Here is a 57,671-nt window from a genome sequence, read left to right as displayed (position 1 = left end):
GATGAATTACTGTGCGAGATTGTCGATGGTTATTTAATAAGGTTTTTACTGAGTAGTTCCGCTCTTAATTGCTCGACTCGTTTTCGATTCACACCAAAATCAGAGTAACCTACACGGGATTCCGATCGCACGATCAGAGTGTCGCCCGTAATTCTGAGTTCTAAATCGTCTACAAATCGCATTATTTTACTGGTCGATTCAATGCGTAGGTAATCAGTTTCTTTCGTTGCTGTTTTAGCGCCTGGAAGCGTAAGTGCCACCGCTTCGATAGCATCCATCGTTGCATTAGGAGTAAGATGGAAAGGAGCAACTGAAAATTCATCACGACTATCTTGAGTGGATACACAGTTGGGTTTATCACCACATGGGGATGAAGTTCTATCTGTCATGCTGGCTATTCCTTGGCTGCAAGCGGTAAGTGTGGCTAAGCTCAAAACAATAAAGGCTACTTTTTTCATATGATTCCCTGTTTATCACTCCAATATGATGGATAACGAAAAGGATCCAATGCGGATCCGTTTCGTACAGCTTATTCTTAAGTGGTTCAGATATCTAGATAATCTAGAATTCCTTCCGCCGCTTTGCGCCCTTCATCAATCGCAGTCACAACTAAATCGGATCCTCTTACGGCATCACCGCCAGCGAAGATTTTTTGATGACTGGTTTGATATTGAAACTCTTGTTCAGCAGGGGCCTGAATTCGTCCCCATTGATCAAGATTAACACCAAAAGGCTGTAGCCAATCCATCTTGTGTGGCTGGAAACCAAATGCCATGATCACCACATCAGCATCAATAATATGTTCGCTATCTGCAACGGGCTCAGGTCTACGTCGTCCTGCTGAATCGGCCTCACCTAGAGCGGTTTTTACCACTTTGACACCACAAACTTTCCCAGACGCATCGACCTCTATATTTAAGGGTTGAAGGTTGAATTTGAATTGAACCCCTTCCTCTTTTGCATTTTTTACTTCGCGTCTAGATCCGGGCATATTGGCCTCATCTCTACGGTAGGCACAAATGACGTTCTTCGCGTTTTGACGAATGGATGTACGAACGCAATCCATCGCGGTATCGCCGCCACCGAGGACAACGACATTTTTACCCGCCATATCGATAAAAGGATCGTCGGTGTGGAGATCCATCACTTTATAAGTATTCGAAATGAGGAATGGAAGCGCATCATAGACTCCGGGAGCGTCTTCATTTTCAAGACCCGCACGCATGTTTTTGTATGTTCCTACTCCGAGAAAAACCGCGTCGTAGTCATCGATTAAGGTTTGGAGTTGTACATCTTTTCCGACTTCCACGTTCATTTGGAACTCGACACCCATTTCGCTGAAAATTCGACGACGATTTTGCATCACCCCTTTCTCTAATTTGAATGATGGGATCCCAAAAGTCAGTAAGCCTCCAATTTCAGGGTAACGATCAAAGACAACGGGTTTTACTCCATTTCGAATAAGAATATCAGCCGCAGCGAGCCCTGCTGGTCCAGCACCAATAATGGCGACTTTCTTATCTGTCATCTCAACATGAGACATGTCAGGTTTCCAACCCATCTCAAAGGCTTTGTCGTTAATATACTTTTCAATATTACCAATAGTGACAGCACCAAAATCATCATTTAGGGTACAAGATCCTTCGCACAGGCGATCTTGCGGGCACACTCGACCACACACTTCGGGCAAGCTATTGGTTTGATGAGAAAGTTCTGCTGCTTCAATGATTCGTCCTTCATTAGCGAGTTTCAGCCATTGAGGGATGTAGTTATGTACTGGGCATTTCCATTCGCAATAGGGGTTTCCACAGTCCAAACAGCGATCTGCCTGAGCCGTCGCTTGTTGCTTGGTGAAAGGTTCGTAAATTTCTACAAACTCGATCTTACGAATTTTTACCGGTTTCTTCGCTGGGTCGACGCGTTTGACATCAATAAATTGGTATACGTTCTGGCTCATGATAAGACTCCTTCTATTACTGGGCTTGAACGCGTAGTTCTGCAGAGCTACGGCTTTGATGTCCGAGTAGCGTGCGCAGATCAGCGGCTTGAGGTTTAACAAGGTAGAACTTTGGAATCCATTCATCAAAGTTGGCTAATATGTTTTCGGCGTGTGTTGATCCTGTCTCTTCTAAGTGTTCGGCAATTAAGCCACGTAAATGTTCTTGGTGAATATAGAGATCCGCTAGAGAGACCGCTTCCACAGATTCGTTGTTTACTCGCCCTTGGAAATCTTGGTTTCGATCCATCACATAGGCAAAACCACCGGTCATACCCGCACCGAAGTTCACACCTGTCGCCCCTAGGATTGCGACAATCCCTCCGGTCATATATTCACATGCGTTGTCTCCTGCACCTTCTATAACAGCGATAGTGCCTGAATTACGAACACCGAATCGTTCGCCTGCGGTGCCGGCCGCAAATAGCTTTCCTCCGGTAGCACCATACAAGCAGGTGTTGCCAATAATGGTGGCGTCGTTGCAGTTGAATGCCGTGCCTAAATGGGGTTTGATAACGATTTTTCCGCCAGCCATGCCTTTACCGACGTAATCATTGGCATCGCCAGTAAGATACAGCTCTACGCCACCCGCATTCCATACACCAAATGATTGCCCTGCGGTTCCGTTAAGGTGCAGTTTAATCGGTGTTCCAGCCATGCCTTGATTACCATAACGCTGTGCGATCTCTCCTGAGATCCGAGCTCCGATGGATCTGTCGGTATTGATGACATCGTAGTAAAAATTGTTACTCTGTTTTGCTTCTATACTGATTAACGCATCATCTAAAATGGTTTGGTTGAGCTGCGCTTTATCGAAAGGAGCGTTTGGCTCTGTCCAAAATAGTGGATGCCCTTCAGGAGATACAGGAGCTTCGAGTACTGCTGATAGATCGAGTTTACTCTGTTTTGCGGTCATGCCTTGTACGGTTTCAAGTAAGTCGGTACGCCCAATCAAGTCTGTTAGCTTTTCGACTCCAAGCTCAGATAGGTGTTCGCGTACCTCTTCGGCCAATCCAATGAAATAATTCATCACCATTTCAGGAAGACCTTTGAAATACTCTCTACGCAGAGTTTCATCTTGGGTTGCCACACCAGTCGCGCAGTTGTTGAGATGGCAGATCCGCAAGAACTTGCATCCCATTGCGACCATTGGCGCGGTGCCAAAACCGAAACTTTCAGCACCAAGGATTGCCGCTTTGATGACGTCTAGACCTGTTTTCAATCCACCATCGACTTGTAAGCGGATTTTGTGTCGCAGACCATTAGCGACGAGCGCTTGCTGGGTTTCAGCTAAACCTAACTCCCATGGACTCCCCGCATATTTCACTGAGGTGAGTGGGCTTGCGGCAGTTCCGCCATCGTAGCCTGAAATCGTGATGAGGTCGGCATAGGCTTTGGCAACACCAGTGGCGATGGTGCCAACTCCGGGTTCAGAAACGAGTTTGACGGAGATTAAGGCTTTTGGATTCACTTGTTTGAGATCGAAAATCAGCTGCGCAAGATCTTCAATGGAATAAATGTCGTGATGTGGAGGGGGGGAGATTAACGTCACCCCTTGAACGGAATGACGTAATTTAGCGATTTCAGCCGTCACTTTATGCCCTGGGAGTTGCCCGCCCTCTCCGGGTTTTGCGCCTTGTGCGACTTTAATTTGTAGTACATCCGCATTGACGAGGTAGTGTGGGGTTACGCCAAATCGACCGGAGGCAATCTGCTTAATGCGTGAATTTTTCTCAGTGCCAAAACGGCGAGGATCTTCTCCGCCTTCTCCAGAGTTAGAATAGCCACCTAAACGGTTCATGGCGGTGGCTAACGCTTCATGAGCTTCAGGGCTCAAGGCTCCAATCGACATGGCAGCAGAATCAAATCGTTTGAATAGTTCAGTGCTCGCCTCAACTTGTTCGAGTGGCAGTGTCTGTCCTGTTTTCTTTAATTGCATTAAATCTCGCAGCATCGCGACTGGGCGAGAATTCACTTGTTTGGCAAAAGCTTTGTAATCGGAAGTCTCTCCAGATTTCACAGCTTGCTGTAGTGTACCTACCACATCTGGGTTGTAAGCATGGTACTCGCCGCCATGAACATACTTTAGTAAACCGCCATGTTCGATACTCTTTCTTTTTGCCCACGCTTTGCGAGATAGGTTGTGTAGGTCTTGTTGGAAATCATCAAAGGTAGCGCCTTGAATACGAGTCGTCACGCCTTTAAAGCAGAGATCTACCAACTCTTGGTGTAAGCCCACCGCTTCAAATAGTTGAGAGCAGCGGTAAGAGGCGATGGTTGAAATGCCCATTTTGGACATGATTTTGTATAACCCTTTGTTGATGCCATTTCGATAGTTCAACATGACTTGGCTATAACTTTTCGCGATCCCACCTTCGTCAATCACCTTGCCTAAGGTTTCGTAAGCTAGATATGGATAGACAGCGGTTGCACCAAATCCAAGCATAACAGCAAATTGATGTGGGTCTCGCGCAGTTGCAGTTTCGACAATGATATTGGCATCACAACGAAGGTCGGTTTCAGCTAAACGAACTTGCACTGCCCCTACTGCCATCGCTGCTGGGATCGGTAATGTTGCTTTCTCAATATGACGATCTGATAGAACGATAAGAACGGTGCCTTCGCGGACAACTCGTTCAGCTTGATCACATACATGAATGAGGGCTTGCTGAAGATCTTTTTCGTCTGGGTTGTAATTTAGATCAACAATGGTATGTCGGTAGTGTTTATCACTAAGTGCCAATAGTTGCTGCATATCGGAGTGCAGTAACACGGGGGATTCAAAGCTTACTCGGTAAGCGTGTCCATCGGTTTCGCAAAAGACATTCATTTCCTGCCCAACGCTGGTGGCAAGTGACATCACATGCTTTTCACGCAAAGGGTCTATGGGAGGGTTAGTCACTTGGGCGAACTTCTGGCGAAAATAGTCTGTAACCAGTCGCTCTTTAGATGACAATACCGCCATTGGCGTATCGTCTCCCATTGAGCCTGTCGCTTCTTGTCCCATGTCTCCCAATACACGAATGACTTGATCAACCTCTTCATTGCTCATCGCAAATTGTTTTTGGTACGTTTTCAGTTGATCGTTATCAAGAGATCGCTCACCGACTTGGTCATCTTTAAGATCTGAAAATGGCGTCAGTTTATGGACATTATTTTCCATCCACTCTCGGTAAGGGTGACGATTTTTTAGATCGTTATCGATCTCACTGGATTGCCATAGCTTACCACGACGAGTATCGACAACGAGTAATTCACCAGGCCCTACACGACCTTTTTCTGATACCTCATCAGGCGTGTAATCCCAGATCCCAACTTCAGATGCGAGAGTAATCAGGTTATCTTTTGTTATCACATAGCGAGCAGGTCGTAGCCCATTGCGGTCTAAATTACAGGCGGCATATCGCCCATCGGAAAGGACTATCCCTGCTGGGCCATCCCAAGGTTCCATATGTTTGGAGTTGAAATCATAGAAGGCACGTAGATCGGGATCCATGTCTGGGTGGTTCTGCCAAGCGGGCGGAACCAGCATCCTCATCGCGCGGAATACGTCCATGCCTCCAGATAAAAACAGATCGAGCATGTTATCTAAGCTTGAAGAGTCTGAGCCTGTTTCATTCACAAATGGGGCGGCGGTTTGTAAGTCGGGCAGAAGTGGCGATGAGAATTTATAAGCACGAGCGCGAGCCCATTGACGGTTACCTTCAATGGTATTGATTTCACCATTATGAGCGAGATAACGAAACGGTTGAGCCAGCGGCCAGCGAGGTTGGGTATTGGTTGAAAAGCGCTGGTGGAACAAACAAATTGCGGATTCCATTCGCAGATCGGCTAAGTCTAAATAGAATCTTGGTAAATCCGCAGGCATGCAAAGCCCTTTATAAACAATGACTTGAGTTGATAGGCTGCAAATATAGAATTCATCATCATTTTGGATGCTTTTTTCGATGCGGCGACGAGCAATATACAGTCGGCGTTCTATGTCTCTTTCTCGCCATCCTGCGGGGGCTGAAATAAACACTTGTTGAATGTTGGGCAGAGATTCGGTTGCGATTGGCCCTAGAACATCGGCGTTAATCGGAACTTCTCTCCAGCCTGAAACGGTTAAAGTTTCTTGAGCGAGCTCTTTATTAATGATGTCGCGAGCAAGCTCTGCTTTCACTGGATCTTGATTGAAGAAGATCATCCCGATGGCGTATTGCTTGCCAAGTTTCCAATGGTTCTCTTCTGCAATGAGTCTTAGGTAGGTATCTGGCTTTTGTAGTAACAGACCGCAACCATCACCCGTTTTTCCATCGGCGGCAATGCCCCCTCGGTGAGTCATTCGATCCAATGCTGAAATAGCGGTGCGGACTAGTTTATGGCTTGCTTGGCCTTCCATGTGCGCGATGAGGCCAAATCCACAGTTATCTTTTTCAAGATTTGGATTATATAGAGCCATTGCAATTCTCCTTTTGCTTCCTGCTTCTTTAGCAGAGAAATGACTAACTATTCTTTATTGTTGTTATTTTCTCTATAGTTATGCACTTTTATTGACTTGTTGTTTTTAACAAAAATCATCATTTTTGTTTTCGATAGTTTCACAACGTATAGCTTATTATGCAAAAGGTCAAGTTATTGGTTGTTTGTTGCGCATTTTGAGTATTAACCAAATATTACCCTATCTATGTTTAATTGAATCAAAGAGATAGATGTTGTTTTATTTACAATTAATTAACCTAAAAGCATAGAAAGGCAGGGAGTTATGAGTATAAAAAAGGCCAGCACGAATGCACTGGCCAAAAGTCTGGAAGGACTTGTCGAACGTATTGTGACGCTAGCGTAAGTGAACGGCTTATCGGCTAGCGTTATTTACTTATTCTGTTCTCTTAAGCTGAAAGCATAAGTGAGTCAGATTTTGCTTCTAGGTTTGTGCCACCCATGAGGTAATTATCAACTTCGCGAGCGGATTCACGTCCCTCATTGATACAGCGTACCACTAACGATTGACCTGTTCGCATATCACCAGCTGCAAAAACACCTTTCTGGTTGGTCGCAAAACCATTCGTCGCAACGTTACCGCGTTCGTCAAGCTTGATATCAAGTTGAGCGAGAACACCCGTTGGTTCTGGATGTAGGAAGCCCATTGCTAGGAATGCCATATCACATGGAATGACACGCTCAGAATTTGCCACTTCATCAAACCCAGGGCGTTCGCCTGGTTTTGCGTCTTGCCACACGATATCAGCGATACGAAGCCCAGTAACATTTCCGTTATCGTCAGAGATAAACTCTTTGGTCAAAATATTCCAGTGACGCTCACAGCCCTCTTCATGTGAAGTGGTTGTTTTCATAATCATTGGGTATTGAGGCCAAGGCATATTTGCAGGGCGTTTTTCAGGTGGAATTGGCATTATCTCAACTTGAGTAATACTTGCTGCGCCATGACGGTTAGATGTACCTACGCAGTCAGAGCCCGTATCACCGCCACCGATAACCACAACATGCTTGCCTTTGGCGTGGATCTCTTTGGTTTTCAAATCCATCTCATTGGCACGACGGTTATTTTGGCCTAAGAACTCCATCGCAAAGTGAACCCCATTGAGTTCACGGCCCGGGATAGGCAAGTCTCTTGGAACGGTTGAGCCGCCAGTTAATAGTACGGCATCAAACTCTTGACGAAGTTGCTGAGCATTGACATCAACACCGATATGTTGGTTCACTTTGAATTCAACGCCGGCCTCCGCCATCAGGTTGATCTTACGATCAATTACGTCCATACCCAGTTTGAAATCTGGGATACCAAAGCGCAGTAAACCGCCCACTTTTTCATCTCGTTCAAACACCGTGACTGAATGACCAGCACTGTTTAGTTGCTCTGCCGCAGCTAAGCCGGCAGGGCCAGAGCCGATGATAGCAATCGTCTTTCCTGTGCGAGATCGTGGTGTTTTCGGTTTTGCGTACCCTTCACGGTACGCCGTTTCTACAATTGTTTTCTCGATATTACAGATAGTGATTGGATCTTGGTTTATACCAAGAACACATGCACTTTCACAAGGAGAAGGGCATACACGACCTGTAAATTCAGGGAAGTTGTTGGTAGAGCTTAGAATGTTCCAAGCCTCTTCCCAGCTGTCACGGTAAACCGCGTCATTGAATTCTGGGATGATGTTACCAATCGGACAACCGCTGTGACAGAAAGGAACACCACAGTCCATACAACGAGAGGCTTGAGTATTGATCTTGTCACCAAACTCTTCGTTAAGTACAAACTCTTTGTTATCTTCAATTCGAACTGATGGGTCAAGCTTTTTTGGAAGCTCGCGACCATGTTCTAAAAATCCAGTAGGCTTACCCATTATACTGCCTCCACTTCTTCCGTTTGTGCTTGCTCTGCTTCAGTCTTACGCTTTTGAAGAACGGCTTTGTAGTCACGTGGCATTACTTTCACCATCGTGGCTAGGCTTGCTTCAAAATTGTCTAGGAAAGACTGAGCAACTTCACTTCCTGTGAGTTGAACTTGCTTGGTTAGCATCTCTTTCAGTAGTTCGCGATCTTCTGCTTCAATTGGGTCTAGGTCGACCAGTTCAGGGTTTAGCTTGGTATCAAAATCACCAGCTTTATCCCAAACGTAAGCGACACCACCACTCATACCTGCCGCAAAGTTACGACCTGTTGAGCCAAGGATCACTGCAACACCGCCAGTCATGTATTCACAACCGTGGTCACCAATGCCTTCAACAACGACTTTCGCTCCTGAGTTACGTACACAGAAACGCTCACCTGCCATGCCGCGAATGTAAGATTCACCAGACGTTGCGCCATAGAAACATACGTTACCCACTACAATGTTATCTTCAGCAACTATGGATGATTTTGCGTTAGGGTAGAGTACTAGCGTACCGCCTGATAGACCTTTACCCCAGTAGTCGTTTGCGTCACCTTCTACTTCGAACTTCACGCCTTTCGCAAGGAAAGCACCGAATGACTGACCAGCCGAGCCATTGAACTTCACGTTCATTGGTTGTGGTAGGCCTGCGTCTTTATAAATCTTCGATATTTCATTCGACAACATAGTACCCGCTGAACGGTCGGTGTTGATGATAGGGAATTCAGCGTTCACTGCTTCGCCTTTTTCAAGTGCTGGAATAGCTGCTTGAATCAACTTACGGTCTAGTACGTCTTCTAAGTTATGGTTTTGTTGTGTCTGGTTATAAACGCCATCTTCTGCACGAGGCTGTTCAATATGCAGAACAGGTGACAGATCTAGGTTCTTGTATTTCCAGTGCTGAATATCGTCACGAACTTTAAGTTTGTGAGATTGGCCGACCATCTCATCGATAGAGCGGTAGCCAAGCTCAGCCATCACTTCACGCAGACCTTCAGCCATGTACTGGAAGAAAGTCACAACGTCTTCTACGCGACCATCGAAACGTTCACGCAGTGTCTTGTTCTGTGTTGCGATACCAACAGGGCAAGTGTTTTTGTGACACTTACGCATCATGATACAGCCTTCAACAACCAGTGCGGCTGTTGCTACGCCCCATTCTTCAGCACCAAGCAGTGTTGCGACTGCAAGGTCACGCGGAGTTTTCATCTGACCATCAGACTGAACCACGATACGATTACGTAGGCCATTTTTCAGTAGTGTTTGGTGAGTTTCCGCTAGACCCAGTTCCCAAGGCAAGCCAGTGTGACGGATAGAAGACATCGGAGATGCACCTGTACCACCATCAAAACCTGCGATGAGGACTACGTCAGCTTTCGCTTTCGCTACGCCTGATGCAATCGTACCAACACCCGCTTCTGATACTAGCTTCACGTTAACGCGACCATTACGGTTCGCGTTTTTCAGATCGTAGATCAGCTGAGCCAAATCTTCGATTGAGTAGATATCGTGGTGTGGTGGTGGAGAGATAAGACCGACGCCTGGAGTCGAGTGACGCGTTGCACCGATCCAGTCATCAACTTTATCACCAGGCAATTGACCACCTTCACCTGGTTTCGCGCCTTGAGCCATCTTGATTTGTAGCTCATCTGCGTTAGATAAGTAGTAAGACGTCACACCAAAACGACCGGAAGCAACTTGCTTGATTGCAGAGCGTTCCCAGTCACCGTTTTCTTTGCGTTCGAAACGAGTTGGGTCTTCGCCACCTTCGCCAGAGTTCGATTTCGCGCCAATGCGGTTCATCGCAACGGCGAGTGTTGAGTGTGCTTCATGAGAGATAGAACCAAATGACATTGCACCTGTCGCAAAACGCTTAAGGATTTTTTCAATGGGTTCAACTTCTTCAAGTGGAATAGAGCCTGCTGGGTTCTTAACAAAGTCTAATTGGCTACGCAGTGTTGCCGCATGATCGCCTTGGTCATCAACGGCTTTCGCGTACTTCTTGAACTGACCGTAGTCTTTGTTACGTGTTGATTCTTGCAGTAGCGAAATCGTTTCAGGGTTAAACAGGTGTTTTTCACCACGTTGTTTCCACTGATAAACACCACCCACATCAAGAATCTGTACTGGGATTTCACGTGTTGGATAGCCAATGCGATGACGCACCATCACTTCTTTAGCGATGTCATCAATAGTTAGACCTTGAATACGTGAAACAGTACCAGTGAAGTATTTATCGACCACCGACTTGCTTACGCCTAATGCTTCAAATATTTGAGCACCGTGGTAAGACTGCAACGTTGAGATACCCATCTTCGAGAAGATCTTCAGTAGACCGCCGTTGATAGAGTTACGGTAGTTTTCGAATAGATCTTTGATGTTGGTTTGTGGATCGAGCTTCTTAGTGCGCTGTAGATCCACCATAGTTTCGATAACTAAGTATGGATTGACGGCATTTGCGCCGTAGCCGATTAGCGTTGCAAAGTGGTGTGTTTCACGAGCATCACCCGTTTCAACCACAATGTCACACTTAGCTCGTAGACCTTTACGGATCAGATGGTGGTGAACCGCGCCAACCGCAAGCATCGCTGGAATCGCTGCATGGTTCGAGTTCACTGCACGGTCAGTCAGAAGGATAATAGAGTAACCGTCAATAACCGCATCTTCTGCGTATTGGCAGATACGCTTAAGTGCGCGCTCTAGCTTACCTTCGTCTTCACTGGCTTGGAATACGATGTCTAGCGTCTTCGCTTGTAGGTGCTCGTTATCGATAGCACGTAATTTTTCAAGCTCAGAGTTTGATAGAACGGGAGATTCAAGTTCAACTTTCTGACAGTGTTCTGGTGACTCAGCAAGTAGGTTCTGATCTTTACCTAAGTAAGTATTCAGAGACATCACCATACGCTCACGGATCGGGTCGATCGGCGGGTTAGTTACCTGAGCAAACAACTGCTTAAAGTAGTTGGATAGATGTTGAGACTGGTGCGAAAGGATCGCTAGTGGCCAGTCAGCGCCCATTGCAGAAAGAGGCTCTTTACCATCTTTCGCCATCGGCACGATGATTTCATTTACTTCTTCTGAACTTACACCGAACGCTTGCTGTTTGTGTAGTAGCTTTTCTGGTGTCGGTTGGCTGAATTCGTTTTCTGCATCAGGCAGTTTGTTGAGATTCAGAAGGTTATCTTCAACCCATTTCTCGTATGGTTGCGCGTTGGCAATGCCATCTTTCACTTCTTCATCAGAAATGATGCGACCTTGTTCTAGATCTGCAACGAAGATACGCCCTGGCTGAAGACGACCACGGAACTCAACGTTTTCCGGCTCAATTTCTACCACACCAGATTCAGACGCCATCACTAGGAAGTCATCTTTGGTCACTGTGTAGCGAGAAGGACGTAGGCCATTACGGTCTAGTGTGGCACCAACTTGAACACCATCGGTGAAACAGACAGATGCCGGGCCATCCCATGGTTCCATTACATTCGCGTGGTACTGGTAGAACGCACGACGAGTTGGATCCATATTTTTATTTTCTTGCCACGCTTCCGGGATCATCATCATCAAGGCATGTGGCAGGCTGCGACCAGAAAGAACCAGAAGCTCTAGTGCCATATCGAAGTTAGATGAATCCGAACTGCCTTCCTGACAAATAGGAAGAAGCATGTCGATTTCGGCTTTGGTGAAAAGATCAGATTCAATGATCGCTTCACGCGCTTTCATCCAGTTCAAGTTACCACGAACCGTATTGATTTCGCCGTTATGCGCGATGTAACGGAAAGGCTGAGCTAAACGCCAGCGTGGGAATGTATTGGTAGAGAAACGAGAATGAACAAGCGCTAGGGCACTCACCATCGTTGGGTTTTGAAGATCTAAGAAATATTGAGGCACTTGCTCAGTCGTTAGCTGACCTTTGTACACCACCGTCTTGTAAGACATCGAATTGATGTAGAAGTCATCCCCAATATTTGACACGCTTTCTAGGCATACACGAACGGTGTAGTTACGCAGAACATACAGTTTACGTTCAAGCTCTTCTGGAGTGCTCCCCGGTCCGCCAGAAATAAACACGTGCTCAAATTGAGGTTCAGTGCTTAATGGATCTGCACCAATCATTGAATTGTCAGTTGGAAGTTCACGGTAACCGATAACTTCTAACTCAAGGCGTTGTGCATTGCGTTCTAAAATGTCACGACACTGCGCACGCTTATGTTCATCTTTAGGGAAAAGTACAACACCAACACCATATTTTTCAAAAGATGGTAGCTTAATCCCAAGCTTTACGGCTTCTTCTAGTAAGAATTCGTGAGGCTTTTGTAGCAGGATACCTGCACCATCTCCAGAACACGGATCGCAGCCTTGACCGCCACGGTGTTCCATACGTGCAAGCATATCGAGTGCTTGAGTTACTACATCATGAGATTTGCGATTCTTTAGATGCGCAACAAAACCGATACCACAAGCGTCATGCTCCAGTTCAGGAGTATACAGACCCTGTGAGTTCTGCTCTTGATCTACCATAGATACATCCTTCCAGTTTAATCTAGGCGCACTTTGCCTAAGCGAGTGAACCTTGTCCTTTTATATTTATGAATCTAAACCAGCCTATGTGTGTGGCTAGCTTGAGTCCTTTCTGTCTTTCGCAGGAAAAATTTTGCGAAAAAAACAATCCTTAGTGATATCCGTTTAATTGAAGCCACAAACTAGTGGTTTATATAGGTGGGAGCTAAATATCACCGACTTATCCGCATATGCACGTGTAATAAAAGTCACAAAAAATGCGAATAAGTGTAAGTATCCTACAATTTTGTTTTATTAAACTCCAACGAAAGTTGCCCTCTGTAGACCATTTTTTTCGCGCGAAAATGAATATATCGAGTAACATTTGTGCAACATTAAGTAAATAACGCTTATTTAATGCATGTTTATTGATATTTGTTAGGTTGAATTTAAATACCTGTTGCTAGTATCGCCGGATTTATTTTGCAGGGATGTAATTTACTTTCATGAATCAAACTGAGATTCATTCTTATTTGTTCAACGAGTTTAAATATGCAATTACATGAATTGGTAAACACTTTGGGTCAAGATCTTCAGCGTCGATATGGTGAGAAAGTACATAAATTGACGTTGCACGGCGGTTTTAGCTGCCCTAATCGAGATGGGACGATTGGTAAAGGAGGGTGTACATTTTGTAATGTGGCCTCTTTTTCTGACGAACAGACTCAAGTAAAAAGCATTGTTGATCAACTGCAAGATCGTGCGGGTGAAATTCACCGTGCAAAAAAATACCTCGCGTATTTCCAAGCCTACACGAGCACTTACGCGGAAGTGCAAGTATTAAGAAATATGTACGAAGAAGCATTAAAAGCAGCGGATATTGTTGGTCTATGCGTAGGCACCCGGCCTGATTGTGTACCTGATGCGGTACTAGATTTGCTCTCTGAATACGTCAATCAAGGTTATGAAATTTGGCTAGAGCTTGGTTTACAAACAGCAAACAACGATACGTTGAAAAGAATTAACCGAGGCCATGACTTTGAATGTTATGCAGAAATAACCAAACGAGCTCGCGAATTAGGCATTAAAATTTGTACTCACTTGATTGTAGGCCTTCCTAAAGAAACCAAAAAAGACAACATTGAAACGTTGGAAAAAGTACTAGAAGTGGGCACTGATGGTATTAAGTTGCATGGTTTGCATATTGTGGAAGGAAGCACGATGGCTAAAGCATGGAAAGCGGGGCGATTGGAAGCGCCTGAGTTAGAAGAGTATGTGGATATCGCCAGTCATATGATCCGCATGACGCCTGCTGATATTGTATTTCATCGAGTCTCTTCTGCGGCTCGCCGACCAACACTGCTTTCTCCATTATGGTGTGAAAACCGTTGGTTAGCGATGACTGAAATTGGTCGAAGTCTAAATCGACAGGGAGCTCAAGGAAGCTTAACTGAAGAGGCTTTTGTCTATACCAAGCCACAGTTACTTTCGACAAAATAGCTGACGAAATAAAGATAACTGACGTATAAGCTGATATATTGTTTAATAGTTAAGAAATAATATATGGATACGTTATTTAATGGATCAATTGTGGCACTGGTTATGGCAGCCAGCCTTTGGATACGGCGCTGTCATTCTCGTCATTATAATATGCATTTTTAGCATATGGTTTACTTATAACCATTACCAGCGCCAATTGAGCATATTGATCCAAGGCTCTCCTCTTGCGCTTATGCTTGTCAGTGAAAAGACAGGTGAATTACTACTTACTAATCAACACTCTATGCAATTACTAGGCATTCGCTTAGTCGGTAATATGCACCTGATGCCAGAATCAATTCCTTCCGATTATTTCCTCTCGTTTTTTGATGGTTTAACCGAAAAAAAATTTAGAGGATTAAATAGATCATGGCCAGTATCCAGTGATGAATCGGTAAAGATCAGCTTTTCAGGTCGAAAAGTGGCTTACCAAGGAGAAAGCGTGTGGTTAATTTATGTAATTGAACGTGAAGCCACCAACGAAGAGCATAAGCAAGAACTAGCAAAATTAAGCGTGGCCAAAACGGCACTCAATTCGTTGAGTGAGCTTATCTATATTAAAGATAGTGACGATAAATTATTAGCCACTAACCGTGCGTTCGACTCTTTTTGGCTGAATCGACTTGATGAAGGCGATGTTAAGATTGAAGAAGGCGTAAGAAATCGCACCAGCTCTAAAAGGTGGACTATTTCACCTGAAGGCCGCAGTTGTTTGCTTGAAACTAACCAAAGTGTATTGATGTCTGAAGAAGGGAAACCCTTAGGTACCCTTTGCATCAGCCATGATGTAACGGAATGGCACAATATTCAGCAGAATTTACGTGACGAAATGGAACGGCGTAAAGATACTGAAGTCGCGTTGGCACAGCGTGATACCATTCTGCAAAACATTTTAGAGTCTAGCCCTGACTCAATCGGTATCTTCAATGAGAATATGATTTATCAAGCGTGTAATGAACCATTTGTTCACGCATTGGGGATAAATCATGTCGACGATCTTATCGGTAAACGATTACAAGATGTTATTCCTGATTCAATGTATAGCCGATTATCTGAAACGGATAGGCAAGTTTTACACGAGGATAAATCACTCAGGTACATTGATAAAGTTCGATCTAGCAGAGGGGAGTTTACTTGGTATGACGTGGTTAAGTCGCCATTTTGGGATCCTGCATCAGGTACTAATGGTGTGCTAGTTATGGCTCGTGATATTTCAGAACGCTATCTTGCTGAACAGAAACTGGAAAAAGCTAACTTAGAGCTCGAACGTTTAAGTTTTATTGATAGCTTGACTCAAGTGCCTAACCGCCGCCGTTTTGATGAACAACTAAGCACATTATGGCCCCATCACTCCCGAGAAAGATTACCGATTTCTATCATGCTTTGTGATATTGATTACTTTAAAGGATACAACGATCTTTATGGGCATCAAAAGGGCGATGATGCATTAGTGCAAGTGGCGAATGTCTTTAAGCAAATTTTGAATCGCTCATCCGATTGTGTTGCAAGATATGGCGGCGAAGAGTTTGCTTTCATTCTGCCAAATACGACGCTTGAAGGAGCGAAGTTAGTCGCGCAACGGATACATGCCCAGATCGAAAGCTTACAACTCGAACATGATGACTCACTGATCTCCGACCATATTACCATCAGTATTGGCTTGATTTCGTGTGTCCCTAAGTTTGATGAACTTGCAGAAGTTGCGGTTGCGAATGCAGACAAAGCGTTATATCAAGCGAAAGCTCAAGGCCGGAATCAAACGTGTATCTATTCTGCAGGCAGTGACGAGCAGTGATAACGTTCATTTGATTTACAGTTATACCATTCCATGTGATGGGCTTAGCTTACCTGTTGAGTTTAAACAGGTTAGAATGTTCTGAGTCTTATCGCATGGAGCCGTTGATGAAACCCATGAAAAACCTCGCCCAATACTACGTTGACCTGTTGGTTAAATTGGGCATTCTCCGATTTTCTATCTTATTAGCCCTCGCGCTTGTCGCTTTAGCCGTTGTTGTCCAAGTTGGTATTACCTTAGCGTTGAAAGGTGGCGTTGGCGATATTGATATCGTTCGCTCTGTCTTCTTTGGTTTACTGATTACTCCGTGGGCCGTCTATTTCCTTTCTGTTGTGGTTGATCAGCTTGAAGAGTCTCGTCAACGTCTTTCTAAGCTCGTCTCTAAATTAAAAGATATGCGTTCTCGCGATCAAGAGTTGAACCTGCGTTTACAACAGAATATCGCCAAACTTAATCAGCAGATTGAGGAGCGAGAGAAAGCGGAAGAAGCTCGTGAAGAGGCGATCAAAGATCTAGAGAACGAAGTCTATCAAAGAGAGCGGACTCAGGTTGAACTTGCAGAAAGAACAGCGTTACTGCGTTCATTTATCGATGCTTCCCCTGACTTGATCTACTACCGCAATGCGGATGGGGTATTTTCGGGTTGTAACCGTGCAGTTGAAGAGTTGACGGGTAAAAAAGAACAACAGCTCGTGGGGCTGACCCCATGGGATGTCTACAGCAAAGAGATCGCGCAACAAGTCGTCGAGACCGATGAGAAAGTCTTTAGTGATAATCAAGCTCTGACTTATGAGCAGTGGCTAGAGTACCCTGATGGGCATAAGAGCTACTTTGAACTTCGTAAAGTGCCATTTTATAACAAAGATGGACGTCATCTTGGCTTGGTTGGCTTTGGTCGAGACATCACAGAGCGTAAGGAATACCAAGAGACGCTTGAAAAAGCGAGCCGTGACAAAACCACTTTTATTTCCACTATTAGTCATGAACTCAGAACACCGTTAAATGGTATCGTTGGTTTAAGTCGGATGTTGTTAGAAACTCAACTGACTGACGAGCAACGTAAGCATATGCAAACCATCAAAGTGAGTGCGGTCACTTTAGGCCATATCTTCAATGATATTATCGATATGGATAAATTTGATCGTCGTAAACTTGAGCTTTTACCCGTTCCGCTGAATTTTGATGATTTTGTGTCAGAGATGGAGAGCATTTCCGCTCTCATGGCTGAGCAGAAAGGCTTAAGGTTTGATCTTGAAAGATTGAGTGACCTACCCACCGCAATAAAAGTAGATGCCACGCGTTTACGCCAAGTACTGTGGAACCTGATCAGTAATGCGATGAAATTCACCAAAGAAGGTGGTGTTGTCATGAACGTCAGTGCTGATATTGGTGACGAATTTGCCGATATCACCATGGAAGTGGAAGATAGTGGTATTGGGATACCGGAGCATGAAATTGATAAAATCTTTGCCATGTACTACCAAGTTAAATCAGGAAAAGACAATTTACATGCGGTGGGAACAGGGATTGGTTTAGCGGTTTCAAGACAACTGATTAATTTAATGGATGGAGACATAACCCTGACAAGTGAGGAAGGGTTTGGTAGTACATTTACCGTCAATATCCGAGTTCCTTTGGTTCAAGAAGGTACTCCTATTCGCAAGCAACCACGAGCTCAACAAAGTCTTAATATTTTTATGGTTGAAGACATTGAATTGAATGTCACCGTGGCGCGTTCGTTGCTGGAAAACTTAGGGCACCAAGTTACTGTCGCGATGACAGGTGAAGAGGCCATTGCTAATTTCCAACCTGATGCTTACGACTTGGCCTTACTGGATATTCAATTACCGGATATGACAGGTTTTGATGTCGCGAAATATTATCGAGAGCATTACCCTCAATTACCACCGCTGGTTGCTCTGACTGCTAATGTGATAAAAGATAAGCGTGAGTATTTTGAAAATGGCATGGATGAAGCGATCAGCAAGCCTTTAACTGTGAAGGCCATTCAAGATGCTATTACAGAGCTTATTGAAATAGAACAAGCGGTTGAATCAACAGAGTCAAAACCAGAGGTTCATCCACCCGTGCTAGAACAAACCAAGGCGCGTGAACCAACAGAAATTGAAATTAGACTGCTGGATCTGACCATGTTGGAATCGTATATCGATATTGTTGGCACGAAGCCTGTGTTTGATAGTATTGCTATGTTTGAAGATATGATGCCCAGCTATTTAGAGATTCTCGATTCAAATATGATAGCTAAAGATAAACCGAGTATTGTATCGGAAGCTCATAAAATTAAAGGAGCAGCAGGCTCTATTGGATTAAAGCATATCCAAAGTGTTGCTCAAAAAGCCCAAACCCCGGATGCACCAGCATGGTGGGAAAACATCTCTGATTGGGTAGAAGAAATAAAGAATGAGTATCAGCATGATATTCAAGTATTAAAAGATTGGCTAAACCAAAGGTAACGTTATGAAAAAATTAACACTCGCATGCATGCTTGTATTAGCAGGTTGTTCAACAGCACATGTTGATTGGCAGCAAGATAGTCAGATGTTAGTTGCTCAGTCGGAAGTTAAATTAAGCAGCAATTTGTGGGTCAATAAGATGCCACAGATTGGGGAGGCACAAGAGCAGACGTTAAATGGTTCTATCTATTTAAAATCTGATACTAGCTTACCTGCGACACTTGAGTTGAACAGCGTGACCTTACGCCAAGGAGAGAACCTATGGCTTTTAGATGGAGATGCGATAGAAGTGAGAACTCACAGTGAAAACTCGTGGGAAATCGCTTTTCAGTGGCAATTAGATGTACTTCCAAACCTGCCGATTGATATCGCCGTAGAAACGAAAAACGAAGACAAGGTGGAGTGGTTAGTCGAGAAAGGTGTCAATATTGACGCTATTTACTAAGACCTAAGCTCTAAACTTAAGATCTAAAACCTAAAACCTAAGCCTTACGTTTTAAGGGCTCAGACCTAAAAAAGGGATGATGCTTTCGCATTATCCCTTTTTTGATACTCTGTTTTCAGTGAAATCTATTCTTCTAGATCGCCACAGAAACGGTAACCTTCACCGTGAATCGTTGCAATGATTTCAGGAGTACCTGAAATAGATTCGAAGTGCTTACGGATACGACGGATCGTTACATCAACAGTACGATCGTGTGGTTTTAGCTCACGGCCTGTCATTTTCTTCAGTAAGTCTGCGCGAGTTTGGATTTTTCCAGGGTTCTCACAGAAGTGCAGCAATGCACGGAATTCAGAACGAGGCAGTTTGTAGCCTTCGCCGTCAGGGCTTACTAGAGAGCGGCTATTGATATCTAGGATCCAACCGTTGAACTCATACTTCTCTACGCTACGTTTCTCTTCTTGAACTGTGTTAGCACTCATAGAGCGGTTCAATAGGTTACGCGCACGGATAGTTAATTCACGTGGGTTGAATGGTTTAGTGATGTAATCATCAGCACCAATTTCAAGACCAAGGATCTTGTCGACTTCGTTATCACGACCCGTTAAGAACATTAACGCTACATTTGCTTGTTCACGGAGTTCACGAGCGAGTAATAGACCGTTTTTGCCAGGTAAGTTGATATCCATGATAACCAAATTAATTTGATTGTCAGATAACACTTGGTGCATCTCTTCACCATCACTAGCCTCAAAAACAGCATATCCTTCTGCTTCAAAAATGCTCTTAAGAGTGTTACGAGTTACTTGCTCATCTTCAACGATAAGAATCTGCGGGGTTTGCATTGGCGGTACCTAAATTTGTGACGAAATTGTGCTAATAGAATAAATTCTAGGCAAAAATATAACATACAGGTAATGTTTTTTTGATAATAAACTAAAGTTTTCAAAAATACACTTACTTAAGCTATCCGCCATCCATGGAAAGTTGCCAAAGAACGAGGTTTCCGTTACGTCTTTCATTATTCTGCCAGTTAATGAGCGGATTCTATAATCTTAACAGCTTGCTAACAATGCTAGAATGTTAATTCCATTCACTTTGTTGATTTATATCAAGAGATGAAATGTAACAAATATTAATAGTATGCAGAAAATCCAAAACATGTATCAATATGACTGAATGATAGCTTGAGTTGCGCTCTTATTCAGAGATGAATTTAGCTTCTAATTAATGATATAATTGTAATTAGCCTATAAAGCACTGTAATTTAATCTGTTTTTTATGTTTTAAATTATATATTACTGCCTCTATAAATTGAAAATACAGAATAAGAAACCAATATCAATAAGAAATTTTTCTGAATTTAGAGTACAGTTATTTGTCTTAGGTAACGAAACCGTAAATTTCTTAATAAGATTATAGACGTTTTAACGAGTTTTGACCTCAGTCCAATCTTTTAGTTTTCGATCTTTGCTTTTGCTCTATTCTGACCGAAAACAGATTTTTTTTATCCTAGGATTGCGATAAGGAAAGACGCCAGATGTGAAAAATGATGGCGTAGTAAAATTTAAAGTTGTTATTAGTCCTATAATTTATAGGGATAATGACTTCTGAACTCATGGAGGAATGATGAAAGATATAACCCCTGATATTTGTGATCAGTATGAAGATAAGGTCACACTACTCAACTTACCACTACAAAACTTCGGCCAACGAGATGCCTTTTGGGGCGAGATTGTGACGGTAAGGTGCTATCACGATAATTCAAAAGTTCGCGATATATTAGACCAAAACGGCAAAGGGAAAGTGTTATTTGTTGACGGCAATGGTTCATGCCAAAAAGCGTTACTTGGGGATCAATTAGCGATCAAAGCGATTGAGAATCATTGGGAAGGCATCATTGTTTATGGTGCTGTAAGAGACGTAGCTATGCTCTCTCAAATGGATCTCGGGATTAAAGCGTTAGGTAGTTGCCCATTTAAAACGGAGAAGCGCGGAGCAGGTGATACGCAGGTGACGCTGACGATACAAAATCAGTTAATTCAACCGGGTGATTATATTTATTCCGACTGGAATGGGATACTCACATCAAAGGATTTACTTTCATTTTAAAAACGGAAGTATATTAAAAACGAAAGCCTAAACCGACTTCAATACCTTGCTGCCACTCTTGGTAATCGAGAGTGGCATGTAAATCTAGATTGTCAGACAAGCGCATTCGACTTGAGATCTCAGCAGCCATCACACCTTGTTTCTCATTATTTATCTCAACGTTTGTCGAGCGCAGAGTGCTCTTCACAATGATCCGCTCACTCACCTTATAACTGACGCCACTAAGAAAACCATTATCGCTGCCAAGTGCAGAATTATTGACATGAGCCCCCACATACAAATCCACAGAGTTAAATAGATTGTATGAGTAACCACCATCAATGTTCCAGACATCAAATTTTTCGTTGAACTGATTTTCACTAGAAAGGAAAAACTGGTGCGGAGAGGCATTCAGCGAAGAGAGAAGTTGTGGAAGTGTGGTTGCGAAACAAGCAGGCGCAATCAAGGTTAATAGACAGATCAATAATCTCATTATCCACTCCTTGATTGATTTTGTACTAACGGCACAAATTATTATTTTTATGAGCATGCTTTCACTCTATGAATCTAATTAAAGCACAATGGAAAAGTGATTGCTGTAAAAATCATATAGCAATTAGTTATTAACTTATGTGTCTTTGACAATGCTTTGTTTGAGCTAATTAGAAGCGATAAAAAGAGCTTTCAACCGATAATTCTAGTTAAATATGAAAAAAAATCAGTTTTTAATTGACTAAAGTTTGTAAAATCGGTAAACGTAGAGTTACGCAATCGCAAAGAGTATAGAGAATTATCATATGCTTCATAACAGCCAACTAGTAATGACCACCACCATTATTATTACCGATATTATAAATGTTGGGGCAGGCTGCTAAGCGAAATTTTTCAAAAAAAGGCCTGTATCTAACGAGATACGGGCCTTTTTTTTAGGTCATTTTTACGATTTTTGGAGAAAGGGATGCGAGTTTTAAAGTTTGGAGGATCATCGTTAGCAGATGCAGATCGTTTTTTACGAGCTGCGGATATCATTGCTAATAATGCTCAACAGGAAGAGGTTGCGGTTGTTCTATCTGCACCAGGAAAAACGACCAATAAATTAGTAGCAGTGATCGATGGCGCGTTACGTAATGGCGAAGCCGAGCTGCAAATTGCGGAGCTTGAATCATCATTTCAAGAGCTGTTTATCGCCATTAAGGCTGTCCTGCCTAATATCGTAAACACGGCGTTTGATAATCAAGTTAAGACCTCATTATCGCAACTACGCCAATTTGTGCATGGTATTAACTTACTGGGTATGTGCCCAAATCATGTTAATGCACGCATTATCAGTAAAGGCGAGCGAATCTCTATTCAGCTAATGAAAGCGGTGTTAGAGGCAAAAGGGCAAGCTGCCAACTTGATCGATCCCGTTCAATATCTATTTGCTAAAGGTGATCACCTTGAAGCCATGGTTGATGTTGATGTTTCTACTCAAAACTTTCGTCAGAATCCACTTCCAAGCGGCAGCGTCAGCATTATGCCTGGTTTTACTGCCGGTAATGAAAAAGGTGAATTAGTCACTTTAGGTCGTAATGGTTCTGACTACTCAGCGGCCGTATTAGCAGCATGTTTGCGTGCAGATTGCTGTGAGATCTGGACGGACGTAGATGGTGTTTATAACTGCGACCCTCGCTTGGTTGATGACGCTCGCTTGTTAAAGTCACTAAGCTATCAAGAAGCGATGGAGCTATCCTATTTTGGTGCTTCAGTATTGCACCCTAAAACCATCGCTCCGATTGCTCAATTCCATATCCCATGTTTAATCAAAAATAGCTTCAACCCACAAGGTGCAGGGACACTTATTGGGCAAGATACAGGTGAAGATAACCTCTCAATTAAAGGGATCACCACGCTAAGTAACCTCACAATGGTTAATGTATCGGGCCCAGGAATGAAAGGTATGGTCGGCATGGCGAGCCGTGTTTTCGGTGCGATGTCCTCTGCTGGTGTCTCTATTGTTCTGATTACGCAATCTTCATCCGAGTACAGCATCAGTTTCTGTATTGAAGAAATGGATAAACTACGAGCGCAGCAAGTACTACGTGACGCTTTTGAATTGGAACTTAAAGATGGTCTTTTAGAGCCCGTAGAGTTTATTGATGATGTCGCCATTGTCACTCTTGTTGGGGATGGTATGCGCACTTCCCGCGGTGTGGCCTCTCAATTCTTTGCTTCTTTGGCTGAAGTGAACGTTAATATTGTCGCGATTGCTCAAGGCTCTTCAGAGCGAGCAATTTCAGCGGTGATCCCAGAAGATAAGATCAAAGAAGCGATCAAAGCGTGTCATGAGAACTTATTTAACTCTAAACATTTCCTTGATGTCTTCGTTGTTGGGATTGGTGGTGTCGGTGGTGAGTTAGTCGACCAAATTCAGCGTCAACAAGCAAAATTGGCAGACAAAGGCATTGTGATCCGTGTTTGTGGTTTGGCGAATAGTAAAGGTTTACTGCTTGATAGTGAAGGATTGCCACTTGAACACTGGCGAGACCGAATGAAAAGCGCAAAAGAAGAATTCAGCCTTGCAAGGCTCATTTCACTTGTTCAGCGCAACCATATTATCAACCCTGTATTGGTAGATTGCACATCCAGTGAAGGGATCGCTAAGCAATACGCTGATTTCCTAGGTGCAGGTTTCCACGTTGTCACACCAAACAAAAAAGCCAATACCGCAAGCATGGCTTACTATCACCAATTACGAGATGTGGCGAGAAGCTCGCGCCGTAAGTTGATGTATGAAACAACGGTAGGCGCGGGGCTTCCTGTTATTGAAAACCTGCAAAACCTGATTTCAGCGGGCGATGAGCTTGAGAAATTCAACGGTATTTTATCTGGGTCTCTCTCTTACATCTTTGGCAAACTTGATGAAGGCATGACATTAAGTCAAGCAACGAACATAGCAAAAGAGAATGGATTTACAGAACCTGACCCTCGTGATGATCTCTCTGGTATGGATGTCGCGCGTAAATTGTTGATCCTCGCTCGTGAAGCGGGTATGGCTCTTGAACTGGAAGATGTTGAAGTGGACCAAGCTCTACCACCTGGTTTTGACGATTCAGGAAGTATCGAAGAGTTCATGGCGCGCTTACCTGAAGCGGATGAATATTTCAAACAGCAGTTAGCTGCGGCCGCAGAAGAGGGTAAAGTTTTACGTTATGTCGGTGAAATTAACGAAGGGAAGTGCAAAGTTCGTATCGCTGCTGTGGATAGCGACGACCCAATGTTTAAGATTAAAGATGGTGAGAACGCCTTAGCCTTCTATAGCCGCTATTATCAACCGATCCCGTTAGTATTACGTGGCTACGGTGCGGGAACCGAAGTTACCGCTGCAGGGGTTTTCTCTGATGTAATGCGTACCCTTGGCTGGAAGTTGGGAGTTTAACCATGAGTTCTACGAATAACGGTGTTGTCGTTTACGCACCAGCATCTATCGGCAACGTAAGTGTTGGCTTTGATGTACTGGGTGCCGCGGTATCGCCAATTGATGGCTCGCTGCTTGGTGACCGAGTGTTGGTACAAGATGGTGAGCAAGCCTTTAGCTTAAAAACTGCAGGTAACTTTGTCTCTAAGCTGCCTGAAAATCCACAAGATAATATTGTGTATGATTGCTGGGTTGTGTTTGCTCGTGAGTTAGATCGCAAAGGGGTAGCGCTTAAACCTCTTGAAATGACGCTTGAGAAAAACATGCCGATTGGTTCGGGGTTAGGATCGAGTGCCTGTTCGATTGTCGCTGCCCTCGATGCACTTAATCGCTTTCACGAACAGCCGTTAAATGAGACTGAACTTTTAGCCCTAATGGGAGAGATGGAAGGGAAGATCTCTGGTGGTATCCATTATGACAATGTCGCCCCTTGTTATCTTGGTGGCGTGCAACTTATGCTAGAAGAGCTCGATATCATCAGCCAAGAAGTACCATGCTTTGATGATTGGTTCTGGGTGATGGCGTACCCGGGAATTAAAGTATCGACGGCGGAAGCGCGTGAAATTCTACCGTCTCAATATCGCCGCCAAGATATTATTGCACACGGACGTCACCTCGCAGGCTTTATTCATGCGTGTCACTCGAATCAACCTCAGCTTGCCGCGAAGATGATCAAAGACGTGATTGCTGAACCATATCGTGCGAAACTGCTACCGGGTTTTGCTGATGCGCGTAACTATGCGACATCAGCCGGAGCGCTTGCCACAGGAATCTCAGGCAGTGGTCCAACGCTATTTAGCATTTGCGAAACACAAGATGTCGCAGAGCGCGTTGCTCTTTGGCTCGAACAAAATTACGTACAAAATAAAGAAGGATTCGTTCATGTTTGTCGTTTAGATAAGCAGGGTTCGATCGTTACAGGAAGTTCACTATGAAGCTGTACAACATCAAAGAAAATGACGAGCAAGTCTCTTTTGGCCAAGCCGTGCGCCAAGGGTTAGGTCGTAATCAAGGTCTATTTTTTCCATCAGTATTACCAAAGTTTGACGATATTGATGCACTACTTGCAGAGGATTTTATCCCTCGTAGTAGCAAAATATTATCAGCACTGATTGGTGATGAACTGTCAGCTGAGACAGTCAATGAACTGGTGGATGCTGCATTCCAATTCCCAGCACCGATTAAAAAGGTAAAAGAGGGAGTGTACGCACTGGAGCTATTTCATGGGCCGACACTAGCGTTCAAAGATTTTGGTGGTCGTTTTATGGCTCAATCTTTGGCAGCGGTATCCGATGGTGGAAAGATCACTATTCTTACTGCTACGTCAGGTGATACAGGCGCTGCGGTTGCTCATGCTTTCTATGGTATGGAAAACATTAATGTTGTGATCCTATATCCAAAAGGCAAGATCAGCCCTCTACAAGAGAAACTTTTCTGCACGTTAGGTAAAAATATTCACACAGTAGCCATTAATGGTGACTTTGACGATTGCCAAGCATTAGTGAAGCAATCATTTGATGATGCCGAACTGCGTAAAGAGATAGGTTTAAATTCGGCGAACTCAATCAATATTAGTCGCTTAATGGCTCAGATCTGTTACTACTTCGAAGCGGCTGCTCAAATGACAAAAGAGCAGCGTGAAAATCTAGTGATCTCAGTACCAAGCGGCAACTTTGGTAACTTGACCGCTGGGTTGTTGGCAAAATCGTTAGGGCTACCTGTTAAGCGCTTTATTGCGGCAACCAACGAAAACGATACTGTGCCTCGTTATTTAGAGACTGGTCAATGGGATCCAAAACCAACGATAGCGACAACATCAAATGCAATGGATGTAAGCCAACCGAATAACTGGCCTCGTATAGAAGAACTTTGTCAATTGAAAGGCTGGGGTTTGGATACGTTAGGTAAAGGTAAAGTATCAGACGAGCAGAGTGCGCAATCTGTACGTGACCTACAAGCTCAAGGTTACTTATGTGAGCCGCATGGCGCGATAGCTTATCGTCTGCTTGATGAGCAACTTCAGGCTGATGAAACAGGACTATTCCTTTGTACGGCTCACCCAGCTAAGTTTAAAGACGTAGTTGATGATATTTTAGGTACAGACATCGAACTGCCAGCGCCTTTAGCAAAACATGCGGCATTAGCGCTATTATCGGAAGATCTAGAAAATGATTTTGATGCTTTGAAAGTGGTATTACGTAACGCTCAAAAGTAAGCGCAAGTGACAGATAAACAAACGGCACTCAATTGAGTGCCGTTTTTCTATTTGATGCTACACCAACCTAAAGTTGAGATAGGTGAGTATCAATTATAGAGATTCAGTAAAAGTACGTGCGATTACGTCTTTTTGCTGTTCAACAGTTAAAGAGTTGAAACGTACAGCGTAGCCAGAAACACGGATTGTTAACTGTGGGTATTTTTCTGGGTGCGCAACTGCATCTTCAAGTGTTTCACGTTTTAGAACGTTAACGTTAAGGTGTTGACCACCTTCGATTAGCGGTGCGCTTTCAATTGCAACTTCACGGCTTTCGTACTCACCTAGTTCTGCTGCTGCAACAACTTGGTCAGCTTCGTAGCCTGCAGAAGCAACAACACAGCGAGCTTCATTTTTTTCGCTGTCTAGTAGCCAGATTGAGTTTAGTAGCGCGTCGTTTGCAGCTTTAGTAATTTGAATACCTTGAATCATCACTATCTCCTAGTCCACTTCTGTGGTGTTTATTGTGGTGTTAACTTTCGAATTTTATTGAGCAGGGTATTATATATCCAATATCCGACATGATAGTATTGATTTAGATCAAATTACAACTAAAAACCATTATTTTTCCAAGGTTGTTTTATTGCGCTGAATCAATAAAACCTTTAAAAACATGCTGGTTACAATTTATTTGATAATATAAAAAATAGTTAACAACTCATTTTGTTGTAAACTTACTACAAAATAAGTCTAAATTTTGAACTCAATCAAAGAATAACAACCGGTTAGAGACTAAAACTGAAAGTACAAAGTGATTAAAGAACATGAAAACTTCAAAGCAAATAACGAAATATATTGGTGCACATGTCTCGGCGGCAGGTGGTGTTGATCAAGCTCCACTGAGGGCACGAGAGTTAGGAGCAAATGCTTTTGCTCTGTTTACTAAGAACCAAAGACAGTGGGTAGCAAAACCACTTGAAGCGGCAACGATCAGCGCATTTAAAGCGAATTGCAAAATGCTGGGCTTCTCTGCAGAGCAAATTCTGCCCCATGACTCATATTTGATTAACTTGGGCGCTCCAGAAGAAGAGAAGCTTGAGAAATCGCGCGCGGCATTTATAGATGAAATGGAGCGATGCCAACAGCTGGGGCTAACACTGCTTAATTTCCATCCCGGTAGCCATTTAAAGAAAATCTCAGAGAGCGAATGTTTGTCTAAGATTGCAGAGTCAATAAATTTAGCTCATCAAGCGGTGCCTAATGTTGTCGCCGTTATCGAGAATACGGCTGGTCAAGGAACAAACCTTGGTTGGCGTTTCGAGCATCTCGCTGAAATCATTGATCAAGTAGAAGATAAATCGCGAGTTGGTGTTTGCTTAGATACCTGCCACACATTTACTGCTGGGTATGATTTACGAAGTGCAGAGGCTTGTGAAGCGACGTTTGCTGAGTTCGACAATGTTGTAGGCATGCAATATTTAAGGGCAATGCACCTAAATGACTCGAAAGTAGAATTTGCGAGCCGAGTGGATAGGCACCATTCATTGGGTAAAGGAGAAATTGGTTGGAGCTGTTTTGAATATATCATGGCTGATGCGCGTTTTGATTCTATCCCTTTGATTTTAGAAACAATAGATTCAACCATTTGGAAAGATGAAATTCAGCAGCTAAGAAAATTTCATTTGGATTCAATTCGCTAATTGACTGACGCATAAACTTGGCATCTTTTTTTCATGTCTTTTATACGGCACTCTCCTGCTCAGTATTTATTAGCAGGAGGGGCTGAATGAGTAGGATCTGATTTAGTTGAATGTAGTGGAGGATGCCATATGCAAGATTCAAACGGTTTAATAGGAATATCGAAACCGACAGTGAGACCCCTGTCCCCAACATCACGTTTGCCGATCCCTAATCGGCATATCACTGGCCCAAACCCACACCGCTGCCCAACTCGCCCTCGACCCTAAAATTAATTCTCTACTAATGTACATGCCGCAGCGTAGAATAGGGCAATGTTTATTTTTCGAGAATTACAATGAACCCTTTTAGCTGTTGGAATGATGTCATTGAGTCTGAAAAGCAGAAAGCGTATTTTCAGGCTCTGGTTGAGTTTGTCGGATCACAACGAAAGCAAGGTAAATCGATTTACCCTCCTGAATCTGATGTGTTTAATGCCTTTGAGCATACTGAGATTAGCAAAGTTAAAGTGGTTATTTTGGGGCAAGATCCATATCACGGTGCAAATCAAGCACACGGTTTATGTTTCTCAGTGCTTCCGGGAATAAAAATACCGCCATCACTACGAAATATGTACAAGGAATTGGCTGAAGATATTGATGGATTTGTAATACCAGATCATGGCTATTTGACCTCTTGGGCAGATCAAGGAGTGTTACTGCTTAATACTGTCTTCACGGTTGAAGAAGGGTTGGCTCACTCTCACTCTAAATGTGGCTGGGAAACGTTTTCTGACAAGGTCATTGAAGTACTGAATGCTCAAGGTGATGGCATTGTTTTTTTATTATGGGGAGCGCATGCCCAGAAGAAAGGTCAAATGATCGATCGTGAGCGTCACCATGTCTTGGCTGCTCCACACCCTTCACCACTTTCAGCCCGACGTGGATTTTTTGGTTGTCAGCATTTCTCTCAAACCAATCAATTACTTATTGATAGTGGAAAACAACCGATTAATTGGCATCTTCCTGTAACGTTATAGTTCATCATGTTTGATAAAGTCTGCTGAAAAAGTTAATTGGCTGTTTTTCGACCAAAATCAAAGCAGGATGAGTCCTCTTTATATACACTTACTTTTAGTGAGTATAACGGAGGCTTACAATGATGATTGAAAGGATTAGACGAGAGCATGGCTATATGGTTCGCCTGTTAGCCATTTTAAGTACTAAACTCAAGCAGTTGAATAACGATCAACCAATCAACTACAGCTTAGTAAAAGAGGTAGTCGATTACTTAGCGAATCATTCAGAAAAAATACACCACCCTAAAGAAGATGTTCTATATCACTATTACCAAGAGCATTACGGTCATCAACAAGAGATCGAAAACCTTGAATCTCAGCATGTCACGTTATCTGAAAAAACACATGAATTCTTAGGCGTCGTGGAAATGATTTTGCAAGATGCCGTTGTTCCACGTGAAGTCTTTACTAAACAGCTCCAAGAATTTATTACTGACCAGCATGAGCATCTCGATTTTGAAGAGAAAAAGATCATCCCTCTGATTAATCGAGCGTTTACAACGAAAGATTGGCAACAAGTCGAAGCGTTGTGGGAACAAGAAGATAATGACCCAGTATTTGGGGAGACGATTGCAGATCGGTATTTACAACTGGCAGAAAGAGTTCGGCAGACTGAGCGGGAATGCATTTAGTTGACGCGCGATACTTTCAGCTAAGTGAGATGAGACTAAGCAGGTTGTCTTTAAGGAAGATTGCTTTTCAGTTCACTGTAATAGTTGATTTGGCTAAATAGAAAGAGGCGTATATGCAGCGCCTCTTTTATATTGATCGTTGGGGTGAGTTAGAGAGCAAGGGAAACCAGACTCTCTAGTTAACGGTTAAAGCTCAATATCTTCATATTTGTAATCTAGACATCCATCAAGATCCATCAGCTCTTTTTGGAGACGTTTTTTATCGTTAATCGCTTCAATTTCTCGCCATTTACGCTTGGCGGGTTTGGTTTTTGTTGAGCGAGTTGGAGGTGTAAAGCTATCCATAACATGTTCTAGTTGCAACCCTTCCATAAGCTACCTCATTTGTTTAGTTATTCTTCCTTCTCGGAAGCTGTTTATTAGCATATTTTCGAGCAGTATAACCTTGATATGTTTCTCATTTGTTTCTTTTTCATTACGTTTTCGTACTATTTTTCACTGGGCCGCACACTTTTTACAATGTGATTTGGTTAAAAATTATCCAAACGAGTCGATGTTCGTGATTAAATTTGTAGGCTCTAATTGTTAACTAATCGTGTTTAATTAGGCGTATTTGGCGTGGTGTGTGTTTTGTTTCTTATAGCCTAATTCAGAATGGATGTGGGATGGGTCAATATAATTTGAGAGATTTGGCTGACACCTTGGTTTGCCTACTTTTATTGCTCACATAAGGAATGCCATTCCCATAAGAGGGCGAACACCTATCTTGTGGTGTTTATGTGATTATTTGTGTCTAGAATTGAAAGTGAATGTTACCTGTTGTGTTAATGGCAGGTGACATATTGGTGAGAGTTAACATACAATATGCGCTCGATCTCTTATTGATTTTTCCCCAATCAAGCTGCATTATCCGCCCGTCAAAATACACTGATACGTAAAATGGATGCATGAAGCGACAATTTACATTCTAACTTGCAATAAAACGCAATATAACCAATGCCAAACACAACATTGACACATGGCATAAGCGAGTTAGAGGAGGGCTAGGAAGCAGGATCAGTGCAACTCTATGTGAGGTTCAAGTGACAGATTTAATCAATTTAATGAATGATCTCCTTTGGGGATCGATTTTAGTTTATCTTTTGGTTGGTGTAGGTATCTACTTCACTATCCGCCTTGGGTTTATTCAATTTCGCCATTTCGGACACATGTTCAGTGTCCTAAAAGATAGCCGTAAAGCGGACAGTGCTGGTATCTCTTCTTTTCAAGCGCTTTGTACCAGTTTAGCAGCTCGTGTTGGTACCGGTAATATGGCTGGTGTGGCTGTTGCTCTTACTGCTGGTGGTCCAGGTGCTATTTTTTGGATGTGGCTAATTGCGATGCTTGGTATGGCAACATCATTTGCCGAAAGCACATTGGCGCAGTTATACAAAACCAAAGATGACGATGGCAACTACCGTGGTGGCCCTGCGTACTACATGGAAAAAGGGTTAGGGATGCGTTGGATGGGGGTTCTATTCTCTATCTTCCTTATCATCGCTTTCGGTCTTGTTTTCAATGCAGTACAAGCGAACTCAATTGCAGGCGCAATGAAAACGGCTTTTGGCATTGAAGAAATTTATGTCGGTATCGGTATCGTTCTTCTTTCTGCTGTGGTTATTTTTGGTGGCATCAAGCGTATTGCTCGTACTGCAGAACTGATCGTTCCTGTAATGGCACTCGCTTACTTAGGTATTGCTCTGTTCGTGATGTTCATGAACCTTGAAAAAGTACCTGAAGTGTTGGCGCTGATTTTCAAGAGTGCGTTTGGTTTCCAAGAAGCGGCTGCGGGTGGTTTAGGCTACGCGATTGCTCAAGCGATGATCCAAGGTATTAAGCGTGGCCTGTTCTCGAATGAAGCGGGTATGGGTTCTGCACCTAATGCTGCGGCATCGGCGACACCGTATCCGCCACACCCAGCGTCTCAAGGTTATGTTCAGATGCTAGGCGTGTTTATGGATACGATTGTGATCTGTTCAGCGACGGTTGCGATTATCCTAATGTCGGGTGAATATGTTCCGCACGGCGAAATTACGGGTATTGAGCTGACTCAACGAGCATTGACGGCACAAGTGGGTCCATGGGGCGGCATTTTTGTTGCCGTTGCAATCTTCTTCTTCGCCTTTACGTCGATCATTGCTAACTACTCATACGCTGAAACGAACTTGATCTTCTTAGAGCATAATCATAAAGCGGGCATTGGTATATTCCGTGTCGTGGTTCTTGCAATGGTGATGTTTGGTTCAATGGCGACCCTGCCAACGGTTTGGGCGCTTGCAGATGTATCAATGGGGCTGATGGCGATAGTGAACTTGGTGGCGATTATCTTGCTATCAGGGATCGTGATTAAGCTTGCGAAAGATTACAACCAGCAGTTGAAAGCAGGCAAACTACCAACTTTTAATGCAGATGATTTCCCTGAGCTAAAATCTCAGCTTGAAGATGGCATTTGGGATAACAACAAAAAAGACTAACTGTTTCGAATTACTGAAATAGTTAAATAAAAGCCATGTTGCAGTCAGTTAATGACGCAGCGTGGCTTTTTTTATACTCTAAGAAAAATATTACTATAAGGTACAAGTCATGCTAATCGTTGTTTCACCCGCTAAGACGTTGGATTATGAGTCTCCACTTGTCACTGAACGTTTTACTCAGCCTGAATTCATTGAACATTCGGCTGAGCTGATTGAAGAGTGTCGTAAGCTTACCCCTACTGACATATCAACGCTGATGAAAGTGAGCGATAAAATTGCTGGCTTGAATGTGGCTCGTTTTGAACAGTGGCGAGAGGCGTTTACTTTAGACAACTCTCGACAAGCTATCTTGGCTTTTAAAGGCGATGTTTATACTGGGCTCGATGCGCAAACGTTGAATGATGGCGATTTTGATTATGCACAATCGCACTTACGCATGCTCTCGGGTCTCTATGGTTTATTAAAGCCGTTAGATTTGATGCAGCCATACCGCTTGGAGATGGGAACGCGTTTAGCCAACGCTCGTGGCACTAATTTGTATCAGTTCTGGGGTGATCTCATTACCGATAAGTTGAACCAAGCATTAGAAGCGCAAGGCGATAATGTGCTGATTAACTTGGCGTCGAATGAATACTTTAAAGCGGTCAAGCCAAAGAAATTGAATGGCGACGTGATTACGCCAGTATTTAAAGATTGTAAGAACGGCCAATATAAAGTGATCAGCTTTTATGCGAAGAAAGCACGAGGCTTGATGGCGCGTTACATTATTGAAAACCGTATTGAGTCGGTTGAAGAGCTTGTGAAGTTTGATGTGGCGGGTTATTACTTTGTAGAACAAGAGTCAAACGCTAAAGAGTTGGTATTTAAGCGCGAAGAGCAGAACTAATTTAGTTTGTTTGGCTAAGTTCTCAGCTCAAGCGAGCCTAGTTTCAATTTAGAGGAACTCAATAAAAAGGCCGATCAATTGTTATTGATCGGCCTTTTTGTCTCTTTCAATTTAGCAACGAGGCAGACGCTTGTGTCACAAGATCGATAACCTCACCTTTTCAAATCGAACTACTTTTTCTTTTTCTTCGCGCTTTTCTTTTTAGCGACGGCTTTTTTGTCGTCTTTTTTCACTTTCTTTTTCTTACTGAAAGTCGGCTTTTTATGCGTTGGTCGCATGCCTTCAATGAAACGCTCTTTAATGCTCTCTTTGGTGTAACGAGCAACACGTTCAATCATTAGTTGATCATGAGCTTCTACAATCGAGATGGCATTACCTTTTTTACCCGCGCGAGCGGTACGGCCAATACGGTGTAGATAAACATCCGCAGTGCGAGGCATATCGTAGTTGATAACGTGGCTTACATCCGGAAGATCGATACCGCGTGCAGCAACATCGGTCGCCAGTAGTACGTTGATGCTTCCATCACGGAAACGAGATATTGCACTGTTACGGCGATCTTGAGGCATTTCACCTTGGATCCAAACGCATGGGATCTTGGCGCTCTCTAATTGAGAACGAAGTTCCGCTAAACGATCACGTGTCTTCAAGAATACGATGGTACGTTCAGCTTGCTCGGTGATGATGTGCTTGAGTAGCGCGAGCTTATGAGCTGGCGTATCAGCACGGTGATACCACTGAGTGATTTTTTTACGTTCACGTAGTGATGATTGTGCGTCGATTTGAGCTGGGTTTTTAAGAAGATCTTCAGTAAAGCCTTCAACGCCTTTACCTTCTAGTGTTGCTGAGAATAGCAACGTCTGTTTACGCCAGCGACATTCAGCAGCAAGGCGGTCAACAACCGGTGCAAAGCCCATATCAAGCATGCGGTCAGCTTCATCTAAGATCAGCCATTCAATCGCACGACAATCAAAACGCTCAGCTTCAATGTACTCCATTAAGCGGCCTGGGGTTGCAACCACGATATCTTGAGTCGTCCCAAGAATATCAGCGTGCTCTTGGTACATCACACCACCGGTAATGGTGAAGACATTTAAACTGGTGTATTTCGCCATTTCACGAGCTTGATCGGCAACCTGCATCGCAAGCTCACGAGTCGGAGTAAGAATCAGGACACGCGCAGGGCCACCTTTCTTACGTGGGAAATCGAGCAAATATTGTAAAGCGGGCAGAGCAAAAGAGGCAGTTTTACCTGTCCCTGTTGGGGCTGATGCTAAAACGTCTTTTCCATCTAACGCTTGTGGGATCGCTTCTGCTTGCACTTGTGTTGGGCGTTCGTAGCCCATTTCGTCGATTGCTTTTAGCAGATCTTGGTCAAGATCGAGTTCTGCAAAGGTTCTGATCACTGTTGTTTCTCCACAAGCAATAATGTTCTCCACAAGCCATTTCATTTACGGCATGGAGGATAAAAAAGAATAGTCGGGCATTATAGAAGCATTAGTGATTAGGATCACATGATATTTCTACATCTTGAGATAAAAATCTTTGGTTAACGCAATAAAGTCATCGCTATAACCGTTTGCGCCGTGAATCGTTAAACATTCCACCGACGTTTCTTCCAGTTGTTTACTTAATTCGAATAAGATCCGATGTTCAGGTTTTCGCTCTGAAGGCTTAACGGTACAAATTCGACTTAAAAACCAGCCCATCTCTTTCGCCATATCAATGAAAGCTTGGCCTTCCACTTTTGGCAGAATAAAACTCGCTTTTCCTTGTTCAGAAAGTAGTGCGTGGCTGCGTGCTAATAGATCGCGATGCGATAGGGTGTCGGTATGACGGGCAGTGGCTCGCTGGGTATGTTGTGACTGTTCGCCATTATTGAAGTAAGGCGGGTTACAGATGATGGCATCAAATGTGTGACTGAAATCTTGAGTAAGAATATCCCCAAGTAAACCCTTAATGCGCTGTGACCAAAGTGATGATTGGAAATTGTGTGTTGCCGCTTGAATTGCATGTTGATCAATATCGATAGCTTGGAGCTTGGCATTTGGAAAACGTTGAGCACACATGAGAGCGAGTAATCCTGTCCCTGTTCCTAAATCCAATATTGTTTGTGCTTGATGTGGCTCGAACCACGCACCGAGTAGAACGCCATCGGTACTGACGGGCATACCACTTTGCCCCCCATTGATTGAGAACTGTTTAAAATTGAAGCTCTTAGTTTTTAACGTGCTACTTTTCATGTTTATTCTGGCGCTTTGATTAATTTAAGTAATTACATCTAATGTTAAACAAATGTTTGGTTGAATGTTCTGGTTGTTATCGGTTTTGGGTCTTTTATGATCCAAATATAATACTGGATATTTTTTCAGAGCCAGTGATATTCACTGCTTTTGAGGTGAATATGTAAATTAATATGGTGTTTTTTTCTTGAGACTTGCGGATTGATGAGTGTTTGGTCATTATGCGGCTCTATTTTCTTGATGCTACCTCGCATTTTTGAGTGGTTCATTTCCGAAAGTAAACACAACATTTAATAAATTATAAGTATAAGGGTTATCTGTGAAACAGAGTTTAAAATTAACAGATATAATTGCATTGGGCTTCATGCTTTTTGCTTTTTTCTTGGGTGCTGGCAACATTATCTTTCCACCTCTAGCGGGTCAGCTAGCGGGTGAAAACCTATTGCCTGCAATGAGTGGCTTTTTATTAACAGCGGTAGGTCTTCCTTTGGTTACCATTATTGCTATTGCTGTTGCGGGTGGCACATGGGGCCATTTGACTAAAGACTTGCCAAAGCAAGCTGCGACTATCATGGCGGTTCTGATCTTTATCATTATCGGCCCTGCATTTGCAGCACCTCGTACCGGTCTTGTTGCCTACGAGATGGCAGTTAAACCATTCATTATCGATGCCGCTCAAATTGATTTAACGATCTTCTCTATCATTTTCTTTGCTATCGCGATGGGTTTCGCTTGGACGCAGGGCAAACTGATTGATGTGATTGGTAAAGTATTAACACCTGCACTTTTTGTCGGTCTTATTATTTTAGCTGTTGCCGTATTCACAAACCCTCAAGGTGCGATGATTGCCGCTCAAGGGGATTACCTGACTCAGCCGTTGACGAAAGGTTTCCTTGAAGGCTACAACACAATGGATACGTTCGGTTCATTGATGTTTGGTATGCTCATTGTTGATGCCATGCGCAGTAAAGGCGTAACAGAGCGTGCTGCGGTAACTAAATACCTGATCAGCGCAGCGTGTATTGCGGCGGCTGGTTTAGCATTTGTTTATATCTCACTGTTCTACCTTGGCGCGACAAGTGCAGCAGTAGCAAGTGGTGTAGATAACGGCGGTGTTGTTCTTAGCCTATACGTTCAAGCTCTGTTTGGACCATCTGGCCAGATTGTTCTGTCTGTCATCGTAATGCTAGCGTGTTTAACCACAGCCATTGGCCTGATCTCAGCATGTTCTGATTACTTCAGCTCATTGACGCCACTGTCTTACAAAAAATGGGTCATCATCAATGGTGTGGCATGTGCAATAGTGGCAAACGTGGGTCTAGCTCAGCTTATTTCACTCTCTGTACCTGTGCTGTTTGCACTGTACCCAGTGGCGATTGCATTGGTTGCACTTACCTTTATCCGTAAGAAGCTACCAAACCCGCAAATGGCGTACCGTGTTGTGATTTTAGTCTCTCTGATGTTCGCTATGATTGATGGCGCTAAAGTGGCTGGCGTTGATGTTTCTGCGCTAAATATGCTTCCTCTATTTGACATCGGTATGGGTTGGTTATTACCGACAGTGACCGCGATGGTTTGCATGTTCTTTGTTGGTAAATCTCAGCAAGAAGAGTTAGTAGAAGAAGTGGCATAACGTCATTCTGAATACTAAAAAAGGGGTTGATGTGTTAAGCATCAACCCCTCTTTTATTTGGCGTAGTTATTTATAGAGAGTCGTGGAACTCAACTAAAATTTGTTCACACCAATCTTCAATTCGTTGATCGCTTAGCTCATATTGAGAATCTTCATCTAACGCTAGACCAACGAAGTGAGAGTTGTCTTCTGTGAGAGCTTTTGATGCTTCAAATTCATAGCCTTCATTTGGCCAGTAACCAATAAACTGTGCGCCGCTACTTTTGAGTTCATCATGAAGTAGACCCATCGCATCAAGGTACCATTCACCATACCCTTCTTGATCGCCCAAACCAAAGAGAGCGACGCATTTATCTTTCAGTGGAACGCCACCAACCTCTTGCCAGATCGCGCTCCAATCTTCTTGAATTTCGCCAAAATCCCAAGTCGAGATGCCTAAGATTAAGAGATCATAATTGCCCATTTGGGAAATATCACAATCTTTGACATTAAAAATATCGACGAGATCTTCCCCGATAATTGCCCGAATTTTTTCGGCAGCCATTTCGGTGTAGCAAGTGGTTGAGCCGTAGAACAGTCCAATTTTCATAGCGCATCGTTGGTTTTGAGAAGTGATGGCGAATTCTACCCATATTTTGCGGATGATTGCAGTGAATATCCGCTCTAGTTCTCTTTTTTATAGTAATTACCGAAGCTCTGCCTTAATCTGAGGCGATAATGACAAAGGATTTACGGTAGTAAAAAATCTAGATGACTTCGAATAATAACAATGAAGATAAGCTGCAAGATCAGAGTGGTGATTTAGGGGTAGTTGAACAGTTCTTAGATACCATGTGGATGGAGCGAGGTTTATCTGAAAACACCCTTTCTTCATATCGCACCGATTTATCGAAGTTAATTAAGTGGATGAGTGAGCACAACTATCGTTTAGGTTTCATCAGTCTATCGGGTTTACAAGAGTATCAAGCTTGGTTGGTTGATCAAGATTACAAACAGACATCACGAGCTCGAATGCAGTCGGCGATTCGGCGTCTTTTTCAGTACTTACATAGAGAAAAGCATCGAGCGGATGATCCAAGTGCACTGCTTGTTAGCCCTAAATTGCCTCAGCGTTTACCGAAAGATTTAAGCGAAGAGCAAGTTGATGATTTGCTGAATGCGCCCGATCCTAACGATCCGATTGAACTTCGAGACAAAGCGATGCTCGAACTCTTGTACGCGACAGGTTTACGTGTGACTGAACTTGTTAGCCTGACCATGGAAAACATCAGTTTGCGCCAAGGCGTAGTAAGAGTGATAGGTAAAGGGGGCAAAGAACGTTTGGTTCCTATGGGGGAAAATGCTGTTGATTGGATTGAAACCTTCATCGAGCAGGGGCGTCCATTGCTATTAGGAGAAAAAACGTCAGATGTGGTTTTTCCTAGCCGACGTGCAAGGCAAATGACGCGACAAACATTTTGGCATCGAATAAAGCATTATGCACTGATCGCAGAAATCGATACTGAGCTGTTATCTCCTCACGTATTGCGCCATGCATTCGCCACACATTTATTAAACTATGGTGCAGATCTAAGAGTGGTTCAGATGTTACTAGGACATAGTGACTTATCGACCACGCAAATTTATACTCATGTCGCGACAGAAAGACTGAAACAGATTCATCACGAGCACCATCCAAGGGCTTAACTCGACTATTTTTAAGGTGATTTTCATGAGCGTACTACGCCGACTAACTCTTTTAACACTGCCATTTTTTGTTGCAGCTTGTAATGGTGCAGATGGCACTACGGCTGAAACTTCGACGGCGAAAGTTGATTCTCAACAAGTGACATCGACAGCTTTTGATAAAGCCGAGTTGACCGCACGATTTTCTAAAATAGGTGTTCAGGTTTTGAATGTGGCACCCGCGGATATTAATGGTTTAGTGGAAGTTCAAACGAGCGGTGGTGTTATCTTTGCTTCTCCAAACGGAGACCATTTTTTAGCGGGTACTCTATACTCACTGGATGAAGAGGGTAACTATGTGGATGTGGTTGCTGAGCGACAAGCTCCACTCAATGCTGAAAAAATTGCGTCCTTTAAAGACAGTTCAATTGAATACAAATCTAAAAATGAAAAATACGTAGTAACGGTCTTTACCGATATTACTTGTGGGTACTGTGTGAAATTACACAGTCAAATGGATGGCTATAATAAGCTAGGCATCACGGTGCGCTACATGGCGTACCCTCGTCAAGGCCCAACAGGTCAAGTAGCGACGCAAATGGCGGGCGTTTGGTGTGCTGCGGATCCACAATCTGCGATGCACGATGCAAAAGTAAACCGTAAGTTTGGCACGGGCGTGAATGATTTAGCTCAATGCCAACAGACGATTTCAGCGCACTACAATTTAGGACGTGAGTTGGGTATCAGTGGTACTCCCGCTATTTTCTTGCCAAATGGCGAATTGGTTGGCGGCTACCTTCCTCCTGCAAAATTATTGCAACGCTTAGAACAGATTAAATAACACCGGCTTTAAACGCTTTCATAATGAGGCTTGGTGAATACCAGGCCTCGATTGTCTTAAAGGCAAATTTCTTATTTTAGATTTACTCGTCGAGAGAGAACCACATTCATGATTGAAATCCAACGTCGTCCAGATGCTGATGTCACTTTGCTTCCCGGATCTATGCCGGATCTGTTGAAGCGAATTTACATCAACCGTGGCATTACTCATTTAGATCAGCTTCAAACGGCGGCAAAAGGACTTCACTCTTTTCAGAAGTTAGGTGGCATTAATAAAGCAGTTGAGCTTTTGTTTGAGGCCATTAGCACTCAAAAACGCATTATTATTGTGGGTGATTTTGATGCCGATGGGGCAACCAGTTCTGCGCTGTCAGTTCTTGCTTTAAGAATGTTAGGCAGTAATAACGTTGACTATTTGGTTCCAAACCGTTTTGAAGATGGTTATGGATTAAGTCCTGAAGTGGTCGATCAAGCCATTGAGCTTGGTGCGCAAATGATCATGACGGTAGATAACGGTGTCTCTTCAATTGACGGGGTGCGTTATGCCAAAGAGCAGGGGTTAACGGTTCTGGTCACGGATCACCATTTACCTGGACATGAACTACCTGCGGTTGATGCAATGGTGAACCCAAATCTTGAGAGCTGTGAGTTTCCATCAAAAGCACTTGCCGGGGTAGGTGTCGCGTTTTATTTGATGATGGCTCTGTGTGTCCACATGCGAAAACTAGGTTGGTTTACACAGCAAGGCATGCCAGAACCAAAACTAATGGAGTTGATTGACTTGGTGGCGCTAGGGACTGTCGCCGATGTGGTTCCATTGGATGAGAATAATCGAATTTTAGTTCATCAAGGCTTGCAACGCATTCGTGCAGGTAAAGCTCGCCCTGGTATTCAAGCATTAATTGAAATCGCTAAGCGTGACGCAAAAAGATTAGTTGCCTCTGATTTCGGCTTCGCATTAGGGCCTAGAATTAACGCCGCAGGCCGATTAGATGACATGTCTTTTGGGGTTGAGCTCTTAATGAGTAATAACATCCATGCCGCTCGTCGAATGGCCAGTGAGTTAGATGGTCTTAACCAGACGCGCAAAGAGATCGAAGAGGGCATGAAGCAAGAAGCAATGGCTTTTTGTGAGCGACTTCAGTTTGGTGAAGGGGTTGAACTACCTTATGGTCTTGCTCTATTTCAACGTGATTGGCATCAAGGCGTTATCGGTATTTTAGCGTCACGAGTGAAAGACAAATTTCATCGTCCTGTCATCGCTTTTGCTGACGGCGGAGAAGGGATGATTAAAGGTTCATGCCGTTCGATTCAAGGTCTTCATATGCGCGACGCACTTGATCGAATCGATACGCAAAATCCCGGCTTGATTTTAAAGTTTGGTGGTCATGCGATGGCGGCTGGCTTAACCATTATGGAAAAAGATTTTGAGCGATTTAGCCAACTGTTTGATGACTCAGTTCGTCAAGAGTTAGGTGAGTCTACCTTAAAAGGGGTGATCTTATCCGATGGAGAATTAAAGCCAGAAGAGTTTTCCATGCATACAGCTCAAACCATTCGTTCTGGCGGCCCTTGGGGGCAAGCGTTTCCGGATCCCATTTTTGATGGTGAGTTTAAAGTGTTGCACCAAAAACTGGTGGGGGAAAAGCATTTGAAATTGATGTTAGAGCCGTTATACAAAGGGCTGCCAACTAACGTCATGATTGACGGTATCGCTTTTAATGTCGATTTACGCCGTTGGCCTGATGCATCCGCAAAAACGGTTCGACTTGCATATAAACTTGATATTAACGAGTTCCGCGGTAATCAATCTCTTCAATTGTTAGTGGATCACCTCGAAGCGAAATAGGAATAGAGTAAAAAGTGGATTTATGCATAATTTTTCACTTTTTATTTCAAGCCCTTTAGCACAAAAAATTCTGTATCTTCGTCACATTTTTGAGTAGAATTCCTCGGTTAATTTCTACTCATAAATGATGAGAAAACATGTTTGAAATCAATCCAATTAAAAACCGTCTACAGGATGTGTCTGAACGCACAAATATCCTGAGGGGGTACCTTTGACTATGACGCTAGAAAAGAGCGTCTAGAAGAGGTAAATGCAGAGCTAGAACAACCGGATGTATGGAACGAACCTGAGCGCGCACAAGCGTTAGGTAAAGAACGTGCAGCACTTGAAGCGGTTGTTGAAACTATCGATCAATTAGATTTAGGCGTTGAAGACGTTGAAGGTCTACTTGAACTTGCTGTTGAAGAAGAAGATCAAGAAACGTTTGATGAAATTGAGCCAGAGCTTGCTGAACTAGAAGCGAAACTGGAAAAACTCGAATTTCGCCGTATGTTCTCTGGAGATCATGACGCTTCTGATTGCTATATCGACTTACAATCTGGCTCTGGTGGTACAGAAGCGCAAGATTGGACTTCAATATTGCTGCGCATGTATTTGCGTTGGGCAGAGTCGAAAGGGTTCAAAGTTGAAGTGATCGAAGTCTCTGACGGTGAAGTCGCAGGGCTAAAAGGTGCAACAGTACGTATCTCTGGTGAGTACGCTTACGGTTGGTTACGCACTGAAACGGGTGTACACCGTTTGGTTCGTAAGTCACCATTTGATTCAAGTGGCCGTCGCCATACTTCATTTGCATCTGCATTTATCTATCCTGAGATTGATGACAACATCGCAATTGATATTAATCCATCTGACTTACGTATCGATGTATATCGTGCGTCAGGCGCTGGTGGTCAGCACGTCAATACGACGGAATCTGCGGTACGTATTACCCACCTTCCGACTAACCTGGTTGTTCAGTGCCAAAACGATCGTTCTCAGCATAAGAACAAAGATCAAGCAATGAAACAGCTTCGTGCAAAACTATTTGAATACGAGCTACAAAAACAGAATGCGGAAAAACAAGCCAACGAAGATGCAAAATCTGACATTGGTTGGGGCAGCCAAATTCGTTCTTATGTACTCGACGATTCACGCATTAAAGATTTACGTACCGGCGTAGAAAACCGCAATACTCAAGCGGTTCTCGACGGAGATTTAGACAAATTTATCGAAGCCAGCCTGAAATCAGGCCTGTAAGCGAACCGACTGAAAGCAAAAGGTTAAGCAATGACTGAGCAACTACAAGACGAAAACAAATTGATTGCAGAGCGCCGTGGCAAACTGGATCATATCCGCCAAAACTGTAAAGCGAATGGCCACCCAAATGATTTCCGCCGCGAGAACCTTGCAGGTGATCTTCAAGCTGAATTCGGTGAAAAGACAAAAGAAGAGCTAGAAGAGCTGAACCACATTGTGGCAATTGCTGGTCGTGTAATGGCTAAGCGTGGTCCATTCCTAGCGATTCAAGAAACATCTGGCCGTATCCAAGCATACGCAGCAAAAGATGTTCAAAAAGTACTGAAAGAGAAGTACCAAGGCCTAGATATCGGTGACATCATCGGTGTTAAAGGTGCGCTTCACAAGTCAGGTAAAGGCGATCTTTACGTGAACATGGAAGAGTTTGAATTGCTAACCAAAGCACTTCGTCCTCTGCCAGAGAAGTTCCACGGTCTTACTGACCAAGAGATGCGTTACCGTCAGCGTTACGTTGATCTGATCGTGAACGAAGATTCTCGTAACACATTCATCGTGCGTTCTAAGCTTGTGTCTTCAATCCGTAACTTCATGAGCTCAAAAGGCTACCTAGAAGTTGAAACGCCAATGATGCACGTGATCCCAGGCGGTGCAACTGCACGTCCATTCATCACTCATCACAACGCACTAGACATCGACATGTACCTACGTGTTGCACCTGAGCTTTACCTTAAGCGTCTAGTGGTTGGTGGTTTTGACCGTGTATTCGAGATCAACCGTAACTTCCGTAACGAAGGTCTTTCTCCACGTCACAACCCAGAATTCACAATGATGGAATTCTACCAAGCGTACTCTGACTACAAAGATCTAATGGATCTAACGGAAGAGATGCTAAGCACAGCAGCGATGGACGTTCTTGGTTCGACTTCTATGCCTTACGGCGACGAAACGGTTGAGTTCGGTGGCACTTACGCTCGCATGAGCATGTTCGATGCAATCAAACACTACACACCTGAAAATGCAAACATTCAAGCTCTGACTGAAGATGATCTTCAGAACAGAGAATTGATGGTTAAAATTGCAGAAGAAGTGGGCCTGTACGTTGAGAAATTCTGGACTTGTGGTCAGCTTCTTGAAGAGATCTTTGGTGAAACGGCTGAGCCTCAGTTAATTCAACCAACGTTCATCACTGGCTACCCAGCGGATATTTCTCCATTGGCTCGTCGTAGCGATAGCAACCCATTCTTCACAGACCGCTTTGAATTCTTCATCGGTGGCCGTGAAGTTGCGAATGGTTTCTCTGAGCTTAACGATGCACAAGACCAAGACGAGCGTTTTAAAGCGCAAGTTAACGCTAAAGATGCAGGTGATGACGAAGCGATGTACTACGATGCAGACTACATTACTGCACTAGAGCACGGTCTACCGCCAACTGCTGGTCAAGGTATCGGTATCGACCGCCTGGCAATGCTATTTACAAACACGCACACAATCCGTGACGTGATTTTGTTCCCGGCAATGCGTCCACAAGCGTAATACTCGCTTATGGGATGTGACAGCCCATCTAATTAAAAAAAGCCACCTTCGGGTGGTTTTTTTATACCTATTTACAAATGTTTAGTACATTTCAACCGCTCCAATTTACAGCAATAACTCACACATTATGTGAACTTGGCTGTACACATGCAGGTGAGTACATTCTGTTATGCATTCTTCTGTGAATCCAGCCTAATGATTAGGTAGAGAATCCACTATTTCCAAACTAGTCTTAGTATTGAGACGTCAAATCTAAGAAGATAGTCTCAATATATATACATCATATAGATGGCATATTTATTATAAATAATATTATAAATAATAAGGAAGAAACTAATGGGAACTCAATTCCGAATGGATTCTGTCCCTGGTTCTCTCGTCGTAGTTGGTGGGACATACGAACCTTGGTTAACCGTATTAGAACAGGTTGGTTGGCGTTGCACTCAGTGCGCAGATTTACGTAAAGCCGATGCTTTGTTTAGTGAGACTGGCCCATGTATTGGCATTGTCGATCTTAGTCACGATGAATTTAGTTTAAATGGGATGGCTAATTTAGTTAGCACTCATAAACAGGTTCGATGGATTGCATTTATCCGAGAGTCACAACTTAGCTCAGATACTATTTGTCAGTTTATCGTTAACTTTTGTATCGACTTTTTTACGGCCCCAATTCCTGATGCTCAATTGCTGAATACCATTGGTCACCAGTTGGGAATGTTAAAGTTAGAGAAAAAAGTGTGGCCAAACTATGGCTCAAAAAATGACATGGGACTGATAGGAGAATCGATCCCAATGAAGCGCCTACGCGATCAAGTGAAACGTATCGGCCCGACCGACGTCAGTATTTTGATCTATGGCGAAAACGGTACGGGAAAAGAGACGGTAGCGAGAGCGATTCACAACACCTCATCCCGAGCAAAGAAACCATTTCTTACCATTAACTGCCGAGCACTTTCTGAAGGGCGAATGGAGAGTGAACTGTTTGGTATTGATCAAAACGATAGTGATAAGCTCTCTTTATTAGAGCAAGCGGATGGCGGCACCGTTCTTTTGAATGACATTCTTCATATGCCAAAATGCCAACAGCTAAATTTGCTGCATTTTCTTAAAGAGGGAACGATTGAGACGAAAGATGGCTTAAAAGAAGTCGATGTGCGAATTTTATCGGCCAACTCTTCAGATGTAGAAAAAGCACTGATGGAAGGGGATTTTAGTGAAGAGCTGTATCATTACATTAATGTGTTGAGGATTAATGTCCCAAGCCTTAAAGAACGAACCGGTGATATTACTATTTTGGCTAAACATTTTTTACAGGAGTACTCGAAAGAGTTTAATGCTCAAGTTAGAAGTTTTTCTGAAGAAGCGCTTAAAGAGCTGACTCGATACCATTGGTCGGGAAATGTTCGTGAGTTAATGAACCAGATCAAGCGTGTGGTGCTGATGTCGGATACCGTTATGCTTGATGAAACTCAACTTGAACTCTCAAAGCGAAATGATAGTAAGCGGAGTTTGAAAAGTATTCGTGAGCGTTCAGAACGCGATGCGCTGCGTCTTGTTTTAGAGTCTCATTCTGGGCATGTTTCCCATGCGGCCAAAGAGCTAGGGGTGTCACGAGCGACGATGTATCGCCTATTGAACAAGCATAATTTAATCACAGAAAGTGAAGGCATCGTCTAAATAACTGAATATTTTAGCTTAAGTTTCAATTTATAAAGCCGCCCAGCAAGAGGTGGCTTTTTTATATCTGGTCATTTTTAGTGTGATTTTATTATTCTTTAGGTGAATATGTTATTCCAAATGCTTAGCTTGATGATTATCTAGTTGATTGAATTGTTTTATATTATTTAATCGCAATAGGGTTGAAGAATACTCAAGATTGCTTACAATTTAACCGTGACTTGAATAGTCACGCACACTTTTGGATTAATTAGTTACTTGGAGGCGCATCATGAAATATTTCGATTTTGTTCAGTTATTCTGTGCGTCTTTTGATCATAACCCCACTACTTTGAATATGGCTCACGCCAGCACTTCAGGTAAGTGTGACGATCAAACCATAATCATTGATAACTAATTAATCCGTATCCTTAAAGGCTGCGGAAAAATGGCAGCTTAAATAGGATACAAACTTATCTACCCTTCCTATACAGCCAATTTTTACGCCATTTTTCCCAGTGTATTCAATCTACTGGAGAATTATTATGCGTCATTCACTATATCTACAACTTGCAACTGTACTTGTTCGTGCTGATCTTCGTCGTGAAGAGAGAGTTTGGAGAGCTAAAGTTCGTCGTTCCGTTCACGCTATTCCTTGGGACAATGCGTTTTTATTGCGTGATGTTGGTTTGGATATTGATGGTCGTCCACTGGGGTTATCTGAACCTGAAGCCGTGACTGCTGAGCGTCGAGTTCGTCACCTACGACGAGTCTTAAGTTCTAGAATTACAACGTAATCGATAGGGGCTAAGCAATGAGTTTCGTTTAGCCCCGAAACCTTCCTACGGACAAGGGTTGGAGTAAGTGGTTCCAACCTCTTGTAGCTCTTGAAGCAACTCCGTACTTAACGTTACATCTAAACTGTCTATATTACTTTTTAGCTGCTCTAAATTCGTCGCACCAATGATATTCGAAGCGACAAAAGGGCGTTGATTGACAAAGGCCAATGCCATTTTCGCCGGATCTAATCCATGCTTATTGGCGATATCAACATAGGCTTGAGTCGCCTTTATTCCCTGTGGGGTAAAGTAGCGAACAAAGCGTTCAAATAGGCTACAACGAGCATCAACTGGACGAGCGCCGTTCAGATATTTTCCACTTAAACAGCCGAATGCCAGTGGAGAGTAGGCAAGTAGCTTGACCTCTTCGTGATGACTGATTTCAGAAAGGCCAACTTCAAAGCTTCGATTTAAAAGATTGTACGGATTCTGGATTGAGACAATTCTTGGTAGATTATGCTTTTCTGCCAATTTAAGTAAAGACATGACACCCCATGGTGTTTCATTGGAAACGCCGATGTACCGAACCTTGCCGGCTTGTACAAGGTCGTTGAGTGCTTCGAGTGTTTCGATCAGCGTGACTTCTTCTTGCTGGTCAGAATATTGGTAATTTAGCTGACCGAAGCAGTTGGTTTCTCTTTGAGGCCAATGTAATTGGTAGAGATCAACATAATCGGTTTGAAGTCGTTTCAAGCTGTCATCAATCGCCGTGTGGATATGACGACGGTTTAGGCTCATATTGTCGCGAATGTAGGGCACATTACGCGGTCCTGCCACTTTCGTTGCTAATACGATTTTTTCTCGTTTACCACTGTTTTTCAACCAGTTGCCAATGTAAGTTTCAGTTAAGCCTTGAGTCTCTTTCTTTGGAGGAACAGGGTACATTTCCGCAGTATCAATAAAATTAACACCACGCTCTAATGCATAATCAATTTGGTCGAATGCTTGCTGTTGAGAATTTTGTTCACCAAATGTCATTGTGCCCAAGCAAATTTTACTAATTTCTAAACTAGAGTGGGGCAGTTGAGTATATTGCATATGACGTCCTTGCCAGTTGGTTTATCGAACATTCGTGCAGACATGGCGCGAGTGCAGGCACTAAAATATTCGTTTTAATGGGAATGAGGAGATCTCAATATACTGCATCGGAATTGAATATTGGTGATTGAATTGAGAACTTTAGCATTCTTGTGAGCTTCAACTAGACTTTAATATCTAAGTGGAGGTGAGCTATGCAGGAACATCAATTGGATTTATGGATACATGGACGTCATAAAGATACATATAAGCCACCAAAGGTTTATGTCATTGGTTGTGCGGACATTTCACAGTATTTGTTAGCGGTAGAATACAAACACAAACTTGAGCCAATTAAGAAAGATAATGAGCTAATGCACTTTAAATCTCTTGAATTAGTCAAAGAGGAGTTGACTCGTTTGGGGGTAGAAAAAGCCTACTTACGCTTACATAATGCTTATGATGAATGTGGCTGCGATGATGGCGCACTCTATTGTGATATAGAACTGTCTTTAAATACGCACTAATGGATCTAATTAATAAAGTATTGTTCCAGAATTTGGGAAGTAAACTCTTTACGAAGATAAAACCCTCTCGGTAATGTCTTTATCAATTTACCACTGGCGCCATAAGCTTCGGTGAGCGCTTTGCTGTTTGCAGCTTTGGGCCTCAGTTGCAATACTTCGCCATGCCTAGCGGTGATTTGCTCTACATTTCCTAATACAATCAGCTCCATTAACTCTTCCCAGTCTGTTTTTAGTTGGCGCTCTTCTTCTTGAGAAGGTGACCAGATCAAAGGTGAGCCGACATGCCTTTGGCTTAGTGGGATTTCTCGTTCACCTTCCACCGGGATCCAAAGCACGCGAGAAAGCTTATTTCGAACATGACTGTTTTCCCAACGAAGCCCATGAACACCAATAAGGGGCGCGACGCAAACAAAGGTCGTTTCTAAAGGTTTTCCGGAGTAGCTTATTGGGATGCTTTTTAGTTCAATTCCAAGATCAACGAAATCTTGCTGGGGTTTACTGCCCGCTAACGCTCCTAAATGCCACTCTAGCAACTGCCCAACCCAACCTTTGTCACGCTTCAGATCGGGTGGAACGGTCATCTCTGCTTCATCAGCAAGTTCTTGAAAGCTAATCCCAGCAATGGCTTGCGCTCGTTGAAGAAGCTCAGATTCAGATTGTGGTTCAGGTTTCATATTATCGGTATCAAGTAAAAAAATAATTATATCAAATTCATTACCTGAGAGAGAAGCAATCTTGAGCGCGGTATAAATGATCATGCTGGGTAAAATACGATCAATTCATAGGTTATCCACAGGACGATATTAAAAAGTTATTTTGGGCTTTTTTCTGGATCAATAAACAGGGGTTGTAAGGCATAATTTTACTTGATAAAAAACACCGTAACTGGTTTGTCGCTTTTACTGTGTGGATAAAGTTCAACTTGGTTGATCTTTAATCAATTTTAAAAATAAAAAGATCAATGCATTATCTTTTGAATGTCACCTTACTTGGAAGGTTGCAAGTTATTGTTAATTAATAACTAAATTTAAATTTACTTAAAACCTATTATTTTACAATGCTCAAACAGTAAACGTGTTTTTCAGTTTGAATCTAATTCTGCACATACTTATTCACAGAAAAGGTGAATAAATGTGGGCTATGTCTCACTCCTGTGTTGATAACTTAAATTTGTTTAAAAGTTATCCAATTTTCAATGGATAGCAATAAATATCGGTTTAATCACATCAGTAAGTTTGCTCCTATTGGGGATATGTGGAAAAATCAGAGTAATTAGAAATTTAACTAGAGGTTGGCCAGTGATAGATGGCGATGGTTACCGCTTAAATGTCGGGATTGTAATATGTAACAACCATGGTCAGGTCTTCTGGGCTAAACGATACGGACAACACTCGTGGCAATTCCCTCAAGGTGGAATTGACGATGGAGAAACTCCGGAACAAGCAATGTACCGTGAGTTATACGAAGAGGTTGGTCTTACTCAAAAGGATGTAAAAATTGTAGCAACAAGCCGTCATTGGTTACGTTATAAACTACCAAAACGTCTTGTCCGCTGGGATTCTAAACCTGTCTGTATTGGACAAAAACAGAAATGGTTTCTTCTACGATTAGATTGTGATGAATCACATATTGATATGAACCGTGGAAGCACCCCTGAATTTGATGGTTGGCGCTGGGTCAGTTATTGGTACCCAGTTAGGCAAGTTGTCTCTTTTAAGCGTGATGTTTACCGTCGTGCGATGAAAGAGTTTGCGTCTTTAGCTATGCCTTTTAAAGAGCGAAAGATTAAGGCAAAGCGAAAACAGCGTAGAGGATAAACATGCTCACTCAGCTAAGGGACATAGTTGAACACGTATCGAGAGTCGAAGATGTCTATGTGGCATTGGAGCTTTTGGTAAAGGAGACATGCAGTGCTATGCAGTCTGAGTGTTGTACCGTTTATCTTGCAAATGATGAAATGCAGCGTCTTGAGTTGATGGCGACTCAAGGGCTGACTTTTAAAGGCAATAAAATTCATATCGGTTACGATGAAGGGCTTGTTGGATTAGTTAAACGATGTGCAGAGCCGCTTAACCTTACCGACGTGGCTTCCCATCCTAATTTCAAATTTTTCCCTGAGCTTGGGGAAGATATTTATCACTCCTTTCTTGGTACGCCCATCATATACCGTAAGCAAGTGCTTGGGGTTTTGGTTGTACAACAAAAACAGCCGCGTCTTTTTAGTGAGATGGAAGAGTCTTTTTTAGTCACTCTTTCTGCTCAAGTTGCGGTGATCATTGCACATGCTCAAACTCAAGGTCACTGGTTACTGAGTCATAAACAGCAAGCGACCCAAGGTATTGGCGCGTCATCAGGTGTCGCGATTGGCCGTTTTTGGTGGGATAACACTCAGCCTGAGCTGGCCGACGTTTACCCTGCCTCGACACTGGATATTGCACGCGAACAAGAGTGGTTGCTACTCGCGATTGAGAGTGCATTAACGGATTTTCGTCGCCTGCGTAAAAAGTTAGACAGTGAAATAAACAAAGATGCGCTAGCCATTTTTGATCTTTTCACTCACTTACTGAACGATCCTATGCTGCGGACGGATCTTAAAGCTCAAATCCAGAAAGGTGACAGAGCTGATTGGGCATTGAGGCAGGTTGTGGAGACTTATTCTAACCGCTTTGCTCGTATGTCTGATGTCTATCTTCGGGAGCGTGCACAAGATGTTCGCGAACTAGGGCAGCGACTACTCTATTTCCTCCACAGTCGAGAGCAAGAACAGCAGAAGCTTGATGAGCCAGTCATATTGGTTGTCCGAGAGTTAACGGCATCCATTTTAGCGTCCATCCCCAAAGATAAATTACTCGCGGTTGTTTCTATTGAAGGGGCGGCGAATTCTCATGCGGCCATATTATCTAGAGCGCTTGGGATCCCTGCCGTTATGGGGGTTAATCTTAATCCTAAAGCGATTAATCATAAGCAGGGGATTGTTGATGGCTATAGTGGCGAGATTTTCATTGAGCCGAATAGGCAGCTATTAGCAGAATACCAAGAGTTAGTTCACGAAGAGAGTGAGCTTTCAACCATGGTTGAGGCGGAGCTTTTCCACGATGCTCACACCTCAGATGGTGAATCGGTAGAGATACTTCTCAATGCGGGTTTAAGTGCTGATAGTAACATCGCGATCAATAAAGGGGTCGATGGTGTTGGGCTTTATCGAACGGAAATTTCATTTTTACTTCAGCACCGATTCCCCTCAGAAGAAGAACAAATTCAGCAGTATCGCTCGGTTTTAAATGCCTACCCTGACAAGCGAGTTGTGATGCGTACACTGGATGTTGGCGGTGATAAAGCCCTTCCTTATTTACCGATCGAAGAGGACAACCCATTCTTAGGCTGGCGTGGAATTCGTTTTACCTTAGATCACCCCGATATTTTTGTTATTCAACTGCGAGCGATGTTACGCGCGAGCACTCAGCATCATAACCTGAGCATTTTATTGCCGATGATTTCGAGTACTCAAGAGCTGGATGATGCATTACAGTTGATTGAACAAGCATTTAATGAGGTCAACCTGCAAGATGCTTCTATCCGAAAACCCCTGATTGGGATCATGATTGAAGTCCCTTCAATGCTTTATTTGTTGCCTTTGATTGCTGATAAAGTGGATTTTGTGTCGGTGGGTACCAATGACTTAACACAATATTTATTGGCGGTTGATCGAAACAATTCACGGGTTTCTGATGTCTATGAATCCATGCATCCTGCTGTCATCATGGCACTTAAGCATATTTATGATACATGTGAGCGTCATTCGTTGCCTGTATGTATTTGTGGTGAGTTAGCGGGTGATCCTATGGGCTCATTGCTACTGCTTGGGCTTGGTTATCGAACCTTGAGTATGAATACCTCTAATGTGGCTCGAATTAAATATTTGTTGCGTCATTCTGATGCTCAAGAACTTAAGGTACTTGCTGACACAGCCTTGATGCAGCCGTATGGTGAATCGATTTATACTATGATGCTGGAATATTTTGAACGTAAAGGTTTTGCTGGCTTCATCCGAGCGGGTAAAAAATAGGAACCACTTTGAATTACGAATTATTAAGCTTGCTGCTTGCGCTAGGTGCAGTGGTAGGTGTGATGGCTGGCTTGCTTGGTATTGGGGGAGGCCTAATCGTCGTTCCCGCGCTGCTCTTTCTCTTACCTATGGCGAATATTCAGCCTGATATCATTATGCAAATTGCATTAGCAACGTCGTTGGCCAGTATCATTGTTACATCTGGATCTTCAGCGTTAAACCACCTTAGGCTCGGCAATGTCGATATGTTTGTTGTTAAATGGTTGATGCCTGGCGTGATTGTTGGTGGGTTTGTCGGTTCGAATATTGCCGAATTGATCCCCGCCCAATATTTGCCAAAAGTCTTTGGGGTGATTGTGCTTCTGTTATCAATCCAAATGTTATTGTCGATTAAAACGACGATTCAACGAGCCATGCCGAGTTCAATCATCACTATGTGCTGTGGAGCAGGAATTGGTGTCGTGTCATCGTTGGCGGGAATTGGTGGTGGCTCGCTGTCTGTTCCGTTTCTAAATCGTCATGGCGTTGAGATGCGTAAAGCGGTAGGCTCCTCATCTGTGTGTGGTTGTGTGATTGCCATTTCTGGCATGCTTGGTTTTATCTTGCATGGTTCAGCAGTTGAAAGTTTACCCGCGTATAGCGTGGGTTATGTGTATCTTCCCGCATTAATCGCGATCACTTCTACCTCTATGTTAACCACTAGAGTCGGTGCAAATTTAGCCACTCGACTGCCAACTCCTGTGTTGAAAAAGATTTTTGCTGTATTTTTAATTTTTATCGCTGGCACAATGCTGCTGTAGACTCACTTTAAAAAGAGAACTTTCTTATGTCTCAGGGATTTATCGAATTCCCCAATATTGATCCTGTTTTACTTGAATTAGGACCAATCTCTATACGCTGGTATGGGCTTATGTATTTGGTCGGCTTCATGTTCGCTATGTGGCTTGCTAACCGCCGAGCGGATAAACAGGGAAGTGGTTGGACGCGCGAAGAAGTCTCTGACCTACTTTTTGCTGGCTTTCTTGGTGTCGTGATTGGCGGCCGAGTAGGCTATGTACTGTTCTATAACTTTGATCTGTTTTTGCAAGACCCTCTCTACCTATTTAAAGTATGGACGGGTGGTATGTCATTTCATGGCGGCCTGCTTGGTGTCATTACCGCGATGTTTTGGTATGCGCGTAGAAACCAGCGTACCTTTTTTGCGGTTGCAGATTTTGTCGCTCCATTAGTTCCGTTTGGTTTAGGGATGGGCCGTTTGGGTAATTTCATGAACAGTGAATTATGGGGACGTGTGACTGATGTGCCATGGGCGATTATTTTCCCAAATGGCGGCCCTTTGCCTCGTCATCCTTCTCAACTGTATGAGTTTGCGCTAGAAGGGGTTGTTCTCTTCTTTATTCTTAATTGGTTTATTCGTAAACCGCGTCCTGCTGGATCGGTGGCTGGTTTATTCTTGATGGGTTACGGCACCTTCCGTTTCCTTGTAGAATACGTTCGCCAACCTGATGCTCATTTAGGATTGTTTGGTGGCTTTATCTCAATGGGACAGATTCTTTCTCTTCCAATGGTATTGCTAGGGGCTCTGCTTATTGCTTGGGCCTATAAAATGAATAACAAAGTAACACGCTAACAGTTAGCAAAGGATAGACAGTGAAACAGTATTTAGATTTATGTCAGCGCATTGTTGACCAAGGTACTTGGATTGAAAATGAGCGAACGGGTAAACGCTGTTTAACCGTCATTAATGCTGATTTGACCTATGATGTTGGACAGAATCAATTCCCACTTGTTACCACGCGTAAGAGCTTCTGGAAAGCCGCAGTCGCTGAGTTACTTGGTTACATTCGAGGTTACGATAACGCTGAAGATTTTCGTAAGCTGGGCACGAAAACATGGGATGCAAACTCGAACTTAAATGAAGTATGGCTCAAGAGTCCTTTCCGTAAAGGGGAAGATGACATGGGACGCGTGTATGGCGTTCAAGGTCGTGCTTGGGCGAAACCTGATGGTGGCACGGTTGATCAGCTACGTAAGATTGTTGATGACCTAACCAAAGGGGTGGATGATCGCGGTGAGATCTTGAACTTCTACAACCCTGGTGAATTTCATATGGGTTGCTTGCGTCCGTGTATGTACAGCCATCACTTTTCTCTACTGGGTGATACTCTGTACTTAAATAGTACTCAACGCTCGTGTGATGTCCCTCTTTTATAACCCCCTCCATAAAATGAACAGTTAGTAATTCGATATATCCTCGTTATTGTGTGTGCTTAACATCATTGTGCCGTAGTTAATTTGCATAGTATGTAATCCTATCTATAGTTAAGGTAGTTTAGTGCACACTTCGAGGGCGTATGGATAACTCTGTTGTCATCTCTACTAGTAAGAAGTTTGATGTATCAAATTCTGTAGCTCATGAAGATTATGATGCATACCCAAATGTACTTTTATGTGCAGAAGGTGTGGCAGTTTTTAATGAACAAATGGAATTGTTACCGCTTATATCTGATTTTCTGACTCATTATAGAATTAATCATAGTGATCACTCCGTAAAAACCTACGCAAACAACTTGCTCTATTTAGTTAAATATCTTACTACGCATGATGAGAATTATATCGGTTCTAAGAGAGACGATTGTTTATTGACAGTACATGCAATAGAAATTCAAAAGTATTTTCAATATTGCAGAAATGATAAAGATGAGACTGGTTTAGAGAAACGATCTATAGGTGGAAAAACCGTATCTAATAGAGATGCGACCTACGGAAGATTTTTCTCTGAATTCCTATGTAATCCTCCAGCTGGTTACAAATTCCTTAGAGAAGAAAATCCTTATGAATGCGGTAGTTTAGTCGTTGCTGCTAAAGAGTCGTTAATTAGGCCTGCCCTTTTTTCTGATATTGAAGCTTTGATTCTTGTTGCCTTCCATGAAAGAGAAAAATGTCTTATCCAATTTATGTACGACTCAGGTGTCCGGCGAGGAGAGGTAGAAAGCATATTTCAAGAAAATATACTAAGGCTATCCAGAGAATGTCGAAAGAGCATAATTGTGGATGACAATACAATTCAGATACCTTCCGATTATGCTGCGATGGAAATCAAAGGTAACAAAGGGCGAGGGAGAGAAATTAAATATCGAAACACTGTAGTTTCAAAAGAAACAATTAATAGGGTTCAAAGATATCATTCAAGCCTTGAGTATAAAAAACACAAAAGAAAGTGGGGTAAAGCCCCTATGCCAGCCTTCTTGAATCAAAGTGGTAATCCATACACACCAAATGCTGTAAGTAAGCTAGTCTCAAAATTATCTAACCGAGCGTTGAAGCTCGGATTGATACACAAACCGCTCTCTCCACACAAAATTCGACATGGTTTTGGCGCTATGCTTCTAAACTCAGAAGATCTAGGTAAGTCACAACTGGACAGACTTTTATTGTTACAGCAATGCCTAGGGCACAAATCATTAACGACAACTGAAGGTTATACAAAAATACCTATTGGAGTGTGGGCTAAATTTGTAGATCGCAATGGTACTGCACTCAAAAGATATCAGTTGATGAAAAAACTAAAAGATAGAACCAGAGCGAAGATGGGAAGCTTAAATGAAATGTAAGGAACGTAGACTATTCCTGCTCAATTGGTGGCAATCTTTAACGGATGAGCAAAAGAAGACACAACCGATCATAAACCATACGATAGATTTGCGTGATCTATTCGGTGATGAAGCTGTTAGCTATAGCTACATACGCCGTCAGTTAAAGTTAGATATCAATAAGATAGATGATGAGCTGAGGGCGTTAGGTGTTTTCTTCGATATAGAGATATACAGAAAGCGCTTGAATATTTGGTGGCAATTTTTAACGGATGAACAAAAGAAGGCACTACCGATCGTAAACAAGACCATTGATTTACGTGATCTATTCAGTGATGCAACCGTTAGCTATAAGCACATACGTCGTCAGTTAAAGTTAGATATCTATAAGATAGATGAAGAGTTAAGGGCGTTAGATGTTATCTTCGATCTAGAGGTATACAGAAAGCGTTTGAATAATTGGTGGCAATCTTTAACTGATGAACAAAAGATGTTGGTACCTCTTTCTGCAAAAAAGAACTCCGTTGATTTACGTGAACTGTTTAAAGGTGCACCGATAGGGTATGGATCTGTACGCAATCAATTGAAAGATGACTTTAGTAAGATCGAAGCAGAACTCAAGGTATTAGGGGCTATATTTGATATTGAAGTGTACAGGGAGCGCCTGATTAAATGGTGGGGTTCTTTAACAGAAGCGCAAAAGAAGTCAGTTCCAATTACCCGTGTAGGTACCATTGACTTACATGAGCTGTTTCAAGACGCTATGAAAAACTATGGAATTATACGTAAGCAATTAAAAAAAGACATTAATAAGATAGAGGTTGAACTTCAGGCACTAGGTGTATTGGTTAATGGTCGAATGTATAGAATCCGTCTGCTCGAGTGGTGGCAGTCATTATCTGAGGAACAAAAGAAAGCTGTCTCAGTTAGTCGTCAAAACACCGTCAATTTGCGCGAAATATTTAAAGATGAACCGATAAGCCATAAGGTTATACGCAAATATTTGAGAGAAGATATAGAGAGGATTGACGCAGAGCTTAGGTCATTAGGTGTTTTTTTTGATTGTGAGGCATACAAGGAACTTTTGATTGATTGGTGGGGGAGTCTGACCAATGAACAAAAGAAAGCGGTTCCTACTGTAAATAATACAATTGACTTGCGGTTTTTGTTAAAAAAAACATCGGTTAGCTATTCTAGGCTACGTGTTTACTTGAAAGAATATATTAATGAAATTGATGCAGAGCTTAAGCTTTTAGGAGTTTTATTCTGTGTTGATGATGAAGTGATTGCGACGTCTATGCGTGACTTCATCTCAGAATGTAGTGGTACGCTGAAT

General features: G+C 43.0%; 41 protein-coding genes, 2 pseudogenes and 1 other annotated feature. Of the genes and pseudogenes, 29 read left to right on the top strand and 14 right to left on the bottom strand.

The genetic code is table 11. From position 1 onward, the window contains the following. Positions 1-29 precede the first annotated feature (29 nt). The 5 genes from FCV43_RS04625 to gltB (FCV43_RS04605) form a co-directional block, all read right to left on the bottom strand. Positions 30-458, bottom strand: a complete 429-nt coding sequence (locus FCV43_RS04625; protein WP_017051057.1) for a DUF1499 domain-containing protein — start codon at positions 456-458, stop codon at positions 30-32. A gap of 86 nt (positions 459-544) precedes the next feature. Further along, positions 545-1,957 (bottom strand): FAD-dependent oxidoreductase, encoded by a 1,413-nt coding sequence (locus tag FCV43_RS04620; RefSeq protein ID WP_017051056.1) that lies wholly within the window; start codon positions 1,955-1,957, stop codon positions 545-547. A gap of 16 nt (positions 1,958-1,973) precedes the next feature. Beyond that, the gene (gltB, locus tag FCV43_RS04615; protein ID WP_136994153.1) at positions 1,974-6,437 is read right to left on the bottom strand and encodes a glutamate synthase large subunit; all 4,464 of its coding nucleotides are present in this window, start codon (positions 6,435-6,437) and stop codon (positions 1,974-1,976) included. Positions 6,438-6,864: 427 nt separating this feature from the next. Then, the gene (locus FCV43_RS04610; protein ID WP_136994152.1) at positions 6,865-8,334 is read right to left on the bottom strand and encodes a glutamate synthase subunit beta; all 1,470 of its coding nucleotides are present in this window, start codon (positions 8,332-8,334) and stop codon (positions 6,865-6,867) included. Continuing rightward, the gene (gltB, locus tag FCV43_RS04605; RefSeq protein WP_136994151.1) at positions 8,334-12,881 is read right to left on the bottom strand and encodes a glutamate synthase large subunit; all 4,548 of its coding nucleotides are present in this window, start codon (positions 12,879-12,881) and stop codon (positions 8,334-8,336) included. Before gltB (FCV43_RS04605) ends, FCV43_RS04610 begins: the two co-directional genes overlap by 1 nt. A gap of 531 nt (positions 12,882-13,412) precedes the next feature. Here gltB (FCV43_RS04605) and FCV43_RS04600 point away from each other — a divergent pair. The 4 genes from FCV43_RS04600 to FCV43_RS04585 all read left to right on the top strand — a co-directional run bounded on the left by FCV43_RS04600 (position 13,413) and on the right by FCV43_RS04585 (position 19,113). After that, positions 13,413-14,360, top strand: a complete 948-nt coding sequence (locus tag FCV43_RS04600; protein ID WP_136994150.1) for a TIGR01212 family radical SAM protein — start codon at positions 13,413-13,415, stop codon at positions 14,358-14,360. A 79-nt stretch (positions 14,361-14,439) separates the two neighbouring features. Beyond that, positions 14,440-16,194 (top strand): GGDEF domain-containing protein, encoded by a 1,755-nt coding sequence (locus tag FCV43_RS04595; RefSeq protein WP_113799411.1) that lies wholly within the window; start codon positions 14,440-14,442, stop codon positions 16,192-16,194. Positions 16,195-16,301: 107 nt separating this feature from the next. After that, complete coding sequence (gene arcB, locus FCV43_RS04590) at positions 16,302-18,668, top strand: aerobic respiration two-component sensor histidine kinase ArcB (RefSeq protein ID WP_136994149.1); 2,367 nt, start codon at positions 16,302-16,304, stop codon at positions 18,666-18,668. A 4-nt stretch (positions 18,669-18,672) separates the two neighbouring features. Continuing rightward, positions 18,673-19,113, top strand: a complete 441-nt coding sequence (locus FCV43_RS04585) for a hypothetical protein (protein ID WP_136994148.1) — start codon at positions 18,673-18,675, stop codon at positions 19,111-19,113. A 125-nt stretch (positions 19,114-19,238) separates the two neighbouring features. On the opposite strand, the gene arcA is transcribed toward FCV43_RS04585, so the two are convergent. Further along, positions 19,239-19,955, bottom strand: coding sequence for a two-component system response regulator ArcA (arcA, locus tag FCV43_RS04580; protein WP_017051048.1), 717 nt, complete (start codon positions 19,953-19,955; stop codon positions 19,239-19,241). Positions 19,956-20,739: 784 nt separating this feature from the next. Between arcA and FCV43_RS04570 the strand changes: the two genes are divergently transcribed. Further along, entirely contained in the window at positions 20,740-21,222 is a 483-nt protein-coding gene (locus FCV43_RS04570) for a putative 4-hydroxy-4-methyl-2-oxoglutarate aldolase (RefSeq protein ID WP_017051047.1), read from the top strand. A gap of 13 nt (positions 21,223-21,235) precedes the next feature. Here FCV43_RS04570 and FCV43_RS04565 read toward each other — a convergent pair whose 3' ends face one another. Continuing rightward, positions 21,236-21,709 carry a ribonuclease regulator gene (locus FCV43_RS04565; protein WP_431188282.1) on the bottom strand — a complete coding sequence of 158 codons (474 nt, stop codon included), beginning with the start codon at positions 21,707-21,709 and terminating at the stop codon, positions 21,236-21,238. 302 nt (positions 21,710-22,011) lie between these two features. Next, positions 22,012-22,129, top strand: a sequence feature (Thr leader region). Between the two features lie 30 nt (positions 22,130-22,159). Between FCV43_RS04565 and thrA the strand changes: the two genes are divergently transcribed. From thrA to thrC, 3 genes are read left to right on the top strand one after another with little or no spacing between them, the layout of a single operon-like run. After that, entirely contained in the window at positions 22,160-24,619 is a 2,460-nt protein-coding gene (gene thrA / locus FCV43_RS04560) for a bifunctional aspartate kinase/homoserine dehydrogenase I (RefSeq protein ID WP_136994146.1), read from the top strand. 2 nt (positions 24,620-24,621) lie between these two features. Next, on the top strand, positions 24,622-25,593 hold the full coding sequence (gene thrB / locus FCV43_RS04555; RefSeq protein WP_017051044.1) for a homoserine kinase: 972 nt from the start codon (positions 24,622-24,624) through the stop codon (positions 25,591-25,593). After that, a complete protein-coding gene (gene thrC, locus FCV43_RS04550; RefSeq protein ID WP_136994145.1) occupies positions 25,590-26,873 on the top strand; it encodes a threonine synthase in 1,284 nt (427 codons plus the stop codon). Before thrB ends, thrC begins: the two co-directional genes overlap by 4 nt. A 93-nt stretch (positions 26,874-26,966) precedes the next feature. On the opposite strand, the gene grcA is transcribed toward thrC, so the two are convergent. Further along, complete coding sequence (gene grcA, locus FCV43_RS04545) at positions 26,967-27,344, bottom strand: autonomous glycyl radical cofactor GrcA (RefSeq protein WP_017051042.1); 378 nt, start codon at positions 27,342-27,344, stop codon at positions 26,967-26,969. Positions 27,345-27,676: 332 nt separating this feature from the next. On the opposite strand from grcA, the gene nfo reads away from it, so the two are divergent. From nfo to FCV43_RS04530, 3 genes are all read left to right on the top strand, one after another. Beyond that, entirely contained in the window at positions 27,677-28,552 is an 876-nt protein-coding gene (gene nfo, locus FCV43_RS04540) for a deoxyribonuclease IV (protein WP_113799394.1), read from the top strand. Between the two features lie 335 nt (positions 28,553-28,887). Then, positions 28,888-29,568 (top strand): uracil-DNA glycosylase, encoded by a 681-nt coding sequence (gene ung, locus FCV43_RS04535; RefSeq protein ID WP_136994144.1) that lies wholly within the window; start codon positions 28,888-28,890, stop codon positions 29,566-29,568. Positions 29,569-29,687: 119 nt separating this feature from the next. Next, entirely contained in the window at positions 29,688-30,239 is a 552-nt protein-coding gene (locus FCV43_RS04530; protein ID WP_136994143.1) for a hemerythrin domain-containing protein, read from the top strand. Between the two features lie 186 nt (positions 30,240-30,425). On the opposite strand, the gene FCV43_RS04525 is transcribed toward FCV43_RS04530, so the two are convergent. Continuing rightward, positions 30,426-30,611: a DUF3545 family protein gene (locus FCV43_RS04525; protein WP_017051038.1), complete on the bottom strand. Its 186-nt coding sequence runs from the start codon at positions 30,609-30,611 to the stop codon at positions 30,426-30,428. A gap of 710 nt (positions 30,612-31,321) precedes the next feature. Here FCV43_RS04525 and FCV43_RS04520 point away from each other — a divergent pair. Then, the gene (locus tag FCV43_RS04520; protein WP_017051037.1) at positions 31,322-32,752 is read left to right on the top strand and encodes an alanine/glycine:cation symporter family protein; all 1,431 of its coding nucleotides are present in this window, start codon (positions 31,322-31,324) and stop codon (positions 32,750-32,752) included. 109 nt (positions 32,753-32,861) lie between these two features. Beyond that, positions 32,862-33,638: a peroxide stress protein YaaA gene (yaaA, locus tag FCV43_RS04515; RefSeq protein WP_136994142.1), complete on the top strand. Its 777-nt coding sequence runs from the start codon at positions 32,862-32,864 to the stop codon at positions 33,636-33,638. A gap of 170 nt (positions 33,639-33,808) precedes the next feature. Here the strand turns inward: yaaA and srmB are convergent, their stop codons facing one another. Together srmB and FCV43_RS04505 are read right to left on the bottom strand one after the other, a co-directional pair. After that, positions 33,809-35,044 (bottom strand): ATP-dependent RNA helicase SrmB, encoded by a 1,236-nt coding sequence (gene srmB / locus FCV43_RS04510; protein WP_136994216.1) that lies wholly within the window; start codon positions 35,042-35,044, stop codon positions 33,809-33,811. A gap of 117 nt (positions 35,045-35,161) precedes the next feature. After that, positions 35,162-35,881 (bottom strand): tRNA1(Val) (adenine(37)-N6)-methyltransferase, encoded by a 720-nt coding sequence (locus FCV43_RS04505; protein WP_136994141.1) that lies wholly within the window; start codon positions 35,879-35,881, stop codon positions 35,162-35,164. Between the two features lie 319 nt (positions 35,882-36,200). On the opposite strand from FCV43_RS04505, the gene brnQ reads away from it, so the two are divergent. After that, positions 36,201-37,514, top strand: a complete 1,314-nt coding sequence (gene brnQ, locus FCV43_RS04500; protein ID WP_113799384.1) for a branched-chain amino acid transport system II carrier protein — start codon at positions 36,201-36,203, stop codon at positions 37,512-37,514. A 70-nt stretch (positions 37,515-37,584) separates the two neighbouring features. On the opposite strand, the gene fldB is transcribed toward brnQ, so the two are convergent. Continuing rightward, positions 37,585-38,103, bottom strand: coding sequence for a flavodoxin FldB (gene fldB, locus FCV43_RS04495; protein WP_136994140.1), 519 nt, complete (start codon positions 38,101-38,103; stop codon positions 37,585-37,587). A 161-nt stretch (positions 38,104-38,264) separates the two neighbouring features. Here fldB and xerD point away from each other — a divergent pair, with 161 nt between their 5' ends. The 7 genes from xerD to FCV43_RS04460 all read left to right on the top strand — a co-directional run bounded on the left by xerD (position 38,265) and on the right by FCV43_RS04460 (position 47,090). After that, on the top strand, positions 38,265-39,200 hold the full coding sequence (gene xerD / locus FCV43_RS04490) for a site-specific tyrosine recombinase XerD (protein ID WP_136994139.1): 936 nt from the start codon (positions 38,265-38,267) through the stop codon (positions 39,198-39,200). A gap of 25 nt (positions 39,201-39,225) precedes the next feature. After that, positions 39,226-40,020 (top strand): thioredoxin fold domain-containing protein, encoded by a 795-nt coding sequence (locus FCV43_RS04485; protein WP_170961604.1) that lies wholly within the window; start codon positions 39,226-39,228, stop codon positions 40,018-40,020. A 108-nt stretch (positions 40,021-40,128) separates the two neighbouring features. Then, a complete protein-coding gene (gene recJ, locus FCV43_RS04480; protein ID WP_113799376.1) occupies positions 40,129-41,868 on the top strand; it encodes a single-stranded-DNA-specific exonuclease RecJ in 1,740 nt (579 codons plus the stop codon). Between the two features lie 137 nt (positions 41,869-42,005). Then, a protein-coding gene (gene prfB, locus FCV43_RS04475) for a peptide chain release factor 2 (protein WP_113799374.1) occupies positions 42,006-43,104 on the top strand; the annotation gives its coding sequence in 2 pieces (ribosomal slippage) (positions 42,006-42,080 and positions 42,082-43,104; 1,098 coding nt in all). 30 nt (positions 43,105-43,134) lie between these two features. Beyond that, on the top strand, positions 43,135-44,637 hold the full coding sequence (gene lysS / locus FCV43_RS04470; protein ID WP_017051027.1) for a lysine--tRNA ligase: 1,503 nt from the start codon (positions 43,135-43,137) through the stop codon (positions 44,635-44,637). A 336-nt stretch (positions 44,638-44,973) separates the two neighbouring features. Further along, the gene (gene vpsR / locus FCV43_RS04465) at positions 44,974-46,314 is read left to right on the top strand and encodes a cyclic-di-GMP-binding transcriptional regulator VpsR (RefSeq protein WP_113799372.1); all 1,341 of its coding nucleotides are present in this window, start codon (positions 44,974-44,976) and stop codon (positions 46,312-46,314) included. Between the two features lie 524 nt (positions 46,315-46,838). After that, on the top strand, positions 46,839-47,090 hold the full coding sequence (locus FCV43_RS04460) for a hypothetical protein (protein ID WP_017053685.1): 252 nt from the start codon (positions 46,839-46,841) through the stop codon (positions 47,088-47,090). Between the two features lie 45 nt (positions 47,091-47,135). Here the strand turns inward: FCV43_RS04460 and FCV43_RS04455 are convergent, their stop codons facing one another. Continuing rightward, complete coding sequence (locus FCV43_RS04455) at positions 47,136-48,170, bottom strand: NADP(H)-dependent aldo-keto reductase (RefSeq protein ID WP_136994137.1); 1,035 nt, start codon at positions 48,168-48,170, stop codon at positions 47,136-47,138. Between the two features lie 194 nt (positions 48,171-48,364). On the opposite strand from FCV43_RS04455, the gene FCV43_RS04450 reads away from it, so the two are divergent. Continuing rightward, positions 48,365-48,676 carry a DUF6482 family protein gene (locus tag FCV43_RS04450; RefSeq protein ID WP_017053683.1) on the top strand — a complete coding sequence of 104 codons (312 nt, stop codon included), beginning with the start codon at positions 48,365-48,367 and terminating at the stop codon, positions 48,674-48,676. Positions 48,677-48,681: 5 nt separating this feature from the next. On the opposite strand, the gene mutH is transcribed toward FCV43_RS04450, so the two are convergent. Beyond that, positions 48,682-49,350: a DNA mismatch repair endonuclease MutH gene (gene mutH / locus FCV43_RS04445; protein ID WP_136994136.1), complete on the bottom strand. Its 669-nt coding sequence runs from the start codon at positions 49,348-49,350 to the stop codon at positions 48,682-48,684. Positions 49,351-49,974: 624 nt separating this feature from the next. Between mutH and rppH the strand changes: the two genes are divergently transcribed. From rppH to FCV43_RS04410, 7 genes and pseudogenes are all read left to right on the top strand, one after another. Continuing rightward, positions 49,975-50,493, top strand: coding sequence for an RNA pyrophosphohydrolase (gene rppH, locus FCV43_RS04440; RefSeq protein ID WP_017053681.1), 519 nt, complete (start codon positions 49,975-49,977; stop codon positions 50,491-50,493). Between the two features lie 2 nt (positions 50,494-50,495). Then, the gene (gene ptsP / locus FCV43_RS04435; protein WP_113799366.1) at positions 50,496-52,742 is read left to right on the top strand and encodes a phosphoenolpyruvate--protein phosphotransferase; all 2,247 of its coding nucleotides are present in this window, start codon (positions 50,496-50,498) and stop codon (positions 52,740-52,742) included. An 8-nt stretch (positions 52,743-52,750) separates the two neighbouring features. Further along, complete coding sequence (locus FCV43_RS04430) at positions 52,751-53,542, top strand: sulfite exporter TauE/SafE family protein (RefSeq protein WP_017053679.1); 792 nt, start codon at positions 52,751-52,753, stop codon at positions 53,540-53,542. A 26-nt stretch (positions 53,543-53,568) separates the two neighbouring features. Further along, entirely contained in the window at positions 53,569-54,372 is an 804-nt protein-coding gene (lgt, locus tag FCV43_RS04425; protein WP_017053678.1) for a prolipoprotein diacylglyceryl transferase, read from the top strand. 20 nt (positions 54,373-54,392) lie between these two features. Then, positions 54,393-54,950 (top strand): annotated as a pseudogene (locus FCV43_RS04420) (thymidylate synthase); the annotation flags it as partial. A gap of 146 nt (positions 54,951-55,096) precedes the next feature. Further along, the gene (locus FCV43_RS04415; RefSeq protein ID WP_136994135.1) at positions 55,097-56,356 is read left to right on the top strand and encodes a tyrosine-type recombinase/integrase; all 1,260 of its coding nucleotides are present in this window, start codon (positions 55,097-55,099) and stop codon (positions 56,354-56,356) included. Further along, positions 56,346-57,671 (top strand): annotated as a pseudogene (locus tag FCV43_RS04410) (hypothetical protein); the annotation flags it as partial. The gene FCV43_RS04415 and the pseudogene FCV43_RS04410, both read left to right, overlap by 11 nt.

The sequence above is a fragment of the Vibrio genomosp. F6 genome (assembly GCF_005146325.1).
GTDB classification, from domain to species: Bacteria; Pseudomonadota; Gammaproteobacteria; order Enterobacterales; family Vibrionaceae; genus Vibrio; species Vibrio cortegadensis.
Note: the sequence above shows the minus strand (reverse complement) of the source record. Positions and strands in the feature narration are given on the sequence as shown.

Coding starts and splice junctions, on each gene's coding strand:
- FCV43_RS04625 (WP_017051057.1), bottom strand. CDS start 458: ATGAAAAAAGTAGCCTTTATTGTTTTGAGCTTAGCCACACTTACCGCT.
- FCV43_RS04620 (WP_017051056.1), bottom strand. CDS start 1,957: ATGAGCCAGAACGTATACCAATTTATTGATGTCAAACGCGTCGACCCA.
- gltB (WP_136994153.1), bottom strand. CDS start 6,437: ATGGCTCTATATAATCCAAATCTTGAAAAAGATAACTGTGGATTTGGC.
- FCV43_RS04610 (WP_136994152.1), bottom strand. CDS start 8,334: ATGGGTAAGCCTACTGGATTTTTAGAACATGGTCGCGAGCTTCCAAAA.
- gltB (WP_136994151.1), bottom strand. CDS start 12,881: ATGGTAGATCAAGAGCAGAACTCACAGGGTCTGTATACTCCTGAACTG.
- FCV43_RS04600 (WP_136994150.1), top strand. CDS start 13,413: ATGCAATTACATGAATTGGTAAACACTTTGGGTCAAGATCTTCAGCGT.
- FCV43_RS04595 (WP_113799411.1), top strand. CDS start 14,440: ATGGATCAATTGTGGCACTGGTTATGGCAGCCAGCCTTTGGATACGGC.
- arcB (WP_136994149.1), top strand. CDS start 16,302: ATGAAACCCATGAAAAACCTCGCCCAATACTACGTTGACCTGTTGGTT.
- FCV43_RS04585 (WP_136994148.1), top strand. CDS start 18,673: ATGAAAAAATTAACACTCGCATGCATGCTTGTATTAGCAGGTTGTTCA.
- arcA (WP_017051048.1), bottom strand. CDS start 19,955: ATGCAAACCCCGCAGATTCTTATCGTTGAAGATGAGCAAGTAACTCGT.
- FCV43_RS04570 (WP_017051047.1), top strand. CDS start 20,740: ATGAAAGATATAACCCCTGATATTTGTGATCAGTATGAAGATAAGGTC.
- thrA (WP_136994146.1), top strand. CDS start 22,160: ATGCGAGTTTTAAAGTTTGGAGGATCATCGTTAGCAGATGCAGATCGT.
- thrB (WP_017051044.1), top strand. CDS start 24,622: ATGAGTTCTACGAATAACGGTGTTGTCGTTTACGCACCAGCATCTATC.
- thrC (WP_136994145.1), top strand. CDS start 25,590: ATGAAGCTGTACAACATCAAAGAAAATGACGAGCAAGTCTCTTTTGGC.
- grcA (WP_017051042.1), bottom strand. CDS start 27,344: ATGATTCAAGGTATTCAAATTACTAAAGCTGCAAACGACGCGCTACTA.
- nfo (WP_113799394.1), top strand. CDS start 27,677: ATGAAAACTTCAAAGCAAATAACGAAATATATTGGTGCACATGTCTCG.
- ung (WP_136994144.1), top strand. CDS start 28,888: ATGAACCCTTTTAGCTGTTGGAATGATGTCATTGAGTCTGAAAAGCAG.
- FCV43_RS04530 (WP_136994143.1), top strand. CDS start 29,688: ATGATGATTGAAAGGATTAGACGAGAGCATGGCTATATGGTTCGCCTG.
- FCV43_RS04525 (WP_017051038.1), bottom strand. CDS start 30,611: ATGGAAGGGTTGCAACTAGAACATGTTATGGATAGCTTTACACCTCCA.
- yaaA (WP_136994142.1), top strand. CDS start 32,862: ATGCTAATCGTTGTTTCACCCGCTAAGACGTTGGATTATGAGTCTCCA.
- FCV43_RS04505 (WP_136994141.1), bottom strand. CDS start 35,881: ATGAAAAGTAGCACGTTAAAAACTAAGAGCTTCAATTTTAAACAGTTC.
- fldB (WP_136994140.1), bottom strand. CDS start 38,103: ATGAAAATTGGACTGTTCTACGGCTCAACCACTTGCTACACCGAAATG.
- xerD (WP_136994139.1), top strand. CDS start 38,265: ATGACTTCGAATAATAACAATGAAGATAAGCTGCAAGATCAGAGTGGT.
- FCV43_RS04485 (WP_170961604.1), top strand. CDS start 39,226: ATGAGCGTACTACGCCGACTAACTCTTTTAACACTGCCATTTTTTGTT.
- recJ (WP_113799376.1), top strand. CDS start 40,129: ATGATTGAAATCCAACGTCGTCCAGATGCTGATGTCACTTTGCTTCCC.
- lysS (WP_017051027.1), top strand. CDS start 43,135: ATGACTGAGCAACTACAAGACGAAAACAAATTGATTGCAGAGCGCCGT.
- vpsR (WP_113799372.1), top strand. CDS start 44,974: ATGGGAACTCAATTCCGAATGGATTCTGTCCCTGGTTCTCTCGTCGTA.
- FCV43_RS04460 (WP_017053685.1), top strand. CDS start 46,839: ATGCGTCATTCACTATATCTACAACTTGCAACTGTACTTGTTCGTGCT.
- FCV43_RS04455 (WP_136994137.1), bottom strand. CDS start 48,170: ATGCAATATACTCAACTGCCCCACTCTAGTTTAGAAATTAGTAAAATT.
- FCV43_RS04450 (WP_017053683.1), top strand. CDS start 48,365: ATGCAGGAACATCAATTGGATTTATGGATACATGGACGTCATAAAGAT.
- mutH (WP_136994136.1), bottom strand. CDS start 49,350: ATGAAACCTGAACCACAATCTGAATCTGAGCTTCTTCAACGAGCGCAA.
- ptsP (WP_113799366.1), top strand. CDS start 50,496: ATGCTCACTCAGCTAAGGGACATAGTTGAACACGTATCGAGAGTCGAA.
- lgt (WP_017053678.1), top strand. CDS start 53,569: ATGTCTCAGGGATTTATCGAATTCCCCAATATTGATCCTGTTTTACTT.
- FCV43_RS04415 (WP_136994135.1), top strand. CDS start 55,097: ATGGATAACTCTGTTGTCATCTCTACTAGTAAGAAGTTTGATGTATCA.